We start from the raw sequence: 57671 nt of genomic DNA on the forward strand, positions 1-57671 counted from the left end.
GATGAACACGCGAGGGCGGCCGAGATGATGGACAGCAAAACGATCGTTTGTAGGTCAGGAGAGGTTCGGGTATACTACTTTCCCGTCCTGGTTCTTCCATCGTCTTTAAACCTAAACTCTCAGGTTCAGCATGACAACTAATTATATTTTTGTGACCGGCGGGGTCGTATCCTCTCTGGGTAAAGGCATTGCCGCAGCCTCTCTGGCGGCTATTCTTGAAGCCCGTGGCCTCAACGTTACCATCATGAAACTGGACCCGTACATCAACGTGGATCCGGGCACCATGAGCCCGATTCAGCATGGGGAAGTTTTCGTCACCGAAGACGGCGCAGAAACCGATCTGGATTTGGGTCACTACGAGCGCTTCATCCGCACCAAAATGTCGCGTCGCAACAACTTCACCACCGGCCGCATCTACTCCGACGTGCTGCGTAAAGAGCGCCGCGGCGACTATCTGGGCGCGACCGTGCAGGTCATTCCGCACATCACCAACGCGATCAAAGAGCGCATCATCGAAGGCGGCGAAGGCCACGATGTGGTGCTGGTGGAAATCGGCGGCACCGTCGGCGATATCGAATCGCTGCCGTTCCTCGAAGCCATCCGTCAGATGGCGGTGGAAGTGGGCCGCGAGCACACTCTGTACATGCACCTGACGCTGGTGCCGTACATGGCGGCGGCCGGCGAAGTGAAAACCAAGCCGACCCAGCATTCCGTAAAAGAGCTGCTTTCCATCGGTATTCAGCCGGATGTGCTGATTTGCCGTTCCGATCGCGCGGTTCCTGCTAACGAACGCGCTAAAATCGCGCTTTTCTGCAACGTGCCGGAAAAAGCGGTTATCTCTCTGAAAGACGTTGATTCTATTTATAAAATTCCAGGCCTATTGAAATCTCAGGGGCTGGACGATTATATTTGTAAACGATTCAGCTTGAACGCACCGGAAGCTAACCTGGCCGAATGGGAACAGGTGATCTACGAAGAAGCCAATCCGGGCGGCGAAGTGACCATCGGTATGGTCGGTAAATACGTTGAGCTGCCGGACGCCTACAAGTCGGTGATCGAAGCGCTGAAACACGGCGGGCTGAAAAACCGTCTGACTGTGAACATCAAGCTGATCGACTCGCAGGACGTGGAAACCCGCGGCGTGGAAGTGCTGAAAGGGCTGGACGCGATCCTGATCCCGGGCGGCTTCGGCTACCGCGGCGTGGAAGGCAAAGTGATGACCGCACGCTATGCGCGCGAGAACAACATTCCTTACCTGGGCATTTGCCTGGGCATGCAGGTGGCGTTGATGGAGTTCGCTCGCAACGTGGCCGGCATGGAAAACGCCAACTCCACCGAGTTTATGCCAGACTGTAAGTACCCGGTGGTGGCGTTGATCACCGAATGGCGCGACGAAGACGGCAACGTCGAAATGCGCAGCGAAGAAAGCGATTTGGGCGGCACGATGCGCGTAGGTGGCCAACAGTGCAACCTGAGCGACAACAGCCTGGTGCGTCAGCTGTACGGCGAACCGACCATTGTCGAGCGTCACCGTCACCGTTACGAAGTTAACAACATGCTGTTGAAGCAGATCGAAGCCGCAGGGCTGCGTGTCGCCGGTCGTTCCGCCGACAACAAGCTGGTCGAGATCATTGAACTGCCGAATCACCCGTGGTTTGTAGCCTGTCAGTTCCACCCGGAATTTACGTCTACGCCGCGTGATGGGCATCCGCTGTTCGCCGGCTTCGTGAAAGCCGCAGGCGAGCATCAGAAGCGCCAGGTGAAATAAAATATTTGGTGGGCGGCGCGCGGTGAGAACCGCGCGCTGTTTGTCTGGAGTTTTAGTTTAACTTGTACTGAGGAAAACCTAATGTCCAAAATCGTTAAAGTCATCGGTCGTGAAATCATCGACTCCCGCGGTAACCCGACTGTTGAAGCCGAAGTTCATCTGGAAGGCGGTTTCGTCGGCTTGGCTGCTGCGCCGTCCGGTGCTTCTACCGGTTCCCGCGAAGCGCTGGAACTGCGTGACGGTGACAAGTCTCGTTTCCTGGGTAAAGGCGTACTGAAAGCCGTTGCTGCAGTAAACGGTCCGATTGCTCAGGCAGTACTGGGTAAAGATGCCAAAGACCAGGCGAACATCGACAAGATCATGATCGATCTGGACGGCACCGAAAACAAATCCAACTTCGGCGCCAACGCCATTCTGGCGGTTTCCCTGGCAGCAGCGAAAGCGGCCGCAGCCTCTAAAGGCATGCCGCTGTACGAGCACATCGCTGAGCTGAACGGCACCCCAGGCAAATTCTCCATGCCACTGCCGATGATGAACATCATCAACGGCGGCGAGCACGCTGACAACAACGTCGACATTCAGGAATTCATGATTCAGCCGGTTGGCGCGAAAACCCTGAAAGAAGCGGTGCGCATCGGTTCTGAAGTGTTCCACCACCTGGCGAAAGTTCTGAAAGCCAAAGGCATGAACACCGCCGTGGGCGACGAAGGCGGCTATGCGCCAAACCTGGGTTCCAACGCCGAAGCGCTGGCGGTTATCGCTGAAGCGGTAAAAGCGGCGGGCTACGAGCTGGGCAAAGACGTGACGCTGGCGATGGACTGTGCGGCTTCCGAATTCTACAAAGACGGTAAATACGTGCTGGCCGGCGAAGGCAACAAAGCCTTCACTTCCGAAGAGTTCACTCACTTCCTGGAAGAGCTGACCAAACAGTACCCAATCGTGTCTATCGAAGACGGCCTGGATGAATCCGACTGGGCGGGCTTCGCTTACCAGACCAAAGTGCTGGGCGACAAAATCCAGCTGGTGGGCGACGACCTGTTCGTGACCAACACCAAGATCCTGAAAGAAGGCATCGAGAAAGGCATCGCTAACTCCATCCTGATCAAGTTCAACCAGATCGGTTCTCTGACCGAAACGCTGGCGGCTATCAAGATGGCGAAAGACGCCGGTTACACCGCGGTGATCTCTCACCGTTCCGGTGAAACCGAAGACGCGACCATCGCCGACCTGGCGGTAGGGACTGCGGCTGGCCAGATCAAAACCGGTTCCATGAGCCGTTCTGACCGCGTTGCCAAATACAACCAACTGATCCGTATCGAAGAAGCGCTGGGTGACCGTGCGCCATTCAACGGCCTGAAAGAAGTTAAAGGCCAGTAAGTTCGACCGATTCGGTTGTTAAATAAAAACCCGCTGCGGCGGGTTTTTTTATGGCCGGCGTTCGGCCAAAAGCGCGCAATAAAAAAACCCGCCGCAGCGGGTTTTATCAACAGCGAGCGTTACATCTGTTGCGTTGCCGCGCTCACCGGCGAACCCCCGCCTTTTTTGCGCACCCACAGCCAGTAAGCCACGGTGAGTAAAGCGATCCACACCAGCCCGACGTACAGGGCGATGCGGCTCTCTTCGAAGTAGCCGAGCAGGCCGATGACGAACGCCATAAAGGCGGTCGCCAATGCCGGCGCCACCGGCCACCACGGCACCGGGAAGCTCAACTGACGAGTTTCTTCCGGCGACAGCGTGCGGCGCATGACGATCTGCGACAGCAGGATCATCAGCCACACCCAGACGGTGGCGAAGGTGGCGATCGAGGCGATGATCATGAAGACCTTCTCCGGGATCAGGTAGTTGAGCACCACCGCCAACAGCAGGGCGACCGACATGACCAGCACCGTCATCCACGGCACGCCGCTGGCAGTCAGTTTGGTGAAGCTGCGCGGCGCCTGGCCGTCCTGCGCCATGCCATACATCATGCGGCCGGCGCCGAAGATGTCGCTGTTGATGGCCGAAATGGCGGCGGTGATCACCACCACATTCAGCACGTTGGCGGCGGAGCTGATGCCGAGGTTGCTGAAGATCTCGACGAACGGGCTACCGTTCTGGCCGATGCTGTTCCACGGATAGATCGCCATCAGCACCGTCAGCGTCAACACGTAGAACAGCAGGATGCGCACCGGCACGGCGTTGATCGCTTTCGGCAGCACTTTGGCGGGGTCTTTCGCCTCGCTGGCGGTAATGCCGATGATCTCGATGCCGCCGAAGGCGAACATCACCACTGCCAATGACGCGACCACACCGCCGAAGCCGTTAGGCATAAAGCCGCCGTGTTGCCACAGGTTGCTGATACCGGTGGCGTGCTGGGTTTGCCCGAAACCGAACAGCATCACCGCCGCACCGCCGACGATCATCGCCACGATGGCGGCGACTTTGACCAGCGACAGCCAGAACTCCAGCTCGCCGAATACCTTGACGCTGCACAGGTTGAGCGCGCCGATAAACAGGATGATGCTGAGCACCCAAACCCACTGAGCGACGTCCGGGAACCACAGCCCCATATAGATGCCGAAGGCGGTGACGTCCGCCAGGGCGACGATCACCATTTCGAAGGTGTAGGTCCAACCGGTGAGGAACCCGGCCAGCGGGCCGAGATAGTGGCTGGCGTAGTGGCCGAACGAGCCGGAAACCGGCTGGTGCACCGCCATTTCACCCAGCGCGCGCATCACCATGAACACCGCCGCGCCGCCCACCAGGTAGGCCAGCAGCACGGCCGGGCCGGCCAGCTGGATGGCGCCGGCGGAGCCGTAGAACAGGCCGGTTCCGATCGCCGAGCCGAGGGCCATGAAACGGATATGCCGCGCGTTTAGTCCGCGTCTGAGTTGTGTCGTTTCGTTACGCATGTTGCTTCCCGTTAAGTGTTTGCCGAACAGGCACGCGCTGCCCGCGCCGGGTGGAACGCACCCGGCGGGGCAGAACAAACTGCGTGATTCAGTGTGTGATGATTATGCCTGGCTAGGCAGCAGCGCCGCAGGCAGCAGCGATGTCAGGTGACCGGCCGCCAAGAGTTGGCTGGCGGCTTCAATGTCGGGGGCGAAGAAACGATCCTTGTCGTAGAAACTGACATGCTCGCGCAGCAGACGGCGCGCCTGCTCCAGACCTTCCGAGGTCTTCAGGCCGTTGCGGAAATCCAGGCCCTGACAGGCGGCCAGCCATTCGACCGCCAGAATGCCGCGCACATTGTCCGCCATGCTCCACAGGCGGCGACCGGCGGCCGGCGCCATGGAAACGTGGTCTTCCTGGTTGGCGGAGGTCGGAATGCTGTCGACGCTCGACGGGTGCGCCAGCGCTTTGTTTTCGCTGGCCAGCGCCGCGGCGGTCACCTGAGCGATCATGAAGCCGGAGTTCACGCCGCCGTTCTCCACCAGGAACGGTGGCAGCTGCGACATGTGCTTGTCCATCATCAGCGAGATGCGGCGCTCGGACAGCGAACCGATTTCGGCAAACGCCAGCGCCAGGTTATCGGCGGCCATCGCTACCGGTTCAGCGTGGAAGTTGCCGCCGGACAGCACGTCGCCCTGTTCGGCGAATACCAGCGGGTTATCGGAGACGGCGTTGGCTTCGATTTCCAGCACTTCGGCGGCCTGGCGGATCTGCGTCAGGCAGGCGCCCATCACCTGTGGCTGGCAGCGCAGGGAGTAAGGATCCTGCACTTTTTCACAGTTGCGGTGCGAGTCGGAGACTTCGCTGCGCGCGCCGAGCAGGTGGCGATAGGCGATGGCGGCGTCGATCTGGCCGCGCTGGCCGCGCACCTCGTGGATACGCGCATCGAACGGGCTGCGAGAGCCCAGCGCCGCTTCCACCGTCAGGCTGCCCGCCACGGTCGCGGCGGCGAACAGATCTTCGGCATCGAACAGGCCGCGCAGCGCGAAGGCGGCGGAGACCTGGGTGCCGTTCAGCAGCGCCAGACCCTCTTTCGCCGCCAGCGTCAGCGGTTTCAGGCCGGCTTTGGCCAGCGCTTCGGTCGCCGGCAGCCATTGGCCCTGATGGCGCGCCTGGCCTTCGCCCAGCAGCACCAGGCTCATGTGCGCCAGTGGCGCCAGGTCGCCGGAGGCGCCGACGGAGCCTTTCAGCGGAATATGCGGATAAACTTCGGCGTTGACCAGCGCGATCAGCGCCTGAATGACTTCCAGACGAATGCCGGAGAAGCCGCGCGACAGGCTGTTGATCTTCAGCACCATGATCAGGCGCACCAGGTTGTCGTCGGTCGGCTCGCCCACGCCGGCGGCGTGTGACAGTACGATCGAACGCTGCAGGTTTTCCAGATCGTCGCGGGCGATGCGCGTTGAAGCCAGCAGGCCAAACCCGGTGTTGATGCCGTAAGTGGTGCGGTTTTCTTCAACGATACGTTCCACGCAGGCCACGCTCTGTTGGATAGGGCCGTAGGCGTTGTCGTCCAGCGTCAGCGTCACCGGATGTTGATAGACGTCGCGTAGCTGGGCCAGCGTCAGTTTGCCTGGGCGAATAGTCAGCGCTTTCATGCTTTTTCTCCTTGGGTCGCGGCAACCATCGGCAGGTTCAGGCCTTGCTCGCGGGCGCAGTCGATAGCGATATCGTAACCGGCGTCGGCGTGACGCATGACCCCGGTAGCCGGGTCATTGTGCAGGACGCGGGCGATGCGCTCGGCGGCCTCGTCGGTGCCGTCGCAGACGATCACCATGCCGGAGTGTTGGGAGAAGCCCATGCCGACGCCGCCGCCGTGGTGCAGGGAAACCCAGGTGGCGCCGCTGGCGGTGTTCAGCAGGGCGTTCAGCAACGGCCAGTCGGAAACCGCATCGGAACCGTCTTTCATCGCTTCGGTTTCACGGTTCGGGCTGGAAACGGAGCCGGAATCCAGGTGGTCGCGGCCGATGACGATCGGGGCGGACAGTTCGCCGCGGCGCACCATCTCGTTGAACGCCAGGCCCAGCTTGGCGCGCTGGCCGAGGCCAACCCAGCAGATGCGCGCCGGCAGGCCCTGGAAGCTGATGCGCTCGCGCGCCATGTCCAGCCAGCGGTGCAGGTGTTCGTCATCCGGGATCAGCTCTTTCACCATGGCGTCGGTTTTGTAGATGTCCTGCGGATCGCCGGACAGCGCCGCCCAGCGGAACGGCCCGATACCGCGGCAGAACAGCGGACGGATGTAGGCCGGCACGAAGCCCGGGAAGTCGAAGGCGTTGTCGACGCCGGTTTCTTTCGCCATCTGGCGAATGTTGTTGCCGTAGTCGAAGGTCGGCACGCCCATCTGCTGGAAGGCCAGCATGGCTTTGACGTGATCGGCCATCGACTGCTTGGCGGCGGCGACCACTTTAGCCGGCTCGGTTTGGGCGCGCTGGCGATACTCTTCCCAGCTCCAGCCCTTCGGCAGGTAGCCGTTCAGCGGATCGTGGGCGCTGGTCTGATCGGTGACCATGTCTGGGCGCACGCCGCGGCGCACCAGCTCTGGCAGGATTTCAGCCGCGTTGCCGCACAGGGCGATGGAGATGGCTTTGCCTTCTGAGGTGTATTTTTTGATGCGGGCCAGCGCGTCGTCCAAATCTTTGGCCTGCTCATCGACGTAGCGGGTTTTCAGACGGAAATCGATGCGGCTCTGCTGACATTCGATGTTCAGCGAGCAGGCGCCCGCCAGCGTTGCGGCCAGCGGCTGTGCGCCGCCCATGCCGCCCAGGCCGGCGGTCAGCACCCAGCGGCCCTGCAGGCTGCCGTCGTAATGCTGGCGGCCCGCTTCGACGAAGGTTTCATAGGTGCCCTGAACGATGCCCTGGCTGCCGATGTAGATCCAGCTGCCGGCGGTCATCTGGCCGTACATGGCCAGGCCTTTGGCGTCCAGTTCGTTGAAGTGTTCCCAGGTGGCCCAGTGCGGTACCAGGTTGGAGTTGGCGATCAGCACGCGTGGCGCGTTGCTGTGGGTTTTGAAGACGCCGACCGGTTTGCCGGACTGCACCAGCAGGGTTTCGTCTTCTTCCAGCGTTTTCAGGGTTTCGACGATCTTGTCGTAGCAATCCCAGTCGCGCGCGGCGCGGCCGATGCCGCCGTACACCACCAGTTCGTGTGGGTTCTCCGCAACTTCAGGATCGAGGTTGTTCATCAGCATGCGTAACGGCGCTTCGGTCAGCCAGCTTTTTGCGTTTAATTGTGTGCCGCGTGGCGCGCGTACATCGACATTGCGAACTTTGTTATTTGTAGTCACAGCAGTTTCCTCAAACAGTATCGGTGCAGATTTCATGCCGCGGTGGGGATGAGTACCACGGCATAACAATGCGTAGGGCTTATTAACATATACTTGTATGTACAAGCATATGCAACACTGACCAGTTGCCGATGAAAAATGGCATAAGAAAAAGTTATTTTCTTTTTATATCAGCTTGATAAGCGTTTTTTTTATCACCGGAATCATGTGCGATAGGCCGGAGAAAAGTGAGCTGTTCGGCAAAAATGAATTAAAATTGACTCATTTTTGGGCGGCTAGTCACAATATTTTTACAGACTGATTACAGTTGGCGGCGGAGGATAAACAAGCCCTATCACCGCAAGAACAAAGCCCGCCGTGGGCGGGCTTGCAGGGGTCAGGCGGCCGGTTGCAGCATCGGCTTGCGGCTCATCTTGCACACCGTGGCGATGGCGGCGATCAGCGCCGGTACGCACAGGAACATCAGGATGCTCTGCACTTCCCACTGCATCGCCAGCAGTTGGGCGCCCATCATGGTGCCGGCGACGCCGCCGAAGCGACCGATGCCCTGCATCCAGGCGATGCCGGTGGCGCGGCTGTGGGTGGGGTAGAAGGTGGCCGCCAGCGTTTGCAACCCGGACTGCGCGCCGTTCATGGTGACGCCCATCAGGAAGATGAAGGCGCCCAGCAATACGATCTGTTTATCTTCGGTCGCCATCGCCACGATCAGCAGGGCGGTGACGACAAAGCCGCTTGAGACCACCTTATGCGCATTCCAGCGATCCATCAGCCAGCCGGCCACCAAGATGCCGAGCGTGCCGCCGAAGGTGAACAGCGAGGTAAGCATCGCCGACTGTTCCAGCTGGTAGCCCAATCCCTGCATCAGGATCGGCATCCAGCTCAGCAAAACGTAGTAGATCACCAGCCCCATGAAGTAGGTCACCCACAGCATCAGCGTGCCGAGCAGGTAAGGGCGGCTGAACAGCAGGCCGACGCTGGTCTTGGCCTGCGTCAGCTTCTCTTCATACAGGTAAAAACGCGTCACGCCGTCAAGGCTCTGGCTGACGAAGCGTTGCGCGATGCGCTTGATCTTCGCCGCATCCTGCCCGCGGTTAACCATATATTTGACCGATTCCGGCAGCAGCAAAATCAGCAAGACCGTCAATACCAGCGGCGCAATGGCGCCGAGCAGCAGCACGCTGTGCCAGCCGTAGCTCGGAATCAGCCACGATGAAATGGCGCCGCCGCCGGCCGCGCCCAGCGGAAAGCCGCAGTACATGGTGTTGATCGCCAACGAACGGCAGCGCTGCGGCGCGTATTCGGAGATCAGCGTGATGGCGTTGGGCATCGCCGCCCCCAGCCCGAGGCCGGTGAGGAAACGCCACAGCGTCAGGCTATTGAGCGAGCCGGCGTAGGCGGTGGCCAGGCTCGACAGGCCGAAGAACAGGCAGGAAAACACCAGTACGCGCTTGCGGCCGATGCGGTCGGAGATTGGCCCGGCGATCAGCGCGCCGAGCGACAGCCCCAGCAGCGCGGCGCTCAGCACGGGCCCCAGATCCTGTTTGACGATGCCCCAGTCTTTGGCGACCGAGGGGGCGATATAGCCCATGGCGGCGGTATCGAAACCGTCGATGGCGAGGATCAGGAATCCGAGAATGATCAGGGTCCAGTGAAACAGCGAAAACTTGCTGTCGTCGATGGCCTGCTGAATGTTCAACTCGCTGGTGGAATGAGTCATGGCACCCTCTAAACGCAGATGTAGTCGTGATGGATGGAACGTGGCCGAAACTGGCGCTCGGCTTGTGTTTGCTTGTATATACATCTGCGCGTCAGCGCTTTATGTCAAATATAATTATCTTATTTGTTAACTGCGTGTTGTTTTCTGTGGAGCAGGTTGCACCGCCGATGAAAGGCCTAAGGCCGGTTAACAAATTAAATGAAGGCCATTGGCGGTGAGATATGCTGATGGCGGCGCGGAGGATAAAATTTAATACAATTTTGGCCGTTTGGTCGCCGGGCCGGAATCTGCGATAATCGCTTTTTACTTTTCCAGATTGAGAAACCGATGCAGTACCCGATCAATGAGATGTTCCAAACCTTGCAGGGCGAAGGCTTTTTCACCGGCGTGCCGGCCATTTTTATCCGCCTGCAGGGCTGCCCGGTAGGGTGCAGTTGGTGCGATACCAAACATACCTGGGAAAAGGAAGCCAATCGGGAAGTCGACCTGCAACGGATCCTGGTCAAAACAGAGGAAAGCGACGCCTGGGGCAATGCCAGCGCCGAGCAGCTGCTGACGGTGATGCGTCAACAAGGTTACACCGCGCGCCATGTGGTGATCACCGGCGGCGAACCCTGCATCTACGATCTGACGCCGCTGACCGAGCTGTTCGAACAGCATGGCTACGGCTGCCAGATTGAGACCAGCGGCACCCACGAAATTCGCTGCTCCGTCAACACCTGGGTGACGGTTTCGCCGAAGGTGAATATGCGCGGCGGCATGAAGGTGCTGGATCAGGCGCTGCGGCGCGCCGACGAGGTGAAGCATCCGGTGGCGCGCGAGCGCGATATCGAGGCGCTCGACGCGCTGCTGGCGACGCTGCAGGACGACAAGGCGCGGATTATTGCGCTGCAGCCGATCAGCCAGAAAGAAGAGGCGACCCGCCTGTGCATCGAAACCTGCATTGCGCGCAACTGGCGGCTGTCGATGCAGACCCACAAATATCTGAATATCGCCTGAGTTTATTGGCAGGAAGCGTTAGAACGAGACAGGAGTTGCCGGTGAAGATTTTATCGCGTGCATTCGAGGCGGTGACGGAAGCGGAATTGCGGTCGATTCGCTCACTGTTGTCCGACGCTTTCCCCGAGATAACCGACGGATTTTATCTGCAGCATGCGCCGGTTTGCCTGGTGATCGCCACGGAAGGTGAGGCGATCGTCGGCCAACTGGCGGTGCATGAGCGGCCGGTGCTGATTGACGGTGAGGCCGAGGTGATTGGCATCATCGGGCTGGTGGCCGTGGCACAAACGCATCGCCGCCGCGGCGTGGCCGCAAAAATGCTGGTGCAGGCGCATGACTCTCTGCGCAGTAAAGGGATCGCATATTCCATACTGTTTGCGGTAAGCGAAAAATACTATACCGGCGCCGGCTATCGGGCGATGGAAAACGAGACGGCGTTCATTGAGGATGGCGAGAGCAAAACGTTTGTCTATCGCGGGGGAATGGCGTTGAGCCTGTCGGAAAGGCCCTGGGCGGCGCGGCACCTGGATCTGCAAGGCGAGGTAGTGTGAGGGTATCTGCACATACCCTCACGGCATCAACCTTTATATACGCATCCCGCCGTACAGGTCTCTTTCACCATCACCGCAGTCAGTTCCGGTAACTGGGGCTTGAGCTGCTGCCAAATCCAGGCGGCGAGCACTTCGCTGGTGGGATTTTCCAATCCTGGAATATCGTTCAGATAATGGTGATCCAGCCGCTCCCAGATCGGGGAAAACACAGCCTTGAGCTCGGCGAAATCCATCACCCAACCGGTGTGGGGGTCCACTTCACCGGTCACTTCCAGACGCACCATAAACGAATGCCCATGCAGACGGCCGCATTTGTGGCCCTCCGGTACGTGCGGCAAACGGTGTGCGGCTTCAAACTGAAAATCTTTAAACAGCGTGGTTGCCATTATTACGGCCTCATTGACTCAAAAACCGCCGCATAGTACCGGAAAGCGCGCCTGCTTGCCATTTATACCGTTATGGTCTACCGCCACGGCAAACGCACCCGGTTAACACTTTTTTTGTTTGGTGTTTGCGGCACCTATCGGCTGGGGTAATGAGCCGAAATGTTGAACGGTGAAAAAATGATGAAAAAAAGTGCTTTATTTTCATCTGGATAAAAAACTTTGTTTAACGGTTTAAGCGTTATCCCTTACCAGAAAAACAGCTTAGTCATTTTGGTTATGATTTATTGCTATCCCTTATTTAATCGTTGCTATTCTGCTCGGTAACCTTACAAACTCTCCTGATCTTTTCCGCACACCCGACGCAGCGAAGAGACAGCGACTGGCACTGGCGCGCGCCTGGCAGGAAAGGCGCTAAGTATAGGAAATAAGTACAGCAATGACGACTCAGGCTCCTCCAACATCTTTGCTCCCGCTGACGCCCGAACAGCTGGCGCGCTTGCAGGCAACGATCGGCGACTATTCGCCGACGCAGCTGGCGTGGCTGTCCGGTTATTTTTGGGGCATGGTCAATCAACAGCCCGGAGCCGTGGCCATTGCGCCTGTCGCCCCTGCGGCTGCGGCCGCCATCACCATCATTTCCGCTTCACAGACCGGCAATGCGCGCCGCCTGGCGGAGCAGCTGCGCGACGATCTGTTGGCCGCCAATCTGAGCGCCACGTTGGTCAGCGCCGGCGACTACAAATTCAAACAGATAGCGCAAGAGCGCCTGCTGGTGATCGTCGCCTCCACGCAGGGGGAAGGCGAACCGGCGGAAGAAGCGGTGGCGCTGCATAAATTCCTGTTCTCGAAGAAGGCGCCGAAGCTGAATGATACCGCTTTTGCGGTGTTCGGGCTGGGCGACACCTCTTATGAGAATTTCTGTCAGTCTGGTAAAGATTTCGACGGCAAGCTGGCCGAACTGGGCGCCGAGCGCCTGGTGGAGCGTGTGGACGCCGACGTGGAGTACCAGGAGCTGGCGGCCGCCTGGCGCAAACAGGTGGTATCGGTGCTGAAGGCGCGCGCGCCGGCGGAAAGCGCCGCGCCGGGCGTGTTGGCCAGCGGTGCGGTCGATCTGATCGACAGCAGCCCGTACAGCAAGGAACAGCCGCTCACCGCCCAACTGGCGGTTAAGCAGAAGATTACCGGCCGCGCGTCGGATAAAGACGTGCGCCATATCGAGATCGATCTGGGCGATTCCGGCCTGCGTTATCAACCGGGCGATGCGCTCGGCGTATGGTTCGACAACGATCCCGCGCTGGTGGATGAGCTGGTGCAACTGTTGTGGCTGAAAGGCGACGAGCCGGTCGAGGTGGAAGGGCAGACCCTGCCGCTGGCGCAGGCGCTGCGCAGCCATTTCGAACTGACGCAGAACACCACCCCGATCGTCGATAAATACGCCGCGCTGTCGCGCGACGAAACGCTGATCGGCCTGTTGGCGGATAAGGCTGCGCTGCAGCAGTATGCGCACAATACGCCGATCGTCGATATGGTGCGGCAGGCGCCGGCGGATCTGAGCGCCGAACAGCTGGTTGGCCTGCTGCGCCCGCTGACGCCGCGCCTGTATTCCATCGCCTCTTCGCAGGCGGAGAACGAAAGCGAAGTGCACATCACCGTGGGCGTGGTGCGTTACGACATCGACGGGCGCGCCCGCAGCGGCGGCGCCTCCGGCTTCCTGGCGGATCGCCTGGAGGAGGACGGCGACGTGCGGGTGTTTATCGAACACAACGACAACTTCCGCCTGCCGGCCAATCCGGAAGCGCCGGTGATCATGATTGGCCCGGGCACCGGCATCGCGCCGTTCCGCGCCTTTATGCAGCAGCGCGACGCCGACGGCGCCGGCGGCAAGAACTGGCTGTTCTTCGGCAACCCGCACTTCACCGAAGATTTCCTGTATCAGGTCGAATGGCAGCGCTACGTGAAAGACGGCCTGCTGACCCGCATCGATCTGGCCTGGTCCCGCGACCAGCAACATAAAATATACGTACAAGACAAACTGCGCGAACAGGGCGCGGAAGTGTGGCGCTGGATTCAGGAAGGCGCACACATTTACGTCTGCGGCGATGCCAATCGCATGGCGAAAGACGTGGAAAACACATTACTGGAACTGGTGGCCGAGCACGGTGGCATGGATACCGAGCAGGCGGATGAATTTTTAAGTGAGCTGCGCCTTGAGCGCCGTTATCAGCGAGATGTTTACTGATGAGTGATAAACACCCCGGGCCTTTGGTAGTCGAAGGCAAACTGGCCGATGCGGAGCGCATGAAGAAGGAGAGCCACTTCCTGCGCGGCACCATCGCCGAAGATTTAAATGACGGCCTGACCGGCGGCTTCAACGGCGACAACTTCCTGCTGATCCGTTTCCACGGCATGTACCAGCAGGATGACCGCGACATTCGCGCCGAACGCGCCGAGCAGAAGCTGGAGCCGCGCCATGCCATGATGCTGCGCTGCCGCCTGCCGGGCGGCATCATCAGCCCGCAGCAGTGGCTGGGCATCGACAAGTTCGCGCAGGAGAGCACGCTGTATGGCAGCATTCGCATCACCAACCGCCAGACGTTCCAGTTTCACGGCATTCTGAAAAGCAACGTCAAACCGGTGCACCAGCTGCTGAACCGTCTGGGGTTGGACGCGCTGGCGACCGCCAACGACGTGAACCGCAACGTGCTGTGTACCTCCAACCCGGTGGAGTCCGAGCTGCATCAGGAAGCCTACGAGTGGGCGAAGAAGATCTCCGAACACCTGCTGCCGCGCACCCGCGCCTACGCCGAGGTGTGGCTGGATCAGGAGAAGGTGGCTACCACCGACGAAGAGCCGATTTTGGGGTCGACCTACCTGCCGCGCAAGTTCAAAACCACGGTGGTGATCCCGCCGCAGAACGACGTCGATCTGCACGCCAACGACATGAACTTTGTGGCGATCGCCGAAAACGGCAAGCTGGTAGGCTTCAACCTGCTGGTGGGCGGCGGGTTGTCCATCGAGCACGGCAACAAGAAAACCTACGCGCGCCAGGCCAGCGAGTTCGGCTACATTCCGCTCGAGCATACGCTGGCGGTCGCGGAAGCGGTGGTGACCACGCAGCGCGACTGGGGCAACCGCACCGATCGCAAGAACGCCAAAACCAAATACACGCTGGAGCGCGTCGGGGTGGATGTTTTCCGCGCCGAAGTGGAAAAGCGTGCCGGCATTACCTTTGCGCCTATCCGGCCGTATGAATTCACCGGCCGCGGCGATCGCATCGGTTGGGTGAAGGGCATCGACGATCAATGGCACCTGACGCTGTTTATCGAGAACGGTCGCCTGCTGGACTATCCGGGGCGCCCGCTGAAGACCGGCATGGCGGAGATCGCCAAGATCCATAAAGGCGACTTCCGTCTGACGGCGAACCAAAACGTGATCATCGCCGGCGTGCCGGAAAGCGAGAAGGCGAAGATCGAAGCCCTGGCGCGCGATCATGGCCTGATCGACGACGAGATCAGCGAGCAACGCAAGAACTCGATGGCCTGCGTATCGTTCCCGACCTGCCCGCTGGCGATGGCGGAGGCCGAGCGCTTCCTGCCGCAGTTCGTCACCAAGGTGGAAGGGATCATGCATCGGCACGGGGTGGGCGACGAGCATATCGTGCTGCGCATCACCGGCTGCCCGAACGGCTGCGGCCGCGCGCTGCTGGCGGAGCTGGGGCTGGTGGGCAAGGCGGTCGGCCGCTATAACCTGCATTTGGGTGGCAACCGCGAAGGCACGCGCATTCCGCGCATGTACCGCGAAAACATCAACGAAGACGAGATCCTGAGCGAGATCGATCTGTTGGTGGGGCGCTGGGCGAAGGAGCGCAACGCCGGCGAAGGCTTCGGCGACTTCACCGTTCGCGCGGGCATCGTCAAACCGGTGCTGGATCCGGCGCGAGATTTCTGGGAGTGAGGCCGGGCGGCCCCTGGGCAGAGGGGCCGCACAGGTAATTTCAAGTAGCAGGAGAGACAACATGGCTGAATTCGATCTGGCGGCGCTGAACGCGTTGCCCAAATCCGGGCAGGCGCTGGCATTGGCGGTGGTCAATGGCCAACTGGAGACCCTCAGCGCCGAACAGCGCGTTGCATGGGCGCTGGAGCATCTGCCCGGCGAGTTCGTACTCTCGTCCAGTTTCGGCATTCAGGCGGCGGTATGTCTGCACCTGGTGGCGCGCATCCGGCCGGATATCCCGGTGATCCTGACCGACACCGGTTACCTGTTCCCGGAAACCTACCGCTTTATCGATCAACTGACCGACCAGCTGAAGCTGAATCTGCAGGTGTTCCGCGCCGAACAGTCTCCCGCCTGGCAAGAGGCCCGCTATGGCAAGCTGTGGGAACAGGGCGTGGAAGGGATTGAAAAGTACAACCAGATCAACAAGGTTGAGCCGATGAGCCGCGCGCTGGAGACGCTGGGAGCACAGAGCTGGTTCGCCGGCCTGCGGCGCGAGCAGTCCGGCAGCCGCGCCAATCTGCCGGTGCTGGCGGTGCAGCGCGGGGTGTTCAAGATCCTGCCGATCATCGACTGGGACAACCGCAAGATTTACCAGTATCTGACCGAGCACGGGCTGAGCTATCACCCGCTGTGGGAGCAGGGCTACCTGTCGGTAGGCGATACCCACACCACCCAGAAGTGGGAACCGGGCATGAGCGAGGAAGAGACACGTTTCTTCGGGCTGAAGCGCGAGTGCGGCCTGCACGAAGGCTAAACGAGGCGAATCACACGACAGGGCTCAGCAATGCTGGGCCCTGTTTTTTTGCGGGCTACTTTTTCTTCTGTGTTTTCGGCGGGTGCGCCTGCGCCAGCTCTTTGATCAGCGGCAGCAGGATCTGCACGCTGTCGCGGCTGCGTTTGTCGATCCGCCCCGGCAGGTAGCGATCCAGGTACTGCAGGTTGTCATACTGCGGGCGGTGCCAGGTGACGCCCTGCGGGAAGTGCGGGCTGACGGCGCGCTGCTGGTAGCCGTCCTTGTCGCCCAGCGACCAGTTGGTGGCCTCCACCGACAGCACCGGGATGCCCGCCGCGTCGAACACCTCTTGATCGGAGCAGCAGCCGGTGCCCTTCGGATGCTGCGCGCTGCCCGGATTGCTGGCGGCGGCGATGCCGTAACGGTGGGCGATATCCAGCGCGCGATCGCGGGAGCGTTTCGCCATCTGCGGCGGCGTGTTGCGCCCGGCGTTGAAGTACAGACGATCGCCGGTGATCAGGCTGTCGAGGTTGATCACCAGCACGGTGTTGTTTTTCTCTTCCGCGCTCATACGCTGCAGGTAGTTCTGCGCCCCCAGCGAACCGATCTCTTCGGCGCTGGTGGCGACGAAGCGCAGGCCGTAGGCGGTGGGGATGCTCTTCAGGCGCTCCGCCAGTTCCAGCATCACGCCGATGCCGGAGGCGTTGTCGTCGACGCCCTGCAGCGTCAGGCCGCCGAGGTTGTTATCCAAATCCTCGTCGCTCTGCGGCGTGTAGGTGTCGAAGTGGGCGACGATCACGATCTGTTTCGGGCTGTCGCCGTTGCGGGCGGCGATCACTGAACTGGCGGTAACGTTATTCCAGTTCTTCTTGCCGTCTTTGCTGGTGTAGAGATAGCGCGTGTTGACGCTGCGAATATCGCTTTGGTAACCCATCTTGCTGAACTGCTGTTTCAGGTAGTCGGCGGTGAGCAATTCTGCCGGGCTGCCCGCCATGCGGCCGGGGAAGTAAGTGGCGATGTGGCGAGTCTGTTCGGCGGCGAAACGGCCCATTGGCGCGTCTTTTGCGGGCTGTGCGGCACACACGCTGAAGACGCCGCCGAGTGCGAGGGCCAGCAGGCTGCTCTTCAGGTAAAAACGGGAAAACATACCGAAAAATCCTTCTTTGCTATCGGCGCTGCCGATCATTTTTCTGCGGCACCCAGTATGAGACGCCGGGCGGCATTACACAATTTCCCTGTCTCTTAATTTTCGCGCGAATGCGCAAACCGCCGCTGCAGTTATCACCGTTTGCCTTTGGCGTTGCGGCCTATATTCCATAAAGGAACTAATCATTCCTTTTCGTCATTTCAGAGGCTAAATCTCAGCCCGTATAGTCACACTATCTTTCTGTTATATGAAAAGGCTGTTGTGGACTATCTACCAATATTCGCCGACCTGAAACAACGTCCGGTGCTGGTCGTTGGCGGCGGTGACGTGGCTGCGCGCAAAGTCGATCTGCTTCAGCGCGCCGGGGCTGAAATACGGATAGTTGCGCAGTCGCTCTCACCGGAACTGGAACAACAACGTCAGCAAGGGCAGGTGCTCTGGCTGGGGAAAACCTTTGATCCGCAGCAGTTGGACGATGTGTTTCTGGCTATCGCCGCCACGGACGACAACGCGTTGAACGCCGCGGTGTTCGCCGAGGCGGATAAGCGCCGGGTGCTGGCCAACGTGGTGGACGATCAGCCGCGCTGTTCGTTCATCTTCCCATCGATCATCGATCGCTCGCCGCTGGTGGTGGCCGTATCGTCCAGCGGCCAGGCGCCGGTGTTAGCGCGGTTGCTGAGGGAAAAGCTGGAGGCGTTGCTGCCCGCCAGTTTGGGGCAGATGGCGCAGGTGGCGGGCCGCTGGCGCGGCCAGGTCAAACAGCGGCTGGCCTCGATTGGCGAGCGTCGCCGTTTCTGGGAGAAAACCTTTGGCGGCCGTTTCGCCACGCTGGTGGCCAACGGCCAGACGGCGCAGGCGGAACGGCAGCTGGAGCAGGATTTGCACCGCTTCGCCGCAGGCGATGAAGGCGCGCAGGGCGAGATCGCTCTGGTGGGCGCCGGGCCGGGCGACGTGGGGCTGTTGACCCTGCGTGGGCTGCAGGTGATGCAGCAGGCGGACGTGGTGCTGTATGACCATCTGGTCAGTGGCGAAATCCTCGATCTGGTGCGTCGCGACGCCGAACGTATCTGCGTGGGCAAGCGCGCCGGCGCACACTCGGTGATCCAGGAAGAAACCAATCGGCTGTTGGTGGAACTGGCGCAGCAGGGCAAACGCGTGGTGCGCCTCAAGGGAGGCGACCCGTTCATCTTTGGCCGAGGTGGCGAAGAGCTGCAGGTGGCCGCCGCCGCCGGCATCCCGTTCCAGGTGGTGCCGGGCGTCACGGCCGCCGCGGGGGCGACCGCCTACGCCGGCATTCCGCTGACGCACCGCGATCATGCGCAGAGCGTGACCTTTATCACCGGCCATTGCCGCCCCGACGGCGATGGCTTGGACTGGGCCGATCTGGCTCGGGCGCGGCAGACGTTGGCTATCTACATGGGCACCATGAAGGCGGCGGACATCAGCCAGCGCCTGATCGCCCACGGTCGCGCTGCCGCGACGCCGGTGGCGGTGATCAGCCGCGGCACGCGCGCCGATCAGCAGGTGCAGATCGGCACGCTGGAACAACTGGAACATCTGGCCCAACGGGCGCCGCTGCCGGCGCTGTTGGTGATCGGCGAGGTGGTGGAACTGCACCATCAAATCGCCTGGTTCGGGCATCAATCGCAGACGGAAGGGGCAGCGCGCCCGGCCGTCGTGAATTTGGCATAGGCAAGGCTTTTAAGGACCTGTTATGGACGAAAAACGACTCACTCATTTGCGGCAATTGGAGGCGGAGAGTATCCATATCATCCGTGAAGTCGCCGCTGAATTCGCCAACCCGGTGATGCTGTATTCCATCGGCAAAGACTCTTCCGTGATGCTGCATCTGGCGCGCAAGGCGTTCTTCCCCGGCACGCTGCCGTTCCCGCTGCTGCACGTCGATACCGGCTGGAAGTTCCGCGAAATGTACGAATTCCGCGATCGCACTGCGAAGGAGTACGGCTTCGAGCTGCTGGTGCATAAAAACCCGGAAGGGGTGGCGATGGGCATCAACCCGTTCGTGCACGGCAGCGCCAAGCATACCGACATCATGAAGACCGAGGGCCTGAAGCAGGCATTGAACAAGTACGGTTTCGACGCTGCCTTCGGCGGTGCGCGGCGCGACGAGGAGAAATCGCGCGCCAAAGAGCGCATCTATTCGTTCCGCGATCGCTTCCACCGCTGGGATCCGAAAAACCAGCGGCCGGAGCTGTGGCACAACTACAACGGTCAGATCAACAAAGGGGAGAGCATCCGCGTCTTCCCGCTGTCGAACTGGACCGAGCTGGATATCTGGCAGTACATCTTCCTGGAAAAGATCGACATCGTGCCGCTGTACCTGGCGAAACCGCGCCCGGTGGTGGAGCGCGACGGCATGCTGATGATGGTGGACGACGATCGCATCGATCTGCAGCCGGGCGAAGTGATCAGCCAGCGCATGGTGCGTTTCCGCACCCTGGGGTGCTGGCCGCTGACCGGCGCGGTGGACTCGCAGGCGCAAACCCTGCCGGAGATCATCGAAGAGATGCTGGTCTCCACCACCAGTGAGCGCCAGGGGCGGATGATCGATCGCGATCAGTCCGGTTCGATGGAGCTGAAAAAGCGTCAAGGGTATTTCTAAGGAGCCGCCGGATGAACAACGCAATTGCACAACAAATCGCTGACCAGGGCGGCGTCGAATCTTACCTGCACGCGCAGCAGCACAAGAGCCTGCTGCGTTTTCTGACCTGCGGCAGCGTCGATGACGGCAAAAGCACCCTGATCGGCCGCCTGCTGCACGATACGCGCCAGATCTACGAGGATCAGCTGTCGACGCTGCACAGCGACAGTAAACGCATCGGCACCCAGGGCGAGAAGCTCGATCTGGCGCTGCTGGTGGACGGTCTGCAGGCCGAGCGCGAACAAGGCATCACCATCGATGTGGCCTATCGCTATTTCTCGACCGAAAAACGCAAATTTATCATCGCCGATACCCCAGGGCATGAGCAGTACACCCGCAATATGGCCACCGGCGCCTCCACCTGCGATCTGGCGATCCTGTTGATCGACGCGCGCAAAGGGGTGCTGGATCAGACTCGCCGCCACAGTTTTATCGCGACCCTGCTGGGCATTCGCCATCTGGTGGTGGCGGTGAACAAAATGGATCTGGTGGGCTACCAGGAAGCGGTGTTCGAGCAGTTCAAACAGGATTACCTGACCTTCGCCCAGCAGTTGCCAGGCGATCTGGATATCAAGTTCGTACCGCTGTCGGCGCTGGACGGTGACAACGTGGCGAGCGAAAGCGCCCATATGCCGTGGTACAGCGGCCCGACGCTGTTGGAAGTGCTGGAGAGCGTGGACGTGGTCAGCGAGCGAGAAAATCAGCCGCTGCGCTTCCCGGTGCAGTACGTCAACCGCCCGAACCTCGATTTTCGCGGCTATGCAGGCACGCTGTCCGCTGGCGTGGTGCGGGTGGGGCAACGGGTTAAAGTGCTGCCTTCCGGCGTGGAGTCCAGCGTGGCGCGCATCGTGACCTTCGACGGCGATCTGCAAGAAGCGGTGCCGGGCGAGGCGATTACGCTGGTGCTGAAGGATGAAGTGGACATCAGCCGCGGCGATTTGCTGGTCGACGCCGGCGAAAGCCTGCAGGCGGCGCAGAGCGCGCGGGTGGACGTGGTATGGATGGCCGAGCAGCCGCTGGTGCCGGGCCAGAGCTACGACATCAAAATCGCCGGTAAAAAGACCCGCGCACGCGTGGAGAGCATCCGCCATCAGGTGGAGATCAACACGCTGGCGCAACACCCGGCCGACACGTTGCCGCTCAACGGTATCGGCCTGGTGGAGCTGACCTTCGACGAGCCGCTGATGCTGGACAGCTATCAGAGCAATCACGACACCGGCGGGCTGATCTTCATCGATCGCATGAGCAACGTCACGGTGGGCGCCGGGCTGGTGCGTGAAACGCTTCAGGCCGCATCGGCGGCACGCGGCGAATTCAGCGCCTTCGAGCTGGAGCTGAATGCGCTGGTGCGCAAGCACTTCCCGCACTGGGGCGCACGCGATCTGCTCGGTGGCCGATAAGGTGGCCGCTGAACTGAGGGCGACCGGGCCGGATGATGAGAACGTGGTTTGGCATCCGCACGCGGTGACGCGCGCGGATCGCGAAGCGCGCAACGGTCACCGTGGCGCGGTGCTGTGGTTTACCGGGCTGTCCGGCTCGGGCAAATCCACCGTCGCCGGCGCGTTGGAGCAGGCGCTGCATGGGCTCGGCGTCAGCACCTATCTGCTGGACGGCGATAACGTGCGCCACGGTCTGTGCCGCGATCTCGGTTTCTCTGACGAGGATCGGCGCGAGAATATTCGCCGGGTGGGGGAAGTGGCCAAACTGATGGTGGATGCCGGGTTGGTGGTGTTGACCGCGTTCATTTCGCCGCACCGCGCCGAGCGGCAAATGGTGCGCGAGATGCTCGGCAACGATCGCTTTATCGAGGTGTTCGTCGACACGCCGTTGGCGATCTGCGAGGCGCGCGATCCGAAGGGATTGTATAAAAAAGCGCGTGCCGGCGAGCTGCGCAATTTCACCGGCATCGACGCGGTTTACGAGGCGCCGCAGCAGCCGGAAATCCACCTCGATGGCCAACAATTGGTAACAAATTTGATTGCGCAATTGTTAGACGTGTTGCGTGGTCAGGCTATTATCAAACCCTGAATTCAAAAAAAGCGTGTGGCGTTTTTCGCCATGCGCTTTTTACTCTAAGCCGCCGCAGAGCGAGCCGAATAACCAGGGATCACTATGCAAAATGTCACGCCTATCTTGATCGACGCCAAGCAGTCAAAACAGGAGAGAGAGGAGCCTTCTTATTCTTTCCTGGGCGGCGTTAGCGGCTTTGTTTTCTACTGGCTGGCGTTCGCGTTGCCGTTTCTGGTTTACGGTTCCAACACGCTGTTTTTCCTGCTCTATACCTGGCCATTCTTCCTGGCGCTGATGCCGCTGTCGGTGCTGATCGGCATCACCCTCAGCATGCTGTTGCGGGGTCGTCTGATTTTGACGCTGCTGCTGACCGGCACCATTGTGCTGTGCCTGTTCTGGCTGGTGTTCAGCTTCCTGACCGGGTGGTAAGAGAGCGGGCGCCGATGCCGGCGCCCGAAGGATTGCAAAGCGGTGCCGAAGGTTACAAAACTTTGCTTAGAAATGCCTGAGTGCGCGGATTGGTCGGATGGCTGAAGATCTGCTGCGGCACCCCTTCTTCCTGAATGATCCCCTGATCGATAAACAGCACCCGGTCGGCCACCTCGCGGGCAAAGCCCATCTCATGCGTTACCACCACCATGGTCATGCCCTCGTGGGCCAGCGATTTCATCACTGCCAACACTTCGCCCACCAGCTCCGGATCGAGCGCGGAGGTCGGTTCGTCGAACAGCATGATCTTCGGCTCCATCGCCAGCGCGCGGGCGATCGCTACCCGCTGCTGCTGGCCGCCGGACAGGCTGTTGGGATAGGCGTCAATCTTGTCGAGCAGGCCGACCTTGCGCAGCAGCTGTTCAGCTTGCGTAATGGCTTCGGCGCGCGGCAGTTTCTTCACGCTTACCGGCGCCATGATGATGTTTTCTAACACCGTCATGTGCGGGAACAGGTTGAAGCGCTGAAATACCATGCCCACGCTTTCACGCATTTTGTTCAGATCGGTTTTCTGATCGTGGACGGCGAAGCCATTCACCTCGATCTCGCCGCCGGAGAGCGTTTCCAGCGCGTTGATGCAGCGCAGGAAGGTGCTCTTCCCCGAGCCGGAAGGGCCGATGACGCACACCACTTCGTTGGCGGCGATCTGGCAGGAAATACCGCGCAGCACGTGGCTCTCGCCGAACTGTTTTTGCAGGTTATGTACGCGAATCACTTTTACCGAACCTCTTTTCCATGTGTTGCACCAGCAGCGAAAGCAGGAAGGTGATGACCCAATAGACCAGCGAAATGGTCAGATAGGGCTCCCAATAGGTGGCGTAGGCGCCGGAGACGGTACGGGCGGCATAGGCCAGATCCGCCAGGCCGATGGCGGAGGCCAGCGACGAATCCTTGACGATAGCGATGGCGTTGTTGCCCAGCGGCGGCAGCATGCGGCGGAAGGCCTGCGGCAAGATAACCTGTCGCATGGTCTTGCCGTAGCTCATACCCAGCGAACGCGAAGCCTCCATCTGGCCGCGATCGATCGATTGGATCCCGGCGCGGAAGATCTCCGACACATAGGCTCCGGCGTTGAGCGTGATTGCCACCACGCAGGAAAGAAAGGCACCGTAGTCGGCGCGCAGCGCACGGGCGAAATCGACGCTCATCAGGCCGCTGGTGACCAGCAGGCCGTCGCGCGGATTGATGAACAGCGGCACCAGAGCGAAATGCACGACCATGATTTGTACGAACAGCGGCGTGCCGCGAAAGGCGCTGATGTAAATGCGCACCGGCCACTGAACGCCGTAATGCAAGATGGGTTTCCAGATGCCGTGCGGCGCCTGCGCCAAACGGCCCAGCCCGAGGATCAATCCCCAGGTGGTGCCCAGCAGCACGCAGATAATGGTGCATTTGATGGTCATCCAGGCGCCTTCCATAAACAGCGGCGCGTATTCCTGGATGATCTCCCAGCGGAAGTTCAAAGGGTGTTCCTTCTTGGTAGGCTGAAACGGTGGTGCGCCGGCGGCCTGGTGGGCGCCGGCGACAGGGCATTATTCCGCCGGCAGCGTCGGTACGTTGCTGTCGAACCAGGTTTGGTAGATCTTGGCGTAGGTGCCGTCGGCGACGATTTTCTTCAGGCCGGCGTTGATCTTGTTGCGCAGTTCGTCGTTGCCTTTGGCGACGGCGATGCCGAAATACTGGCGCTCGAACTTGGCGTCGGGTACCAGCTTGAAGGCTTTCTCAGGGTGGGTTTTGATGTAGAACTTGGCCACGCCGACGTCGCCGACCGCCGCGCCGATGCCGTCTTCATACAGTTCCTGCAGCATCAGCGGGGTATTGTCGAAGCGCTTGATGGCAGTGCTGTTTTTGCCCAGCACATCGGACACCACGATGTCGCCGGTGCTGGAGTTCACCACGCCGACCTTCAGTGCTTTCAGCGCGGCGATGGAGTCTACCGTCGAGTCTTGCGGCACCACGATAGCCTGCTCGGCCGGGAAGTATGGCGCCGAGAAATCAACCATTTGCTTGCGCTTGTCGGTGATGGTGATGCCGGAAATGATGATATCGCGATCGCCGGAATTCAACGTGGCGAAGATCCCTTCCCATGGCGTATTGATCAGTTTGATCTGGAAACCTTCGGCCTTGGCTACCGCTTTGATGATGTCGATGTCGAAACCTTCCAGCTGCTTTTGGCTGTTTTCAAACTCAAACGGCCGATAGGTGCCGCCGGAGCCGACGACGTAGGTAGGTTCAGCCGCCAATACGGCGGTGGAGAAGGTGGCGGCTAGGCAGGCGCCGATCAGAACTAAACGTTTTAACATCGCGATCCCCGATAATGAATGGTTATATATTGGAATTATTTATGCACTATGAGTGCATAAAAATAAGCTCCAATGAATGAAAGTGCAACCACTGCAGGAGAATTATTCTTTCTATGGTGTTAAATATTCACTTTTGACGTTGTTTTGGCGTAAGCGATGGGTCAGCAAGCGGCGATGCAGTGGTTCTTGCTGCATAATGGGGGAGGGGCAGTGTGTGTCTCATCGGAAAATGCGCGGCGCGTGCCGGGCAAAAGGGGCTTTTTTTGCCGCTTTCACCGCGGAATTAGGCAATAAACTCGGGAACCCTTCATCCGTATTCTGAATTTGGCGTTGAAATGCCGCTCTCAGTGTGGAGTCCAACGAGAAGTTGTGGGATGATTGGTCGGTTTTTCAGGGGGCGGAGATGGGAAAACTTACGCTGCTATTGCTGGCATTGCTCGGTTGGTTACAGTATTCACTGTGGCTGGGCAAAAATGGTATTCACGATTACGTGCGAGTCAATGAAGATGTTGCGGTCCAACAGGGTAGCAACGCCAAGTTGAAAGCGCGTAACGATCAGCTGTTTGCCGAAATCGATGATTTGAACGGCGGTCAGGAAGCGATCGAAGAGCGAGCACGTAATGAGCTGGGCATGATCAAGCCCGGTGAGACTTTCTATCGTCTGGTTCCTGACCAATCCAGACGCAACGCGGCGTCTTCCTCGCAAAATAACGCACAAAAATAACGCATGAATCACTCCGCAGGCACCTTTCCCTCGGTGATTGCCGTCCTGCCCGCTGCCGGTATCGGCAGCCGCATGCAGGCGGAATGCCCGAAGCAATATTTAACCATTGGCCGACACAGTATCGTCGAGCACGCTATCCATGCCCTGTTGCGTCATCCGCGCATCGAGCGGGTGATCGTGGCGATCGGCCCGGAAGATCGCCAGTTCGAACAGTTGCCGATCGCCCAGGATCCGCGGGTGACCGTCACTGAGGGCGGCAAACAGCGCGCCGATTCGGTGATGGCCGGACTTAAACTGGCGGGCGATGCGGACTGGGTACTGGTGCACGACGCTGCACGCCCCTGCCTGCACGCCGACGATCTCGAGCGCCTGCTGGCGATCACCGCACACAGCAAGGTCGGCGGCATTCTCGCCGCGCCGGTGCGTGACACCATGAAACGCGCCGAACCCGGCCGCGAAACCATCGCCCACACCGTCGAACGGCAGGATCTGTGGCACGCGCTGACGCCGCAGCTGTTTCCGCTGCCGCTGCTCAAGCAGTGCCTGCAGCGCGCGCTGGATGAAGGTGCGAACGTCACCGACGAAGCCTCGGCGCTGGAGCATTGCGGTTATCATCCGCAGCTGATCGCCGGCCGGGCGGACAACATTAAAGTAACGCGGCCGGAGGATTTGGCGCTGGCGGCGTTCTATTTGACTCAGTTAGACAATTAAGGAGCGCATCATGCGTATCGGTCACGGTTTTGACGTACATAAATTCGGCGGCGAAGGCCCGTTGGTGATCGGTGGCGTTCGCATCCCTTACGACAAAGGTTTGCTGGCCCACTCGGACGGTGACGTTGCGCTGCACGCCGCGACCGACGCCCTGCTGGGCGCGGCGGCGCTGGGCGATATCGGCAAACTGTTCCCCGATACCGATCCGGCGTTCAAAGGCGCCGACAGCCGCGAGCTGCTGCGCGAAGCCTGGAAACGCATTCGCGCCAAAGGATACCGCCTCGGTAACCTCGATATCACCATTATCGCTCAGGCGCCGAAAATGGCGCCGCACATCCCGCAGATGCGCGTCTTCCTGGCGGAAGATCTGCAGTGCCATATGGATGACGTCAACGTGAAGGCCACGACCACCGAGCAGCTCGGTTTCACCGGGCGCGGCGAGGGCATCGCCTGCGAAGCGGTCGCCTTGCTGATCAAGGAATAACCGCATGGATATGGCGAATCTGACCTGGCTGCATGGCCGGCCGCAGAGCACCGGGGTGTTGAAAGCCAATCCGGAAGATTTCGTGGTGGTGGAAGACCTGGGCTTTGCGCCGGACGGCGAAGGCGAGCATGTGCTGGTGAACATCCGTAAAAACGGCTGCAATACCCAGTTCGTGGCCGACTATCTGGCGCGCTTCGCCGGTATTCACGCTCGTTCGGTCAGCTATGCGGGGTTGAAAGACCGCCATGCGGTGACCGAACAGTGGTTCTGCCTGCACATGCCGGGCAAGGACACGCCGGATTTCTCCCAGTTTGCGCTGGAAGGCTGCGAGGTGCTTTCGTTCGCCCGCCACCTGCGTAAAATGCGCATCGGCAACCTGAAGGGCAACCACTTTACGCTGGTGCTGCGCCAGATTTCCGATCGTCAGGACGTAGAGCGCCGTCTGCAGGCCATCGCTGCGCAGGGCGTGCCGAACTACTTCGGCAGCCAGCGTTTCGGCCGTGGCGGCAACAATCTGGTGATGGCGCGCCGCTGGGCGAACGACGAAATCCGCGTCAAAGAGCGCAGCAAGCGCAGTTTCTACCTGTCCGCCAGCCGCAGCGCGCTGTTTAATCAGGTCGCGAGCAGGCGCCTGGCCGATGGCCTGCAGCGCACGGTACTGGAAGGGGACGCCCTGCAGCTGAGCGGCCGCGGCAGTTGGTTCGTCGCCAAGGCCGATGAGCTGGAGACGCTGCAACAGCGGTTGGATGCCGGTGAGCTGGTTGTCACCGCGACGTTGCCGGGCGACGGCGAGCCGGGCACCGCCGGCAGCGCGTTGGCATTTGAACAACAATGCTTGGCGGAGCAGCAGGAATTGCTTACGCTTTTAAAGCGCGAGCGTGTCGAACCCGCTCGTCGGGCCCTGCTGTTGCAGCCGCAAAATATGCTGTGGAACTGGTGGGATGAGGTTACCGTGGAACTGCGCTTCTGGCTGCCGGCGGGCAGCTTTGCCACCAGCGTAGTTCGCGAGATCATGCAGCAGGATGACAGTGATGCGGATATTGCTGAGTAACGATGACGGCGTCAGCGCCCCGGGCATTCAGGTGCTGGCGGCGGCGCTGCGGGAGTTCGCCGAAGTGCAGGTCGTGGCGCCGGATCGTAACCGCAGCGGCTCTTCCAATGCCCTGACGCTGGAATCGCCGCTGCGCACGCAGACGCTGGCCAACGGCGATATTGCGGTACTGCAGGGGACGCCGACCGATTGTGTCTATCTTGGCGTCAACGCACTGATGCACCCGGCACCGGATATCGTGGTCTCCGGCATCAACGCCGGGCCGAATTTGGGCGACGACGTCATCTATTCCGGCACCGTCGCGGCGGCGATGGAGGGCCGGCATCTGGGGCTGCCCGCGTTGGCGGTGTCGTTGAACGGCCACCAGCACTATGCGACCGCCGCCGTCATTACCTGCCGTATCCTGCGCGCGTTGCAGCGTGAGCCGTTGCGTACCGGAAAAATACTGAATATCAACGTACCGGATCTGCCGCTGGCGGAGATTAAAGGCCTGCGCGTTACCCGCTGCGGCAGCCGCCATCCCGCCGATAAGGTCTTCTGCCAGCAGGATCCGCGCGGACAAAATCTCTACTGGATCGGGCCGCCTGGTGATAAATTTGATGTCGGGCCGGATACCGACTTTGCGGCGGTGGAACAAGGCTATGTGGCGATCACGCCGCTGCAGGTGGATTTGACCGCCTACGCGGCGCAGGAAGTCGTGAAAACATGGTTAACCAAGGCAGAGGTTAGCGGGGAATGGTGAACAAGCGTATGCAAACATTGCTGACGCAGCTGCGGCAGCAGGGGATCCGGGACGAAAAGCTGCTGCGGGCGATCGAAGCGGTGCCGCGCGAGCGTTTTGTCGACGAAGCGCTGGATCATAAGGCTTACGAAAACACTGCGCTGCCGATCGGCTCCGGCCAGACCATTTCCCAGCCTTATATGGTGGCGCGGATGACCGAGCTGCTGAATTTGAAGCCCACTTCACGGGTGCTGGAGATCGGCACCGGTTCCGGTTATCAGACCGCTATCCTGGCGCATCTGGTACAACACGTTTGTTCCGTCGAACGCATCAAGGGGTTGCAGTGGCAGGCCAAGCGCCGCCTGAAGCAGCTCGATCTTCATAATGTTTCCACCCGCCACGGCGACGGCTGGCAGGGCTGGGCGTCGCGCGGCCCGTTCGATGCGATCATCGTCACCGCCGCGCCGCCGGAGATCCCGCAGGCGCTGGTGGAACAATTGGACGACGGCGGCATTTTGGTGTTGCCGGTGGGCGAGCAGGCCCAAACCCTCAAACGCATTCAACGCCATGGCAACGAGTTCGTTGTCGATGCGGTAGAAGCGGTGCGCTTTGTCCCACTGGTGAAAGGCGAATTGGCCTAGCGATTGTCTGATTTTTCGACCGTCTGCAAAATCTGTTGCACTTTCATCACGTCCGGATAAGGTTTTCTCGTTCCAATCAGGCTAATTTTCACTAGAATTGGCCTTTCTACGTAGTTGTCTTATGGTGCGGCAATGCCAATGTGGTTAGCATTGGCGCGCGTTTTGATGCTCCGGCGGGAGATGACCTGGCGTTCAGGGATCGGCCGGCGGCGCCTTTACATCGCAGGGACTGGGAAGTGGCAAAAGCTCGGCTACGATGTAAAGGGTATTTTGGATATATCACTGATATTGCTGTCATGGGGGAAGCATGAGCACGGGAAGCCCAATGATTACGTTACGCCGGGTAGCGGTGTGTACGATGGTAAGTTTGTGGTTGGCGGGTTGTACGAACAATGCCTCGACGTCAGCCCCTATCAGCAGCGTGGGTGGCGGCGGTGCCGTTCCATCCGGCAATAACAATGGCGGGGTGCAGCAGGCCAGCCCCGAGGGCCGCATTGTCTATAACCGCAGTTATAACGCTATCCCTAAAGGGAGCTACAGCGGCGGTGAAACCTATACGGTCAAGCGCGGCGACACGCTGTTTTACATCGCCTGGATCACCGGCAACGATTTCCGCGACCTGGCGCAGCGCAACAATATCCCCGAGCCATATAGCCTGAATGTTGGCCAAACCATTCAGCTTGGTAATGGTTCTGCCAACGGCGGCGGCATGCTGGCGACGACAGACGCGACCAAAGGCGGCGTTCCGAAGCCACCTTCCAGCACCCAGATCCAGACGGCAACGGTTGATTCTCAATCAACTAACGCGTATTCTGAAAACTCGGGTAAACAGAATGTAGGTAAGATGTTACCTGCAGCGGGTGCTGTAGCGGTTGGGACCGCGACTGCGCCTGTTACCGCACCGGAAGCCGCTCCACCCGTGAGCAGCACCGTCAGCAACAGTTCTCCGGTCAGTACCTGGAGATGGCCGACTGACGGTAAGATTATTGATAACTTTTCCTCATCAGAAGGTGGGAATAAGGGCGTCGATATCGCCGGTTCCCGTGGGCAGCCTATCTTCGCTACCGCCGATGGTCGCGTAGTGTATGCCGGCAACGCTTTACGGGGTTACGGTAATCTAATCATCATCAAACACAATGATGATTACCTGAGCGCCTACGCTCATAACGACACAATGCTGGTCCGGGAACAACAAGAAGTGAAGGCGGGTCAAAAAATAGCCACCATGGGTAGCACCGGTACCAGTTCAGTACGTTTGCATTTTGAAATTCGTTACAAGGGGAAATCCGTAAACCCGCTGCGTTATCTTCCGCAGCGATAGATTGGGCAGAATACGCTGAGATTCTGCTCGCGGTATCACGGGTAGGAGCAGCATATGAGCCAAAATACGCTGAAAGTTAACGAGTTACATGATGATGCGGATTTCGACGAGAATGGAGCTGAGGCTGAGTCGTTTGATGAAAAAGCGCTGGTAGAAGAAGAGGCCAGCGAGAACGATTTAGCGGAAGAAGAGCTGTTGTCTCAAGGCGTTACGCAACGCGTATTGGATGCGACGCAGCTCTATCTGGGTGAGATCGGTTATTCACCTCTGCTGACCGCAGAGGAAGAAGTCTATTTTGCGCGGCGTGCTCTGCGCGGTGACGTGCCGTCCCGCCGCCGCATGATTGAAAGCAACCTGCGGCTGGTGGTGAAAATCGCCCGCCGCTACAGCAACCGCGGTCTGGCGCTGCTGGATCTGATCGAAGAGGGTAACCTCGGTCTGATTCGCGCAGTGGAAAAATTCGACCCGGAACGCGGTTTCCGCTTCTCCACTTATGCAACCTGGTGGATCCGTCAGACGATTGAACGGGCGATCATGAACCAAACCCGTACTATTCGTTTGCCTATCCATATCGTCAAAGAACTGAATGTCTATCTGCGCACCGCGCGCGAGCTTTCCCACAAGCTGGATCATGAACCGAGCGCTGAAGAGATTGCCGAGCAACTCGACAAGCCGGTGGATGACGTCAGCCGCATGCTGCGCCTGAATGAGCGCATCACCTCGGTGGATACGCCGCTGGGCGGGGATTCGGAGAAAGCGCTGCTGGACATTCTGGCCGACGAGAAGGATAACGGGCCTGAAGACACCACGCAAGACGACGATATGAAGCAAAGCATCGTCAAATGGTTGTTCGAACTGAACGCCAAACAGCGTGAAGTGTTGGCGCGTCGTTTCGGCCTGCTGGGCTATGAAGCGGCGACGCTGGAAGACGTAGGCCGGGAGATTGGCCTGACGCGCGAGCGTGTCCGTCAGATTCAGGTTGAAGGTCTGCGCCGTCTGCGTGAGATTCTGCAGATGCAGGGGCTGAGCATTGAGGCGCTGTTCCGCGAATAACGCCGGTTGTTGAACCGCATCAAATAAAAACGGTGAGCATGATGCTCACCGTTTTTTTTGATGCGTTTGGGCCAGACTACACCATATTTTTCAGCCGGTAGATCCATTCCAGCGCCTGGCGCGGCGACAGGGAATCCGGATCCAGCGCCTCCAGGGCTTCTACCGCCGGCGAGGTCTCTTCCTGCAACAGCGTCATCTGGGTGGCATCGACGCTGCCCGATGCGGTGTGGCTGGAGATAGACTCCAGCTCGCGCAGCTTCTGGCGGGCGCGCTTGATGACGTCGCGCGGCACGCCGGCCAGTGCGGCGACCGCCAGGCCATAGCTTTTGCTGGCGGCACCGTCCTGCACGCTGTGCATGAAGGCGATGGTGTCGCCATGTTCGAGCGCGTCCAGATGCACGTTGACCACGCCTTCCATTTTCTCCGGCAGCGTCGTCAGCTCGAAGTAGTGGGTGGCGAACAGCGTCATCGCTTTGATACGGTTAGCCAGGTTCTCGGCGCAGGCCCAGGCCAGCGACAGGCCGTCGTAGGTGGAGGTGCCGCGGCCGATTTCATCCATCAACACCAGGCTGTGCTCGGTGGCGTTGTGCAGGATGTTGGCGGTTTCGGTCATCTCCACCATGAAGGTGGAGCGGCCGGAAGCCAGATCGTCCGCCGCGCCGACGCGGGTGAAGATGCGATCCACCGGGCCGATAGTGGCCTTGGTGGCGGGGACGTAACTGCCGATGTGCGCCATCAGCACGATCAGCGCCGTTTGCCGCATATAGGTGCTTTTACCGCCCATGTTCGGGCCGGTAATGATCAGCATGCGGCGCTGCGGCGACAGGGTGAGCGGGTTTGAGATAAACGGCTCGCTCAGCACCTGCTCCACCACCGGGTGGCGACCTTCGGTAATGCGGATCCCCGGCTGCTCACTCATGGTCGGGCAAGCGTAGTTCAGGGTATCGGCGCGCTCGGCCAGGTTGGCCAGCACGTCCAGCTCGGCCAGTGCGGCGGCGCTTTGCTGCAGTTCCGCCAGGTGCGGCAGCAGCAGATCGAACAGCTCGTCGTACAGGCTTTTCTCGATCGCCAGTGCCTTGCCCTTGGAGGTGAGCACTTTGTCTTCGTACTCTTTCAATTCCGGGATGATGTAGCGCTCGGCGTTTTTCAGCGTCTGGCGGCGTACATAATGAATCGGCACCAGGTGGCTTTGGCCGCGGCTCACCTGAATATAGTAGCCGTGTACGCCGTTAAAACCGACCTTGAGCGTGTCCAGCCCCAGCTTTTCACGCTCGCGGATCTCCAGCCGGTCGAGGTAGTCGCTGGCGCCGTCGGCCAGCGCGCGCCACTCGTCCAGCTCGCTGTTGTAACCGGGGGCGATCACGCCGCCGTCGCGCACCAATACCGGCGGCGATTCAATCACCGCGCGTTCCAGCAGCTCGCGCAGCTCGTCGAACTGGCCCACCTGCGACAGCAACTGCTGCACGTGCGGGGTGTCCACGTCTTGCAGCAGCGCGCGGATGTCCGGCAGTTGCTGGAAAGCATGACGCATGCGCGCCAGATCGCGCGGACGCGCGGTACGCAGCGCCAGGCGCGCCAAAATTCGCTCCTGATCGCCCACCTGGCGCAGCGAAGGCTGCAGATCGGCGAACAGCTCTTGCAATGTGCCGATCGCCTGTTGGCGGGCGGTGAGAACCTTGATATCGCGGGTCGGCATGTGCAGCCAGCGTTTCAGCATGCGGCTGCCCATCGGCGTGACCGTGCGATCGAGGATCGCCGCCAGCGTGTTGTCGTTGCCGCCGGACAGGCTCTGCGTCAGTTCCAGGTTGCGGCGGGTCGCGGCGTCCATGATGATGCCGTCCTGCTGGCGCTCCATAGTGATGCCGCGAATGTGCGGCAGTGAAGTGCGCTGGGTATCTTTGACGTACTGCAGCAGGCAGCCGGCGGCGCGCAGCGCCTGGTGCGCCTGCTCGACGCCAAAGCCGGTCAGATCGCGGGTGCCGAACTGCAGGTTGAGCTGCTGGCGTGCGGTCTCCAGTTCAAATTCCCACAGCGGGCGGCGGCGCAGGCCGTGGCGTTGTTCGATCAGCGCCATTTGTTCGAAGGTTTCCGGGTAGAGCAGCTCGGCTGGATTGGTGCGCTGCAGCTCGGCGGCCATGGTTTCCAGATCCTGCGGCTCGGCGACGCGGAAGCGGCCGGAGCTAACGTCCAGCGTGGCATAACCGAAGCCACGCGCATCCTGCCAGATCGCCGCCAGCAGGTTGTCCTGGCGTTCTTGCAGCAGCGCTTCGTCGGTGATGGTGCCGGGGGTGACGATACGCACCACTTTGCGCTCGACCGGCCCTTTGCTGGTGGCCGGATCGCCGATCTGCTCACAGATGGCGACGGACTCGCCGAGCTGCACCAGCTTGGCCAGGTAGTTCTCTACCGCGTGGTGCGGCACGCCGGCCATCGGGATCGGTTCGCCCGCCGAGGCGCCGCGTTTGGTCAGCGAGATATCCAGCAGTTGGGAAGCGCGCTTGGCGTCGTCGTAAAACAGCTCGTAGAAGTCGCCCATGCGGTAGAACAGCAGGATTTCAGGATGCTGGGCCTTGAGGCGCAGGTACTGCTGCATCATCGGCGTGTGCGAATCGAGTTTATCGGTGCTATTCATGCGATTATTTTTCCAATCCATTGAATGTAAAGGTCATTGTGATTTTCATTGTCGTCATTCGCTATCACATTGTTTCAGCAGGCGCCGCCCCTTTTAGCGCTTGCCGGGCGGCGCAAATCAAATCATCAAAACGCCAAACGGCGCGCTCAAACCCAAGGTTTGCACAGACGCTTATACTAGCCCAGCGGGCAATCGGCTGTCACAGGTAAAAATGGGAAGCGCTGCGCAAGGCCGGTTTGTAACGCAGCGAGATTGTTGTTCGCCTGCGGGCAACAACGCAAGTGTCGCCGCCCGCAGTGGTGCTGGAGAGGTTATTGCGCGGCGGTGAGAGGCAAGGGCAGTTGATAGAGGCGGAAGCTGTCGGGCACTTCGGTTTCATGGCCGGGCAGCAGACGGTAGCGGATGCGCGACTCGCTGACGAAGGCGCAGCCTTGTGGGGTGATAGTCAGGTTGACCGGCGACTCCATGCCTTCGCGCAAGACCTCAAGCTGGTGCATCCCTGCCGCCTTGGGTGACGGGATCCGCAGGATCCGCCCTTGGCCACTCTGGATCCCGTTTTCCAGCACGATCAGCGCGCCGTCCGGTGCCAATCCCATCCCGTCCGGGTTTTCAATCAGGCGCGGCAGCTGCATTTCCGTCAACTGCGGCTTTGGATCGTTATAGCTGAGGGTGTAGAGCTTACTGGTGCCGAAATTGGTGACTGCCATCAGCCGGTCGTCGAGCAGCACGATCCCGGCGGCCCCCAACCCGCTGGGAGCCGCCAATTGCGGATCCCGATACAGCGTACTGAATGCCGTTTCGCCCGGCCGCAGGCGCAGGATGCCGCCGCCGCGGGTTTCCGTTACGTACACCGTGCCGTCTGCGCCGAGCACGATATCGTTGCCCATTTCTCCCGCCGGCAGCGCCAGGCTGCGGTTGAGGGTGCCATCCGCGACGTTCAGCGCATAGATGCGGTTGGCGCGCGCTTTGCCGCCGGAGAGAAAGTCCGGCGAATTGCCCCACAGCAGCCCGCGCCGTTCGTCCAGCCGCAGCGCATTTGAGGCGAACACCGTGTCCGCACCGGGGAAAAAGGTTTCCCACGCTTTACCCGGCCGTTTGCGCAGCACGTTGCCGCTGGTGATCAGCCCGACATACAGCGTACCGTCCGCTGCGCGGGCGATGCCGTTGGGGTAAAGCGCGCCGGGCGGCAGCGTTATGCTGCTTTCTGTGCAGTCTGCGCTGACGGCTGCCTGCGCCGGTGGGCTAAGAGTGAGTGCGGTAGCGAGGGTGAACAACGCCGCTCGCGCGGTAACAGCGTATGACATGTTTCTCTCCGGGAATGGGGGAAAAGGAGCTACCAGCGCTCGGGGCGGGCAGCCTGTGCCATTGGCGCCTCCAGTGCGGCGACGTCTTCCGGCGATAGCCTGAGGGTGAGCGCTGCCAGCGCATCCTGCAGATGATGCGGCTTGGACATGCCCACCAGCGGTGACGTCACGCCGGGTCTGGCCAACAGCCAGGCCAGCGCGATCTGCGCCGGTGGAACGCCGCGCGCGGCCGCCACCTCCGCTACCGCATCGACGGTGCGCTCTACCTCCTTTCTGCCGTTATACCAACGGGGGACCTGTTCGTCGGTGGCGGCGCGCAGCGTGCCGCCACTGCCGGAACCGGCCAGTACGCCGCGGGCCAGCGGCGACCAGGGCGTCAGGCCAAGGCCCTCCTCCAGACACAGCGGGATCAGCTCCTCTTCGTCTTCACGCGTCACCAGGTTGTATTGGCTTTGCAGCGAAATAAACGGCGCCAGGCGGTGTTGACGTTGAAAGGCCAGCATTTTCATCAGGCGCCAGGCGCGCAGCGAAGAGGCGCCGAGATAGCGGATTTTGCCCGCCCGCACCAGGCCGTCGAAGGTGTCGGCAGTTTCTTCGATCGGCGTTTCGGTGTCGAAGCGGTGCAGCACGAACAGATCGAGATAATCCGTCCCCAACCGCTGCAAGGAGGCGTCGACGCTGTGCAGCAGGTGCTTGCGCGACAGTCCGCGGCTGTTCGGCTGCGCGTCCATCGGAAAGTAGGCTTTGGTGGCGATCACCACGTCTTCACGGCGGGCGAACGCCTTCAGCGCGCGGCCGAGAATGCGCTCGCTTTCTCCGCCGGAGTAAATGTTGGCGGTATCGAAAAAATTGATGCCCGCTTCCAGCGCCTCGCGGATAAAGGGGCGCGCTTCATCTTCTTTCAGCACCCAGGGCCGCCAGGCCGGATCGCCGTAGGTCATGCAGCCCAGGCAGAGGCGGGACACCTGCAGGCCACTGTCGCCAAGCCGTACGTAGTTCATGGCGTCGTCTCCTCAGCGCATGCCGGCGATGGTGTAACCGCCGTCCACCAGCAGGCTTTGGCCGGTGATGAAGCGGGCTTCGTCCGTCGCCAGCCACAGCGCCACATCGCCGATGTCTTCCGATTCGCCCAGGCGGCCGGCGGGCGTGTGGGCGATAAAGGGCGCGAACGCCGCGTTGTCGGCCACGCTGCCGCGCGCCATCGGCGTGTCGATGATGCCGGGGTTGATGTTGTTGACGCGGATGCCCTGGCCGCTGTATTCGAGCGCCACCGCGCGGATCATCGCATCGAGCGCCCCTTTGCTGGCGGAGTAGCTGGATGAGCCGGCCAGCGCGCCGTGGGTCAGCCAGGAGGACGTGTTGATGATCACGCCGCCTGAATGCTGTGCCAGGAAGGTTTCAATCTCGTATTTCATCGCCAGCCAGACGCCACGAAGGTTAATGGCGATCACGCGGTCAAAATCCTCGCTGCTCTGTTCGGTGATGGGGGCGAAGTTGCCGATGATGCCGGCGTTGTTGAAGGCGACGTCGAGCCGGCCGTAGTGGGCGCTCACCGTGGCGAGCAGCCTGCGGATATCGTCTTCCTGGGAGACGTCGGCCACGATGGGCAGGGCGTCGCCGCCGGCCAGCGCGATGTCGCGCGCCGTGGCTTCGATTTCCGCCGCGCGACGGCCGACCAGCGCGACGTTGGCACCTTCGCGGGCATAGGCCAGCGCCGCAGCGCGGCCGATACCGCTACCGCCGCCGCTCACCAGTACGACTTTGTCCGCCAAACGGCGCGGTGTTTCATGAGTTGGAGCTGTAGCATTAATCATCGCTTCGATACCTGGTAATGGGTTCGATCGCAATGCTATGTTGTTAGATGACGGATAACTATCCGCTAAAAATTCATCTCACTATTAGATAATTTATATTAATAGCATGAAGAAACCCGAATTGTCCGGCCTGGCGGCCTTCGTGGCTATCGCCAGTGAACGCAGCTTCCGCCGTGCCGCCGCCCGATTGGGCGTGACGCCGCCGACGCTGACCCACACCCTGCGCGAATTGGAAGCGCAGGTGGGCATTCGCCTGCTGAATCGCACCACCCGCAACGTCTCGCCGACGGAGGCCGGTGAGCATCTGCTGGCACAGTTGGTGCCCGCCTTTACCGACATCGACGCCGCGCTGGAGAGCCTGAATGCGTTTCGCGAAGGGCCACGCGGCCTGGTGCGTATCAACGCGCCGCGTTCGGCGATCGATCTCGCCATCGTGCCGCATCTGGGGCGGTTGGCCAGCGAGTACCCCGGCATTACGCTGGAGGTGGTGGCGGACGAGGGGTTCGCCAACATCGTCGAGCAAGGCTTTGACGCCGGTATTCGGCTCGGCGAGGATCTGCACAACGATATGCGCGCGGTGCGCCTGACGCCGGATCTGCGTTTTGCCATCGTCGCCACGCCGGACTATTTTCAACGGCACGGCGAACCGACGCATCCGCAGGATTTGCTGCAGCACCGCTGCATCGGTTGGCGCAAGGCCTCTTCGGGCGAGCGCTACAAATGGGGATTTCAGCAGGGCGAGCAGCGGTTTTCCGTGGCGGTTAACAGCCCGCTTATCGTGGATGACGCCAGGCTGTTGCTGCAGGCGGCGTTGGCGCACGTCGGCATCGCTTTCGCTATCGAACAGGAGGTGGAAGAACACCTGGCGAGCGGGCGGCTGCGGCGGGTGTTGGCCGACTGGTGTGCGCCGTTTCCCGGTTTTTACCTCTATTACCCCAACCGCAGGAACCATTCCGTGGCGCTGGCCACGGTGATCGAGTTGCTGCGTCTGCCCGTGTAATCCTCCTCGCCTGCCATCGCGTTCGGATGGCAGTAGGCGAATCAAGCTTGAACTATTTTTATTCCCACGCCGTTTGCTCGGGCGCAAATAAACCCTTAAATTCTCAGCGAGTTAATAACCTGCTGTTTATAATTGTTATTTGAGTATTTTTTGCGAATACTCTGAGCTTTTTTCAGTTATTTGAGAGCCCGATCACACTATTTTTTTATGCGAAATGTGAAGGGGGTCAATCCGCCAGGTCAATGAGAGACGGTTGTGTTTCCTCCTGGCTTACCGATCCGTTTTTCATGCTCCGTATACTGTCTGTAACCAGGGCAACGTGACGGAAATTTTCATAAGGAATGTGCGTGAAGCAATCGTGATTGCATCTGGCATACAAATAACACGGGGTTTTTTTGATTATCTGAGGTGCTTGGTATGGAAAAGAAAAAAATCTATCTGTTTTGTTCTGCCGGTATGTCCACTTCCCTGTTGGTATCAAAAATGAAGGCGCAGGCCGAAAAATATGAAGTGCCGGTGATCATCGCCGCCTATCCGGAAGCGCTGGCCGCAGAGAAGGGCATTGAAGCGGACCTGATCCTGTTGGGGCCGCAAATCGCCTACACCTTGCCGGAAGTGCAAAAACAGCTGCCCAATAAACCCGTTGAAGTCATCGATCCGCTGCTGTACGGCAAGGTCGATGGACTGGGCGTACTGAAGGCCGCGGTGGCCGCCATCAAGAAAGCCAATCAATAACAGGAGGCCGCCGTGAATACCCTCATTGCCTCGCTCGAGAAGGTTATCCTGCCTTTCGCCGTAAAAATCGGTAAGCAGCCCCACGTCAACGCCATCAAGAACGGCTTTATCCGCCTGATGCCGCTGACCTTGACCGGGGCGATGTTCGTGTTGATCAACAACGTGTTCCTGAGCTTCGGCGAGGGATCGTTTTTCTATTCGTTGGGCGTAAGGTTGGACGCCTCCACCATAGAGACGCTGAATAGCCTGAAGAGCATTGGCGGCAGCGTTTATAACGGTACGCTGGGGATCATGTCCCTGATGACGCCGTTCTTTATCAGCATGGCGTTGGCCGAAGAGCGCAAGGTCGATCCACTGGCCTCGGCGCTGCTGGCGGTGGCGGCCTTCATGACCGTCACGCCGTTCAACGTCGGCGAGGCCTATGCGGTGGGCGCCAACTGGCTGGGCGGCGCCAACATCATTTCCGGTATGGTGATCGGGCTGGCGGTGGCTGAGATGTTTGCTTTCATCGTGCGGCGCAACTGGGTGATCAGCTTGCCGGACAGCGTGCCGGCTTCGGTGTCGCGCTCTTTCTCGGCGCTGATCCCCGGTTTCATCATTCTCTCCATCATGGGGCTGGTGGCGTTCGCGTTGGCGCACTGGGGCACCAACTTCCACCAGATCATCATGGACGGCATTTCGGCGCCGCTGGCCAAGATGGGCAGCGTGGTGGGCTGGGTGTACGTGCTGTTCTCCTCGCTGCTGTGGTTCTTCGGGGTGCACGGCTCCATGGCGCTGGCGGCGCTGGACAGCGGCATCATGACGCCGTTCGCGCTGGAAAACGTGGAGCTGTATAACAAATACGGTTCGGTCGAAGCGGCGGTGGCCGCCGGGAAAGAGTTCCATATGTGGGCGAAGCCGTTCGTCGACTCCTACATCTACCTTGGCGGCACCGGCTCGACGCTGGGTCTGATTATCGCCATCTTCATCGCCTCGCGCCGCGAAGATTACCGCCAGGTCGCCAAACTGGCGACGCCATCCGGCATCTTCCAGATCAACGAACCGATTCTGTTCGGCCTGCCGGTGATCATGAACCCGGTGATGTTCATTCCGTTCATCCTGGTGCAGCCGGTATTGACCTTTATCACCTCGCTGGCTTATTACTCCGGGCTGATCCCGCCGATCACCAACATCGCGCCTTGGACCATGCCGGTCGGCCTGGGTGCGTTCTTCAACACCAACGGCAGCATCATGGCCATGTTGCTGAGCCTGTTCAACCTGGCAGTCGCCACCGTGATTTATCTGCCGTTCGTGGCGATCTCCAACAAGGCGCAAAGCCAGATCGACGCGGCGACGGAAAGCGAAGAAGACATCGCCAAGGCGCTGAAATTCTAACTGTGGAACGGGGCGGTGCGGCCGCCCCGCGAGGAACGCGAGTATGGAATATCAATTTGCCGACGGGTTTTGGTGGGGCAGCGCCACCTCCGCGCCGCAGTCTGAAGGGGCGGCCGCGCGGGACGGCAAGAGCCGCAATATCTTCGACTATTGGTACGAGATCGCGCCCGAGCGCTTTCACGATCGGGTGGGGCCGGACGAGGCCTCGACCTTTTACGACCATTTCCGCACCGATATCGGGCTGCTCAAAACGCTGGGTCACAATACCTTCAGAACGTCGATTTCGTGGTCGCGGCTGATCCCGGACGGCGACGGCGAGGTGAACCCGCAGGCGGTGGCGTTCTATAACACGATGATCGACGAGCTGCTGGCGCAGGGCATCACCCCGTTTATCAATCTCTATCACTTCGATATGCCGCTGTGCATGCAGCAGCACGGTGGCTGGGAAAACCGGGCGGTGGTCGAAGCCTATGCGCGTTACGCCGACATCTGCTTCGGTCTGTTTGGCGATCGGGTCACCCACTGGTTCACCTTCAACGAGCCGATCGTGCCGGTGGAGGCCGGTTACCTGAATGACTTGCACTACCCTTGCGTGGTGGACTTCAAACGGGCGGTCACCGTGGCGTATCACAGCGTACTGGCGCATGCCATGGCGGTGCAGCGTTTCAGAGCGCGCGGGCTGCCGAGGAGCATCGGCATCATTCTGAATCTGAGCCCGACCTATCCGCGCTCCGACGCGCCGGAGGATCGGCAGGCCGCACACGACGCCGATCTGTTGCTCAACCGCAGTTTCCTCGACCCGGTCGCCAAAGGGCGTTATCCGGCGGCGTTGCTGCACTTGCTGGAGCGCCATGGGCTGATGCCCTACTGCGAGCCGCAGGATGCGCAACTGATCGAAGGCGGCGTGGTGGATATCCTCGGCGTCAACTACTACCAGCCGCGCAGGGTACAGGCGAAAGTGGGGCGTCGTGCCGAGGGGCCGATCGCATCGCCGGAGGATTTGTTCAGTTACTATGCAATGCCGGGCCGTAAAATCAATCCGCACCGCGGCTGGGAGATCTACGAGAAGGGGCTGTACGACATCCTGATGGATCTGAAAGAGAACTACGGCAATCTGCCCTGTTATATTTCGGAAAACGGCATGGGCGTCGAGGGCGAAGAGGCGTTTATCGGCGCCGATGGGCGGGTGGAGGACGATTACCGCATCGACTTTATTCGCGAGCACCTGAAGTGGCTGCACCGCGCGCTGGCAGAAGGTTCGCAGTGCAAGGGCTATCATCTGTGGACCTTTATCGACTGCTGGTCCTGGCTGAACGCCTACAAGAATCGTTATGGTCTGGTACGGTTGGATCGGGCTGATCAACGCCGCACCATCAAGAAAAGCGGCTACTGGTTTGCCGAGGCGGCCAGACGCAACGGGTTTGACTAACGGGAGGCCGGCGCCGTGTCCGATAACCGAATTTCGCTGAGTGCGAGCGACGTGAAGCTGATTCGCGAGCAGGATTTCTTTAACTGCAAAGATTTTCACCTGTTTATCTATAACAAGGTGGAAAGCGCCACCGGGCTGCATCAGCACGACTATTACGAGTTCACCATCGTGCTGAGCGGCAAATGCTATCAGGAGATCAACGGCAAGCGGGTGCTGCTGGAACGCGGGGATTTCGTCTTTATCCCTATCGGCTCCTACCACCAGAGCTTTTACGAATTCGGCGCGACGAAAATCTTCAACGTGGCGGTCAGCAAGGCGTTCTTTGAAGAGCACTATTTGCAGCAGCTGCCGCGTTGCTTTGTCGCCTCGCAGGCCTACAGCCTGAGAAACGAGTTTTTGGCCTATATCGAATCGGTGGTGAGTTCGCCGCAGTTTCACGAGGATGACTTCGCCGAATTTCTCGAAACGCTGACCTTCTATGTGATCAGCCGTATTCGTCATTATAAAGAAGACAATGACGGCGGCGACGATATCCCGCAGTGGCTGAAGAACACCCTGGCCGGCATGCATGACAAGGCGATGTTCGGCGAAAGGGCGTTGGCGAACATGGTGGCGCTGTCGGGGAAAACCCAGGAGTATCTGACCCGGGCGATGCGGCGCTACTACCATAAGACGCCGATGCAGGTGATCAACGAGATCCGCATCAACTTCGCCAAGACGCAGCTGGAGGTCACCAACTATTCGGTTTCCGATATCGCCTTTGATTCCGGCTATGGCGACGTCAGTCTGTTCATTAAAAACTTTAAGCGGCTCACCGACGTGACCCCAGGCAACTACCGAAAAAAGTGTTACGGCCCTCTTTAGGGCCGCTCCCGATCAGTATCAACGCCGATATGCCGATGAGCTTTAGGCCGCCGGCCGGTTAATCATTCGATTTTTACCTTCGAGAAGGGGAATGCCGCGCCGGTCGGTCGGCCTTCCCTTGCCGAAAATTCATCCTGCGGGAGCCATTATGGAAAAACTACTGATCGTGAATGCCGACGACTTCGGCCTGAGCAAAGGACAGAACTACGGCGTCATCGAGGCGTATCAGCATGGCGTCGTTTCCTCCACCACGGCGATGGTGAACGGCGGCGGCGCCCAGCACGCGGCCGCGCTCAGCCGGCAATATCCGGGATTGCCGATCGGGCTGCATTTCGTTTTGACGCATGGCAGGCCGTTGGGCGCCATGCCTTCGCTGGTCAATGAACATGGCGAGCTGGGCAAATGGCTGTGGGGCCGCGCCGAGGCCGGCGAGCTGCAGCTGGACGAGATTCAGGAGGAGCTTCAGCGTCAGTTCGCGCGGTTTGTGACGCTGTTCGGCAGGCCGCCAACGCACATCGACAGCCACCATCATGTGCACATGCAGCCGCAGATTTACCCGCTGGTGGAGGCGTTTGCGCAGGCGCAGGGTCTGCCGCTGCGCCTCGATCGCGAAGAGGCGCAGCGGCGCGATATTGCGTTGCAGACGCCCTGCAGCACCGACGCGTTTGACGCGGGGTTCTACGGTGAAATGATTTCCGAAGCCTTGTTCCTGCAGCGGTTGGCGCGCGCCGACGAGCAGGGCGCCGAGTCATTGGAAATGATGTGCCACCCGGCGTTCCTCGATGCGACGATCCTGCAGAGCAAATACTGCCACCCGCGCCTCGTCGAGCTGGATGTGTTGACCGCGCCGACGCTGAAAGCGGCGATCGCCGAACGCGGTTTTATGCTGGGCTCCTTCCAGGATCTGTAGCGCTGCCGTTTACAGCATGGCGTGCGCCTTTTTCAGGCCGGTGTCCTCTTGCGGATCGGCCCCCTGAGGCAAGGGTTCCTCCTCCTGTTCTTCGGGCTGCGGCTCCTCGACATCGGGCGCCGCTTCCGGCGGCGGCATGGTGTCGTGAATGATCTGCTCATCGAAGGTCGGATTGAGCGCCGGCGACAGCGGCGAACTGGCGAGGCTGTCCGGCAGCGCAATGTGCGGCACCGGCGCGTCCTGCGCCAGCTGCGGTTCCTTCGCTTTCGCCGTGCGGCTGAGGGCCGCCAGCAGCACGCCGCACAGGGCGAAGAAGGCGTACAGGATATTGCCGCCAAGCGGCTCGATCAGCGCGCCGACCGCCAGCGGCCCGATGCTGGCGCCGACGCCGAACGCCATCAGCAGACAGGCGGCCAGCGAGACGCGGCGCTCCGGCTCAATCAGATCGTTGGCAAGCGCCACTACCAACGGGTAGAGCGTAAACTGCAGCATGCTGACGACGAATCCCACCGCCAGCAGCAGCGGAAAATCGATGTGCGGCAGCAGCGCCAGCGGCAGCGCCGCCACGATCAGGAAAATAGCGTTGAGTCGCATCAGCAACGGGCGGCTATAGCGATCCGACAGCCAGCTGAGTGGGAACTGCGCCACCAGCCCGGCGAAGATGGCCAGTGCCATGAACAGGCCAGTTTGTTGAGTGGTTAAGGACTGCAGGCTGGCATAAACTGGCGCCAGCCCGTAAAACGAGCCCACTACCATGCCGATCACCAACGTGGTGGCCAGCACCTTGGGAATGGCGCCGACAAAGTAACGCAGCTCCATCGGCGCCGGCGACATATGGCGCGCATTGGTGCGCGTGGTGAGAGCGATGGGCACCAGACAGAGCGCGAAGCACAGCGCGATCACCAGCAGCGTGGCGATGCCCAGGCTGCTTTGCAGCATCAGCACGATCTGGCCCAGCGACATGCCGAGATAGGTCGCCGCCATATAAAAGCCGAACACCATGCCGCGCTGGTTGGACTCCGCCTGGTCGTTCAACCAGCTTTCCAGCACCATGTACTGACACATCATGCACAGCCCGATCACCAAGCGTAGCGCGACCCAGGCGGGAATGAACTCCGTCAGGCCGTGCCCCAGCACCGCAGCGGTAATGATGCCGGCGCAGGCCACGTAGGCGCGGATATGCCCGACGCGGGCGATAAGGAAGTGGCCGACCTTGCCGCCGATCACTAACCCGATGTAGTTGGCGGCGATGATGGCGCCGATCAGCGCGCTGCTGACGTGGATAGAGGCCAGCCGCAGCGAGACGTAGGTGGTGAGCAGGCCCGAGCCCAACAGCAGCAGCAGGGTGGTGGTGTACAACGGCAAGAATACGCCCAACGTTTTTTTCACGCTATCATCCTAATCTCTTCTGGTGCGCCCTGAGGCCGCTGCCGCAGCGTGCCGCCTCCGTGATGTTCCTTGTGCTGGTGCGCCGCCGCTCAATGGGGCGCTTCTTTTGATACTAGCAGCTTGGCCGGGCGCTTAAAACCGCACCTCCTGCGAGGCGCTGCGCATTTCCACGCGTCGGCCGCCGCGTCGCCTTGATAAATGCTACTATCGGGCGCATATACCTGAATTCGCGAGGGAGGAGTTATGAGTGAAAACCAACTGCGCCGGCTCAGCGCGCTGGTGGGGGAGAAACTGAAGGCCCAGGGCCGCTGGATCACCTGCGCGGAATCCTGCACCGGCGGCGGCATCGCCAAGGCCATTACCGATATTGCCGGCAGCTCCGCCTATTTCGATCGTGGTTTCGTCACCTACAGCAATGCGGCGAAGCATGATCTGCTGGGGGTAAGCGAAGCCACGCTGGCGGCGCACGGCGCGGTCAGCGAAGAGGTAGTGCGCGAGATGGCGATAGGGGCGCTGCGGGCGGCGCAGGCCGATCTGGCGCTGTCGGTGAGCGGCATCGCCGGCCCGGACGGCGGCAGCGCGGAAAAGCCGGTCGGCACCGTGTGGTTCGGCTTCGCCGGCAGCGATGGCCGGGGCCTGTCGCGCAAGATGCAATTCGAGGGCGACCGCGATGCGGTGCGGCTGCAGGCGACGATTTTCGCGCTGCAAACTGCCATCGACGAATTTTTGTAAATTAGGCTTGATACTGTATGACCATACAGTATAATTAGTGACATTTCCTGCACAACATACATTCAGTGGCAGTGTGGGGTAACACCGGCATTGCGAAACGAAGGAGCAAAAATGGCTATTGATGAGAACAAGCAAAAGGCGTTAGCTGCGGCACTGGGCCAGATTGAGAAACAGTTCGGCAAAGGCTCCATCATGCGCCTGGGTGAAGACCGCTCCATGGATGTGGAAACGATCTCCACCGGCTCACTGTCACTCGATATCGCTCTGGGCGCCGGCGGCCTGCCGATGGGCCGCATCGTCGAAATCTACGGCCCGGAATCGTCCGGTAAAACTACCCTGACGCTGCAGGTGATCGCCGCTGCGCAGCGCGAAGGCAAAACCTGTGCGTTCATCGATGCCGAGCATGCGCTGGATCCTATCTATGCGAAAAAGCTGGGCGTCGATATCGACAACCTGCTGTGCTCCCAGCCGGACACCGGCGAGCAGGCGCTGGAAATCTGTGATGCGCTGACCCGCTCCGGCGCGGTTGACGTCATCATCGTCGACTCCGTGGCGGCGCTGACGCCGAAGGCGGAAATCGAAGGTGAAATCGGCGATTCGCACATGGGCCTGGCGGCACGCATGATGAGCCAGGCGATGCGTAAGCTGGCCGGCAACCTGAAAAACGCCAATACCTTGCTGATCTTCATCAACCAGATCCGTATGAAAATTGGTGTGATGTTCGGCAACCCGGAAACCACGACCGGCGGTAACGCCCTGAAGTTCTACGCTTCGGTGCGTCTGGATATCCGCCGCATCGGCGCCATCAAAGAGGGCGACGAAGTGGTGGGCAGCGAAACCCGCGTGAAAGTGGTGAAGAACAAAATCGCTGCGCCGTTCAAGCAGGCTGAGTTCCAAATCATGTACGGCGAAGGCATCAACAGCCGTGGCGAGCTGGTCGATCTGGGCGTGAAGCACAAGATGATCGAAAAAGCCGGCGCCTGGTACAGCTATAACGGCGAGAAAATCGGTCAGGGCAAGGCGAACGCCTGTAACTTCCTGAAAGAAAACCCGGCTATCGCTGCCGAGCTGGATAAGAAGCTGCGCGATCTGCTGCTGCACAGCGGCGGTGAGCTGGTGGCTGCCTCCGGTGACGACTTCGAAGACGATGAAGCGGAAACCAGCGAGCAGTTCTAATCGCTGAAGATGTGCGCCGCCGTTCGTGTGGCGCATATCCCATAAATTCAGGCTTGAATGATGAATGACTTGCTAAGCCGCGCCATGCGCCTGCTGTCGCAACGCGATCATAGTGAAGCTGAACTGCGCCGCAAACTTGCGGCGCAGCCGTTTGTGGCGAAAGCCCGTTTTGGCGGTAAGAAGCCACATGCGCCGGCATCACCGCCGGTGGCTGAAGAGCCGGTGGATCCTGCGCTGATCGAGCAGGTTATCGCCTACTGTTATCAGCATAATTGGCTGGACGATAAGCGTTTCGCCCACAGCTACATTGGCAGCCGCAGCCGCAAAGGTTACGGTGCGCAGCGCATCCGCAGCGAACTGATGCAAAAGGGCGTCGACAAAGCGCTGGTGCAGGACGCGCTGGCGGAATGCGACATCGACTGGTGTGAACAGGCGAAACAGGTGGCGCAGCGAAAATTTGGCGATGCGTTGCCAACCGACTGGAAAGAGAAAGCCAAAGTGCAGCGCTATCTGCTCTATCGCGGCTTCTTCCAGGAAGAAATTCAGTCAATTTACCGTGATTTTGCGCAATGAGCGCACACGGGGTTTTACTTCCCTCTGAAGAAAATTTATCTTATCCCCACTTTTTGTTCGTGAGCTGGTTGTCATCGTCGGGATGACGCGTCACCGGCTCACGTGTCGTTATTCTAGCCTTTCCAGGAAAATTATGAGCAAGAGCACCGCTGAGATCCGTCAAGCGTTTCTCGATTTCTTTCATAGTAAGGGTCATCAGGTTGTAGCGAGCAGCTCCCTGGTGCCTAACAATGATCCGACATTGCTGTTTACCAATGCCGGCATGAACCAATTTAAGGATGTTTTCCTGGGGCTGGACAAACGCGCCTATTCCCGTGCCACCACCTCGCAGCGCTGCGTGCGCGCAGGCGGCAAGCATAACGACCTGGAAAACGTCGGTTATACCGCTCGTCACCACACCTTCTTTGAAATGCTGGGCAACTTCAGCTTCGGCGATTACTTCAAGCACGACGCGATCAGCTACGCGTGGGAACTGCTGACCGGTGAAAACTGGTTCAACCTGCCGAAAGAGCGACTGTGGGTCACCGTGTATGAAACCGATGACGAAGCGTTCGACATCTGGCAGAAGCAAATCGGCGTGCCGGCCGAGCGTATTATCCGCATCGGCGACAACAAGGGTGCGCCTTTCGCTTCCGATAACTTCTGGCAGATGGGCGACACCGGCCCATGCGGCCCGTGCACCGAGATTTTCTACGATCACGGCGATCACATCTGGGGCGGCCCTCCAGGCAGCCCGGAAGAAGACGGCGACCGCTACATCGAGATCTGGAACATCGTTTTCATGCAGTTCAACCGCCAGTCCGATGGCACCATGCTGCCGCTGCCGAAACCTTCGGTGGATACCGGTATGGGTCTGGAGCGCATCGCGGCGGTGTTGCAGCATGTGAACTCCAACTATGAAATCGATCTGTTCCGTACCCTGATCGCCGCCGTGGCAAAAGTGACCGGCGCGACCGATCTGGACAACAAATCCCTGCGCGTTATCGCCGACCATATCCGTTCCTGCGCCTTCCTGGTGTCGGACGGCGTGATCCCGTCTAACGAAAACCGCGGCTATGTGCTGCGCCGCATCATTCGCCGCGCGATCCGCCATGGCAACATGCTGGGCGCGAAAGACACCTTCTTCTATAAGCTGGTGGCACCACTGATTGAAGTGATGGGCCCGGCCGCCGACGAATTGAAACGCCAGCAATCGTTGGTGGAGCAGGTGCTGAAAACCGAAGAAGAGCAGTTTGCCCGCACGCTGGAGCGTGGTCTGGCGCTGTTGGACGAAGAGCTGGCCAAGCTGCAGGGCGATACCCTGGACGGCGAAACCGCTTTCCGTCTGTACGATACCTACGGTTTTCCGGTCGATCTGACCGCTGACGTCTGCCGCGAGCGTGGCCTGAAAGTCGATGAAGCGGGCTTTGAAGAAGCGATGGAAGCGCAGCGCCGCCGCGCGCGTGAATCCAGCGGCTTCGGCGCCGACTACAATAGCCTGATCCGCGTGGATGGCAGCAGCCAGTTCAACGGCTACGATCACGACGAGCAGCAGGCGATGGTCATCGCGCTGTTCCGCGACGGCCAGCCGGTCGATCAGATCAATGCCGGCGAAGAGGCGGTGGTGGTATTGGATGAGACGCCGTTTTACGGTGAATCCGGCGGCCAGGTCGGCGATAAAGGTGTACTGAAAGCCGCCGGCATAGAGTTTGTGGTCAACGACACCCAGAAATACGGTCAGGCTATCGGCCATCAAGGCAAGCTGGCGCAGGGCTCGCTGAAGCTGAACGATCGCGTAGATGCGCAGATCGACGCTGAGCGCCGCAACAGCATCCGTCTGAACCACTCCGCGACTCACCTGCTGCACGCTGCGCTGCGCCAAACGTTGGGCGATCACGTCGCGCAGAAAGGCTCGCTGGTTAACGACAAGTATCTGCGTTTCGACTTCTCGCATTTTGAAGCGATGAAGCCGGAACAAATCCGTGCGGTGGAAGATCTGGTGAACCAGCAGGTGCGTCGTAACCTGCCGGTGCAGACCGAGCTGATGGCGTTGGAAGATGCCAAAGAGAAGGGCGCGATGGCGCTGTTCGGCGAGAAGTACGATGACAACGTGCGCGTACTGACCATGGGCGACTTCTCCACCGAGCTGTGTGGCGGTACTCATGCCAGCCGCACTGGTGATATCGGTCTGTTCCGCATTCTGAGCGAGTCGGGCACCGCGGCGGGCATCCGTCGTATTGAAGCGGTGACCGGCGCAGGCGCTATCGCTACGCTGCACCAGCAAAGCGATTTGTTGCAAGACGTTGCACAGCTGGTTAAGGGCGACAGCAACACCCTGAGCGATAAAGTGCGCTCGGTGCTCGATCGCACCCGCGCGCTGGAAAAAGAACTGCAGCAGCTGAAAGATCAGCAGGCGGCGCAGGAAAGCGCGTCGTTGTCCAGCCAGGCAAAAGTGGTTAACGGCGTGAAGCTGTTGGTCAGCCAGTTGGACAATGTCGAAGCCAAAATGCTGCGCACCATGGTGGATGACCTGAAAAATCAATTGGGTTCGGCCATCATCGTGTTGGCAACGACGGCTGATGACAAAGTCAGCCTGGTTGCAGGCGTGACCAAGGATCTGACTGACCGCGTGAAAGCCGGCGAGTTGATCGGCAACGTGGCGCAGCAGGTAGGCGGCAAGGGCGGTGGTCGCCCGGATATGGCGATGGCGGGGGGGACGGATATCAACGCCCTGCCAGCGGCGTTAAACAGCGTAGAAGCCTGGGTGGCCTCGAAGCTGTGAACATAAATAAATAGCACGCACAAACGCCATAATACTTTGTTGATTATGGCGTTTTCATACTGTGCTAACACAATTTAGTTACAATTGCGGGAACAAAGTTTTTCAGGTCGGCTAAACTTACCATTATCTGAGGTGGGACCAAGTCTGCTTACACTTATTGTGGGTTGCGCGGCTTACGTTTTCACCACATATGATGGATAATGACGGGGAAACTGAGAGACCCGACTCTTTTAATCTTTCAAGGAGCAAAGAATGTTAATTCTGACTCGTCGAGTTGGTGAAACCCTCATGATTGGCGATGAGGTTACGGTCACTGTGCTAGGGGTAAAAGGCAACCAGGTGCGTATTGGTGTGAACGCCCCCAAAGAGGTTTCGGTTCACCGTGAAGAAATCTATCAGCGCATTCAGGCAGAGAAGTCTCAGCAGACGACTTACTGATTCCGAAGCAGCGTCTCGTTGCCAGACGAGACGCTACTGCATCGTTTTACCCACTTCTTTCGTTCTCCCCTCTCTTTTTCGTGATTATTTTCCCGGTTAGTTCCCTGCTTTGTTGCTACAGATGCTGCGGTTGCCTGTTGATAAAACGCCCTTTTTGCCGTGAAATCGCCCATGTTGGGTGCGAATTGTGCAAACGCGCATGAGTTGGGAAAAATTGTTTGACTTAAAAGTCGGAGAAAGTAATATGTGCGCCACGCAGTGCCGATGAGCTTCTCTAAAGCAAGTTAGGCACAATTCGAAAGAAGCGTATGGTGAGGTGGCCGAGAGGCTGAAGGCGCTCCCCTGCTAAGGGAGTATGCGGTCAAAAGCTGCATCCGGGGTTCGAATCCCCGCCTCACCGCCATTTGCATCCATAGCTCAGCTGGATAGAGTACTCGGCTACGAACCGAGCGGTCGGAGGTTCGAATCCTCCTGGATGCACCATTCTTTCCGTCATGCTTCGTTAGTGAAGCAGGCAAGCAGTAAAAAAATAGACATGCATCCATAGCTCAGCTGGATAGAGTACTCGGCTACGAACCGAGCGGTCGGAGGTTCGAATCCTCCTGGATGCACCATCTAAGAGAAACCCGCTTCGGCGGGTTTTTCGCTTTTCAACCTTTATCCATCTCCCCCTCTTTCCCCTTTGTGCCCGATTAGGCACAGCACATTCCGCTATGACGCAGTCAGCGACAACCCATCGGCTTTACGCTAAAGTAGTTTTCTTTCCTCAACGATCATGGAGTAACGATGTACGACCGCTATCAGGGTCTTATTTTCGACATGGACGGCACGATTCTGGACACCGAGCCAACGCACCGTAAAGCGTGGCATGAAGTGCTGTCCCGTTATGGCATGACGTTTGATGAAGCGGCCATGGTGGCGCTGAGCGGTTCACCGACCTGGCGTATCGCGCAGGCGATTATCGCCAGCCATCAGGCCGACCTCGATCCCCATCACCTGGCGGCGGAGAAAACCCGCGCGGTGGAAGCGATGCTGCTGGATAGCGTGCGTCCCTTGCCGCTGATCGAGGTGGTGAAGTCCTATCACGGCCGCCGTCCGATGGCGGTCGGTACCGGCAGCGAGCACCGCATGGCGGAAATGTTGCTGCGTCATCTCGGCCTGTTCAACTGCTTCGATGCGATCGTCGGTGCGGACGACGTACAGCGCCATAAACCGGAGCCGGACACCTTCTTGCGCTGTGCCGAACTGATCGGCGTGCCGCCGGAAAAATGCGTGGTGTTTGAAGATGCCGAGTTTGGCATTCAGGCGGCGAAAAGTGCCGGTATGGCTGTGGTAGACGTCCGCACGCTGTGAGTAGTACGCTAGCCGTAATATCGTTATTTGGCAGTAGCTTCCTCAGTGCGACGCTGCTGCCGGGAAATTCAGAAATCGTTCTGGTCGCCTTGCTGACCCAGAGTCGCGTCTCGCCGGAGTTGCTGGTATTGGCCGCGACCTTGGGCAACACGCTGGGTGGCTTGACCAATGTCATTATCGGGCGCCTGTTACCGGCGTTGAAACCACGGCGGGGGCTGGCAACGGCGCTCGGGTGGCTGCAACGCTTCGGCCCGGCTGCGCTGCTGCTCAGCTGGGTGCCGGTGGTGGGCGATTTGTTGTGCGTGTTGGCAGGTTGGCTGCGCATGCCCTGGGGCTCTGTCGCGCTGTTTCTGTGTATCGGAAAAGCGCTGCGTTACATCGTTTTGGCTATGATAACGGTACAGGGCATCGCCTGGTGGCAGTAACCAAGTGAATATAACTCAATATTCTCTCGGGTGCGGATTCAGTATGCTTACGAGTTATTGTTTTTAGAAGCGGGAGGTCAATTTGATCCCGGACGTATCACAGGCGCTTTCTTGGTTGGAAGCCCATCCCCAGGCATTAAAAGGTATTCGTCGCGGCATTGAGCGTGAAACGCTGCGGGTCACGCCGAACGGCACCTTGGCGACCACCGGGCATCCGGAAAAGTTGGGCGCGGCATTGACGCACCACTGGATCACCACGGATTTCGCCGAAGCGCTGTTAGAGTTCATTACGCCGGTTGATGACAATATCGACCACCTGCTGACGTTCCTGCGTGATATTCATCGTTACGTGGCGCGCAATATCGGCGATGAGCGCATGTGGCCGCTCAGCATGCCGTGCTTTATCGAAGCCGAGCAGGATATCGAGCTGGCGCAGTTCGGTTCGTCGAACATCGGCCGCATGAAGACGCTGTACCGCGAAGGGCTGAAGAATCGCTACGGCGCGCTAATGCAGACCATTTCCGGCGTGCACTACAACTTCTCGCTGCCGCTGGAGTTTTGGCAGGCCTGGGCCGGCGTACAGGACGCGGAAAGTGGTAAAGAGCAGATCTCGGCGGGGTATTTCCGCCTGATCCGCAACTATTATCGTTTCGGCTGGGTGATCCCCTATCTGTTCGGCGCATCGCCGGCCATTTGTTCTTCGTTCCTCAAAGGGCGCGAGACCAATCTGCCGTTCGAGCGCACCGAGCAGGGGATGTGCTACCTGCCGTACGCCACCTCGCTGCGTCTGAGCGACCTGGGTTACACCAACAAGTCGCAGAGCAATTTGGGCATCACCTTCAACGATTTACACAGCTATGTGGCCGGTCTGAAGCGGGCGATCGCGACGCCTTCCGAAGAGTTCGCCAAGCTGGGCGTGAAAGAGGGCGATCGCTACCTGCAACTGAACAGCAACGTGCTGCAAATCGAGAACGAGCTGTATGCGCCGATCCGACCGAAGCGCGTGACCCAAAGCGGCGAGACGCCGTCGGACGCGCTGCTGCGTGGCGGTATCGAATACATCGAAGTGCGTTCGCTGGATATCAACCCGTTCTCGCCGATCGGCGTGGACGCGGTGCAGGCGCGTTTCCTGGATCTGTTCCTGGTATGGTGCGCGCTGGCCGATGCGCCGGAGATGAGCAGCGATGAACTGCTGTGCACGCGCAAGAACTGGAACCGGGTGATTCTGGAAGGGCGTAAGCCGGGCCAGACCATCGGCATCGGCTGTGGCGCCAACCATGAATCGCTGGAAAAAGTGGGTAAGGCGCTGTTCGCCGATCTGCGGCGGGTGGCGGAAGTGTTGGACGGCGAAGCCGGCAATCGTCAATACCAGCAGGTGTGCGATGAGCTGGTCGCCGCGTTCGACGATCCTGAGCTGACCTTCTCCGCGCGCATTCTGAAGGCGATGAAGGCGGAAGGCACCGGGCGCGTCGGTCTGCAGCTGGCGGAGCAGTATCGCCAGACGTTGCTGGAAGAACCGTTGGAAATCCTGAACGAATCTGAGCTGGATAAAGAGCGGGAAGCCTCGTGGCAGCGCCAACGCGACATAGAAGCCAATGATACGCTAAGCTTTGAAGCGTTCCTGAAGCAAAACGGCGGAAGCTGAAAAAGAAAAAGGCCACATCAATGTGGCCAAATATGCATCTCTGATGACAGGGATGATGATAACAAATGCGCGTCTTTCACATACTCAGACTCGCAGGGTTGGAAAAGGTTTCCCGGTTAGGAAAAAAAGTTTCGAAATAAATGCTCTTTTACGAGGAGGTAGCGAAATGCCATTGCTGGATAGCTTTACCGTCGATCATACCCGTATGGCAGCTCCGGCTGTCCGCGTTGCGAAAACCATGAAAACGCCTCATGGCGATACCATCACGGTGTTTGATCTGCGCTTTTGCCGCCCGAACCTGGAAGTGATGCCCGAGCGCGGCATTCACACGCTGGAGCACCTGTTCGCCGGCTTTATGCGTGACCACCTGAACGGCCAGGGGGTGGAGATTATCGACATCTCCCCGATGGGCTGTCGTACCGGTTTCTACATGAGCCTGATCGGCGTGCCGGAAGAGCAGCGCGTAGCCGATGCGTGGAAAGCGGCGATGGCCGACGTGCTGAAAGTGACTGACCAGCGCAAAATCCCTGAGCTGAACGAATACCAGTGCGGCACTTACCATATGCACTCGCTGGAAGAAGCGCAGGAGATCGCCAAGCACATCCTGGATAACGACGTGGTGGTTAACCACAACGACGAGCTGGCGCTGCCGAAAGAGAAGCTGCAGGAACTGCATATCTAGCCGCGAGTTTCCCGCAGAGATAAAAAAAGACGCGATTTCGCGTCTTTTTTACTTTCTGGCCGGCGGTCAGTGATGGCCGACGCTGGACTGCAGCGAGGTGATCGGCGTGACCCGTACCTGTTTGATCATATTGCCCTGCACGTCGAGAATGTCGATATCGTAGTGGCCGATACGCACCCGGGTGCCGGTTTCAGGGATCTCTTCCAGCTCTTCGAGCAGCATGCCGTTGACGGTGCGGGCCTCGTTGGCAGGCAGGGTCCAGTTGAAGGCTTTGTTCAGCTCGCGCACGTTGGCGGTACCGTCGATCAAGACCGAGCCGTCGCTCTGCGGCGTGACCTCTTCCGCCAGCGTGGGTGACATCGAGGTGGTGAAGTCGCCGACGATCTCTTCGAGAATGTCTTCTACCGTGACCAGGCCCTGAATGTCGCCGTACTCGTCGACCACGATGCCGACCTTCTCCTTGTTGCGCTGGAACTTCACCAGCTGCACGTTGAGCGGCGTGCCTTCCGGCACGAAGTAGATTTCATCGGCGGCGCGCAGCAGGTTCTCTTTGTTGAACTCTTTTTTCTCGGTCATCAGGCGATAGGCTTCGCGCACGCGCAGCATGCCGATCGCGTCGTCCAGCGAGCTGCGATACAGCACGATGCGGCCGTGCGGCGAGTGGGTCAGCTGGCGCATGATCGACTTCCAGTCGTCGTTGACGTCGATGCCGACGATCTCGGTGCGCGGCACCATGATGTCGTTAACCGTCACCTTTTCCAGGTCCAGCACCGAGATCAGCATGTCCTGATTGCGGCGGGAGATTTGCGACTGGGATTCGCGCACGATGGTGCGCAGCTCATCCTTGCTGACGGCGTCGCTGATGCGCACGTTGGTGCGGATGCCGAACAGGCGCAAGGTCAGGCTGGTGATGCCGTTGAGCAGCCAGACCAGCGGGAACATCACCTTTTGCAATGGGGCCAGCAGGACGCTGCTGGGGAAGGCAATACGTTCCGGATAGAGGGCGGCGAAGGTCTTTGGCAGCACTTCGGCGAACAGCAGCACGGCGAAGGTCAGTATGCCGGTCGCGATCGCCACGCCGAGATCGCCATACAGCCGCATGCCGACGATGGTCGCCAGCGCCGAGGCGAGGATGTTGACCAGGTTGTTGCCGATCAGCACCAGGCCGATCAGCCGATCCGGTTTTTGCAGCAGCTTCTCCACCCGACGCGCCGAGCGGTTGCCCTGTTTGGACAGGTGACGCAGGCGATAACGGTTGAGCGTCATCATGCCGGTTTCGGAAGCGGAGAAGTAAGCGGAGACCACGATCATGATCACCAGGATAATGATGAGGGTCCCCGTCGACACATGCTCCAATGCAGTATTCCTTATAGAGAGGGAGAATTGGGCCGGGCTGGCTTAGCGCACCATCACCTGCTGAATCAGACGGCTGCCGAAGTAGGCGAGCGTCAGCAGGAAGGCGCCGGCGAAGCTGAACCAGACGACGCGGCGGCCGCGCCAGCCTTCATGGTAATGGCCCCACAACAGCACGATATACACGAACCAAGCCATGATCGACAGCACGGCTTTGTGCACGTTCTCTTTGCTGAACAGATTATCCATGTACAGCAGGCCGGTGCACAGGGTGAGCGTCAGCAGCACCACGCCGATCTGGGTGATATGGAACATCTTGCGCTCGATGCTCATCAGCGGCGGCATGTCGGCGCTGAAGGTCAGCTTCTTGTTTTTCAACAGGTAGTCGAGCCAGGCGAGCTGCAAGGCGTAGAGCGCGGCGATGATCAGGGTGGCGTAAGAGAATAGCGCCAGGCCGATATGCACCATCAATTCCGGGCTGGCTTCCAGGTGAGTAATGAACTCGCCGGGCATAAAGCTGGCGAAGGCCAGGTTGATCATCGCAAAGCTGTAGACGATCGGCAGCAGGAACCAGCCGCGATCGCGCGAGGCGACGAAGGTCATCACCGAGCAGATGATCAGGCTGACGATGGAACCAATGTTCAGCAGGCTGAGATTCTGCCCGGCGCTGACGTCAAAGATGCGCTGCTGCAGCGCGATGGCGTGGCAAATCAGCGCCACCACCGCCGAGACGAGGGCCAGTCGACGGTATGCGCTGTTCTTCCGCAACAAGCTGGGAATGATCAGTCCAAGGCTGAGCAGGTAGGCCATCAAAGCCACAATGGAGAAAACTGGCATAGCGTTTAATTTTGCTTCGGCGTGGTTAATAGGAGTGTCAGTATAACGTTGCGCGCGTTTCACTCCAACCTATCTCCAACGCTGAGGCAGAGATCCGCCGCGCTTCGTGTTATCATCGGCGCAATTGTGTCGCCGGAGCGGCCTGTCATTACACGTTGAGCATGAGACGATGTTTGAAAATTTAACCGATCGATTGTCGCGCACGTTGCGCAATATCAGCGGCCGCGGGCGGCTGACCGAAGAGAATATCAAGGAAACCCTGCGTGAAGTGCGTATGGCATTGCTGGAAGCGGACGTCGCGCTGCCGGTGGTGCGCGACTTCATCAACCGCGTCAAAGAGAGCGCGGTTGGCCATGAAGTCAACAAGAGCCTGACGCCGGGGCAGGAGTTCGTCAAGATCGTCAAGGGCGAGCTGATCGCCGCGATGGGCGAAGTCAACACCGAGCTGAATCTGGCGGCCCAGCCGCCGGCGGTGGTGCTGATGGCGGGCCTGCAGGGCGCCGGTAAAACCACCAGCGTCGGTAAGCTCGGCAAGTTCCTGAAAGAAAAACAGAAGAAGAA

Annotated in this window: 52 protein-coding genes and 3 tRNA genes (1 of these 55 running past the window's edge); 39 read left to right on the plus strand and 16 right to left on the minus strand. The window is 59.8% G+C overall.

Translation table 11 applies throughout. The features are described from left to right. Nucleotides 1-130: 130 nt before the first annotated feature. Both pyrG and eno read left to right on the plus strand, forming a co-directional pair. The gene (pyrG, locus tag FUU19_RS03595; protein ID WP_197833332.1) at nt 131-1768 is read left to right on the plus strand and encodes a glutamine hydrolyzing CTP synthase; all 1638 of its coding nucleotides are present in this window, start codon (nt 131-133) and stop codon (nt 1766-1768) included. 81 nt (nt 1769-1849) lie between these two features. Further along, nucleotides 1850-3145, plus strand: a complete 1296-nt coding sequence (gene eno, locus FUU19_RS03600; RefSeq protein WP_025301599.1) for a phosphopyruvate hydratase — start codon at nt 1850-1852, stop codon at nt 3143-3145. A 119-nt stretch (nt 3146-3264) separates the two neighbouring features. On the opposite strand, the gene FUU19_RS03605 is transcribed toward eno, so the two are convergent. The 4 genes from FUU19_RS03605 to FUU19_RS03620 form a co-directional block, all read right to left on the minus strand. Then, nucleotides 3265-4659 carry an amino acid permease gene (locus FUU19_RS03605; protein WP_230489613.1) on the minus strand — a complete coding sequence of 465 codons (1395 nt, stop codon included), beginning with the start codon at nt 4657-4659 and terminating at the stop codon, nt 3265-3267. Nucleotides 4660-4761: 102 nt separating this feature from the next. Beyond that, nucleotides 4762-6297 carry a histidine ammonia-lyase gene (hutH, locus tag FUU19_RS03610; RefSeq protein ID WP_043135860.1) on the minus strand — a complete coding sequence of 512 codons (1536 nt, stop codon included), beginning with the start codon at nt 6295-6297 and terminating at the stop codon, nt 4762-4764. Further along, nucleotides 6294-7985, minus strand: coding sequence for a urocanate hydratase (gene hutU, locus FUU19_RS03615; protein ID WP_025159649.1), 1692 nt, complete (start codon nt 7983-7985; stop codon nt 6294-6296). Before hutU ends, hutH begins: the two co-directional genes overlap by 4 nt. A 376-nt stretch (nt 7986-8361) precedes the next feature. After that, on the minus strand, nt 8362-9702 hold the full coding sequence (locus tag FUU19_RS03620) for an MFS transporter (protein ID WP_141970926.1): 1341 nt from the start codon (nt 9700-9702) through the stop codon (nt 8362-8364). Between the two features lie 327 nt (nt 9703-10029). On the opposite strand from FUU19_RS03620, the gene queE reads away from it, so the two are divergent. Then, nucleotides 10030-10701, plus strand: a complete 672-nt coding sequence (gene queE, locus FUU19_RS03625) for a 7-carboxy-7-deazaguanine synthase QueE (protein ID WP_230489614.1) — start codon at nt 10030-10032, stop codon at nt 10699-10701. Nucleotides 10702-10742: 41 nt separating this feature from the next. Next, complete coding sequence (locus FUU19_RS03630; protein ID WP_185742327.1) at nt 10743-11252, plus strand: GNAT family N-acetyltransferase; 510 nt, start codon at nt 10743-10745, stop codon at nt 11250-11252. A gap of 26 nt (nt 11253-11278) precedes the next feature. Here the strand turns inward: FUU19_RS03630 and queD are convergent, their stop codons facing one another. Beyond that, complete coding sequence (gene queD / locus FUU19_RS03635) at nt 11279-11638, minus strand: 6-carboxytetrahydropterin synthase QueD (protein ID WP_004932638.1); 360 nt, start codon at nt 11636-11638, stop codon at nt 11279-11281. Between the two features lie 436 nt (nt 11639-12074). Between queD and cysJ the strand changes: the two genes are divergently transcribed. The 3 genes from cysJ (at nt 12075) to FUU19_RS03650 (ending at nt 16388) form a co-directional block, all read left to right on the plus strand. Beyond that, on the plus strand, nt 12075-13877 hold the full coding sequence (gene cysJ / locus FUU19_RS03640) for an NADPH-dependent assimilatory sulfite reductase flavoprotein subunit (RefSeq protein ID WP_197811541.1): 1803 nt from the start codon (nt 12075-12077) through the stop codon (nt 13875-13877). After that, nucleotides 13877-15592 (plus strand): assimilatory sulfite reductase (NADPH) hemoprotein subunit, encoded by a 1716-nt coding sequence (gene cysI, locus FUU19_RS03645; protein WP_141970916.1) that lies wholly within the window; start codon nt 13877-13879, stop codon nt 15590-15592. Before cysJ ends, cysI begins: the two co-directional genes overlap by 1 nt. Nucleotides 15593-15653: 61 nt before the next feature. After that, nucleotides 15654-16388 (plus strand): phosphoadenylyl-sulfate reductase, encoded by a 735-nt coding sequence (locus FUU19_RS03650; protein WP_230489615.1) that lies wholly within the window; start codon nt 15654-15656, stop codon nt 16386-16388. Nucleotides 16389-16443: 55 nt separating this feature from the next. Here the strand turns inward: FUU19_RS03650 and FUU19_RS03655 are convergent, their stop codons facing one another. After that, nucleotides 16444-17514, minus strand: a complete 1071-nt coding sequence (locus FUU19_RS03655) for an aminopeptidase (protein ID WP_202670032.1) — start codon at nt 17512-17514, stop codon at nt 16444-16446. Between the two features lie 261 nt (nt 17515-17775). Between FUU19_RS03655 and cysG the strand changes: the two genes are divergently transcribed. The 5 genes from cysG to FUU19_RS03680 all read left to right on the plus strand — a co-directional run bounded on the left by cysG (nt 17776) and on the right by FUU19_RS03680 (nt 22615). Then, complete coding sequence (gene cysG / locus FUU19_RS03660) at nt 17776-19206, plus strand: siroheme synthase CysG (RefSeq protein ID WP_197833335.1); 1431 nt, start codon at nt 17776-17778, stop codon at nt 19204-19206. A gap of 22 nt (nt 19207-19228) precedes the next feature. Next, the gene (gene cysD, locus FUU19_RS03665) at nt 19229-20137 is read left to right on the plus strand and encodes a sulfate adenylyltransferase subunit CysD (RefSeq protein ID WP_004932620.1); all 909 of its coding nucleotides are present in this window, start codon (nt 19229-19231) and stop codon (nt 20135-20137) included. An 11-nt stretch (nt 20138-20148) separates the two neighbouring features. Continuing rightward, the gene (gene cysN, locus FUU19_RS03670) at nt 20149-21576 is read left to right on the plus strand and encodes a sulfate adenylyltransferase subunit CysN (RefSeq protein ID WP_141970910.1); all 1428 of its coding nucleotides are present in this window, start codon (nt 20149-20151) and stop codon (nt 21574-21576) included. Next, nucleotides 21515-22204 carry an adenylyl-sulfate kinase gene (cysC, locus tag FUU19_RS03675; RefSeq protein ID WP_080311536.1) on the plus strand — a complete coding sequence of 230 codons (690 nt, stop codon included), beginning with the start codon at nt 21515-21517 and terminating at the stop codon, nt 22202-22204. The genes cysN and cysC overlap by 62 nt, the downstream gene beginning before the upstream one ends. Nucleotides 22205-22288: 84 nt before the next feature. Continuing rightward, complete coding sequence (locus FUU19_RS03680) at nt 22289-22615, plus strand: DUF3561 family protein (protein WP_025301616.1); 327 nt, start codon at nt 22289-22291, stop codon at nt 22613-22615. Between the two features lie 52 nt (nt 22616-22667). Here the strand turns inward: FUU19_RS03680 and FUU19_RS03685 are convergent, their stop codons facing one another. The 3 genes from FUU19_RS03685 to FUU19_RS03695 all read right to left on the minus strand — a co-directional run bounded on the left by FUU19_RS03685 (nt 22668) and on the right by FUU19_RS03695 (nt 24978). Further along, the gene (locus FUU19_RS03685) at nt 22668-23390 is read right to left on the minus strand and encodes an amino acid ABC transporter ATP-binding protein (protein WP_230489618.1); all 723 of its coding nucleotides are present in this window, start codon (nt 23388-23390) and stop codon (nt 22668-22670) included. After that, nucleotides 23374-24093, minus strand: a complete 720-nt coding sequence (locus FUU19_RS03690) for an amino acid ABC transporter permease (protein ID WP_042706788.1) — start codon at nt 24091-24093, stop codon at nt 23374-23376. The genes FUU19_RS03685 and FUU19_RS03690 overlap by 17 nt, the downstream gene beginning before the upstream one ends. A gap of 114 nt (nt 24094-24207) precedes the next feature. Further along, nucleotides 24208-24978 carry a basic amino acid ABC transporter substrate-binding protein gene (locus FUU19_RS03695; protein ID WP_197833336.1) on the minus strand — a complete coding sequence of 257 codons (771 nt, stop codon included), beginning with the start codon at nt 24976-24978 and terminating at the stop codon, nt 24208-24210. Nucleotides 24979-25381: 403 nt separating this feature from the next. On the opposite strand from FUU19_RS03695, the gene ftsB reads away from it, so the two are divergent. From ftsB to rpoS, 8 genes are all read left to right on the plus strand, one after another. Beyond that, nucleotides 25382-25702, plus strand: a complete 321-nt coding sequence (gene ftsB / locus FUU19_RS03700) for a cell division protein FtsB (protein WP_021505314.1) — start codon at nt 25382-25384, stop codon at nt 25700-25702. 3 nt (nt 25703-25705) lie between these two features. After that, nucleotides 25706-26413, plus strand: a complete 708-nt coding sequence (gene ispD / locus FUU19_RS03705; RefSeq protein ID WP_102985439.1) for a 2-C-methyl-D-erythritol 4-phosphate cytidylyltransferase — start codon at nt 25706-25708, stop codon at nt 26411-26413. Between the two features lie 10 nt (nt 26414-26423). Then, nucleotides 26424-26897: a 2-C-methyl-D-erythritol 2,4-cyclodiphosphate synthase gene (gene ispF, locus FUU19_RS03710; RefSeq protein WP_004932594.1), complete on the plus strand. Its 474-nt coding sequence runs from the start codon at nt 26424-26426 to the stop codon at nt 26895-26897. A 4-nt stretch (nt 26898-26901) separates the two neighbouring features. Further along, nucleotides 26902-27948, plus strand: coding sequence for a tRNA pseudouridine(13) synthase TruD (truD, locus tag FUU19_RS03715; RefSeq protein WP_230489619.1), 1047 nt, complete (start codon nt 26902-26904; stop codon nt 27946-27948). After that, nucleotides 27929-28690 (plus strand): 5'/3'-nucleotidase SurE, encoded by a 762-nt coding sequence (surE, locus tag FUU19_RS03720; protein ID WP_087762916.1) that lies wholly within the window; start codon nt 27929-27931, stop codon nt 28688-28690. Before truD ends, surE begins: the two co-directional genes overlap by 20 nt. Next, complete coding sequence (locus FUU19_RS03725; RefSeq protein WP_047728898.1) at nt 28684-29310, plus strand: protein-L-isoaspartate(D-aspartate) O-methyltransferase; 627 nt, start codon at nt 28684-28686, stop codon at nt 29308-29310. Before surE ends, FUU19_RS03725 begins: the two co-directional genes overlap by 7 nt. A 325-nt stretch (nt 29311-29635) precedes the next feature. Further along, nucleotides 29636-30631, plus strand: a complete 996-nt coding sequence (gene nlpD / locus FUU19_RS03730; protein ID WP_230489620.1) for a murein hydrolase activator NlpD — start codon at nt 29636-29638, stop codon at nt 30629-30631. Nucleotides 30632-30685: 54 nt separating this feature from the next. Next, the gene (rpoS, locus tag FUU19_RS03735) at nt 30686-31684 is read left to right on the plus strand and encodes an RNA polymerase sigma factor RpoS (protein ID WP_019455119.1); all 999 of its coding nucleotides are present in this window, start codon (nt 30686-30688) and stop codon (nt 31682-31684) included. Between the two features lie 76 nt (nt 31685-31760). On the opposite strand, the gene mutS is transcribed toward rpoS, so the two are convergent. The 4 genes from mutS to FUU19_RS03755 all read right to left on the minus strand — a co-directional run bounded on the left by mutS (nt 31761) and on the right by FUU19_RS03755 (nt 37434). After that, nucleotides 31761-34316 carry a DNA mismatch repair protein MutS gene (mutS, locus tag FUU19_RS03740; RefSeq protein ID WP_230489621.1) on the minus strand — a complete coding sequence of 852 codons (2556 nt, stop codon included), beginning with the start codon at nt 34314-34316 and terminating at the stop codon, nt 31761-31763. 311 nt (nt 34317-34627) lie between these two features. Next, nucleotides 34628-35620 (minus strand): Vgb family protein, encoded by a 993-nt coding sequence (locus tag FUU19_RS03745; RefSeq protein ID WP_230489622.1) that lies wholly within the window; start codon nt 35618-35620, stop codon nt 34628-34630. Between the two features lie 29 nt (nt 35621-35649). Then, the gene (locus FUU19_RS03750; RefSeq protein ID WP_230489623.1) at nt 35650-36621 is read right to left on the minus strand and encodes an aldo/keto reductase; all 972 of its coding nucleotides are present in this window, start codon (nt 36619-36621) and stop codon (nt 35650-35652) included. A gap of 12 nt (nt 36622-36633) precedes the next feature. After that, nucleotides 36634-37434 carry an SDR family NAD(P)-dependent oxidoreductase gene (locus tag FUU19_RS03755; RefSeq protein WP_230489624.1) on the minus strand — a complete coding sequence of 267 codons (801 nt, stop codon included), beginning with the start codon at nt 37432-37434 and terminating at the stop codon, nt 36634-36636. 106 nt (nt 37435-37540) lie between these two features. Here FUU19_RS03755 and FUU19_RS03760 point away from each other — a divergent pair, with 106 nt between their 5' ends. The 6 genes from FUU19_RS03760 to chbG all read left to right on the plus strand — a co-directional run bounded on the left by FUU19_RS03760 (nt 37541) and on the right by chbG (nt 43746). Continuing rightward, the gene (locus tag FUU19_RS03760; protein WP_197833338.1) at nt 37541-38434 is read left to right on the plus strand and encodes a LysR family transcriptional regulator; all 894 of its coding nucleotides are present in this window, start codon (nt 37541-37543) and stop codon (nt 38432-38434) included. Between the two features lie 417 nt (nt 38435-38851). After that, nucleotides 38852-39169 (plus strand): PTS sugar transporter subunit IIB, encoded by a 318-nt coding sequence (locus FUU19_RS03765; protein WP_033641898.1) that lies wholly within the window; start codon nt 38852-38854, stop codon nt 39167-39169. A gap of 12 nt (nt 39170-39181) precedes the next feature. Then, complete coding sequence (gene chbC, locus FUU19_RS03770; RefSeq protein WP_230489625.1) at nt 39182-40543, plus strand: PTS N,N'-diacetylchitobiose transporter subunit IIC; 1362 nt, start codon at nt 39182-39184, stop codon at nt 40541-40543. A 43-nt stretch (nt 40544-40586) separates the two neighbouring features. Further along, on the plus strand, nt 40587-41972 hold the full coding sequence (locus FUU19_RS03775) for a glycoside hydrolase family 1 protein (RefSeq protein WP_230489626.1): 1386 nt from the start codon (nt 40587-40589) through the stop codon (nt 41970-41972). A 15-nt stretch (nt 41973-41987) separates the two neighbouring features. After that, on the plus strand, nt 41988-42836 hold the full coding sequence (gene chbR / locus FUU19_RS03780; RefSeq protein WP_141970884.1) for a transcriptional regulator ChbR: 849 nt from the start codon (nt 41988-41990) through the stop codon (nt 42834-42836). A gap of 148 nt (nt 42837-42984) precedes the next feature. Further along, nucleotides 42985-43746 carry a chitin disaccharide deacetylase gene (gene chbG, locus FUU19_RS03785; RefSeq protein WP_230507073.1) on the plus strand — a complete coding sequence of 254 codons (762 nt, stop codon included), beginning with the start codon at nt 42985-42987 and terminating at the stop codon, nt 43744-43746. A gap of 9 nt (nt 43747-43755) precedes the next feature. Here the strand turns inward: chbG and FUU19_RS03790 are convergent, their stop codons facing one another. Continuing rightward, a complete protein-coding gene (locus FUU19_RS03790; protein WP_230489627.1) occupies nt 43756-45135 on the minus strand; it encodes an MFS transporter in 1380 nt (459 codons plus the stop codon). A 243-nt stretch (nt 45136-45378) separates the two neighbouring features. Here FUU19_RS03790 and pncC point away from each other — a divergent pair, with 243 nt between their 5' ends. The 12 genes from pncC to luxS all read left to right on the plus strand — a co-directional run bounded on the left by pncC (nt 45379) and on the right by luxS (nt 54920). Next, nucleotides 45379-45867 (plus strand): nicotinamide-nucleotide amidase, encoded by a 489-nt coding sequence (gene pncC, locus FUU19_RS03795; protein ID WP_141970878.1) that lies wholly within the window; start codon nt 45379-45381, stop codon nt 45865-45867. 111 nt (nt 45868-45978) lie between these two features. Further along, nucleotides 45979-47043, plus strand: coding sequence for a recombinase RecA (gene recA / locus FUU19_RS03800; protein WP_004932541.1), 1065 nt, complete (start codon nt 45979-45981; stop codon nt 47041-47043). A 60-nt stretch (nt 47044-47103) separates the two neighbouring features. Then, nucleotides 47104-47616, plus strand: a complete 513-nt coding sequence (gene recX, locus FUU19_RS03805; RefSeq protein ID WP_103829943.1) for a recombination regulator RecX — start codon at nt 47104-47106, stop codon at nt 47614-47616. Between the two features lie 133 nt (nt 47617-47749). Next, nucleotides 47750-50377, plus strand: coding sequence for an alanine--tRNA ligase (gene alaS / locus FUU19_RS03810; protein ID WP_141970876.1), 2628 nt, complete (start codon nt 47750-47752; stop codon nt 50375-50377). A gap of 252 nt (nt 50378-50629) precedes the next feature. Continuing rightward, complete coding sequence (gene csrA, locus FUU19_RS03815) at nt 50630-50815, plus strand: carbon storage regulator CsrA (protein ID WP_004091602.1); 186 nt, start codon at nt 50630-50632, stop codon at nt 50813-50815. Between the two features lie 310 nt (nt 50816-51125). After that, nucleotides 51126-51218, plus strand: a tRNA-Ser gene (locus FUU19_RS03820). Nucleotides 51219-51221: 3 nt separating this feature from the next. Further along, nucleotides 51222-51298 (plus strand) — tRNA-Arg (locus FUU19_RS03825). Nucleotides 51299-51352: 54 nt separating this feature from the next. After that, nucleotides 51353-51429 (plus strand) — tRNA-Arg (locus FUU19_RS03830). A gap of 172 nt (nt 51430-51601) precedes the next feature. Beyond that, nucleotides 51602-52168: a fructose-1-phosphate/6-phosphogluconate phosphatase gene (gene yqaB, locus FUU19_RS03835; protein WP_141970874.1), complete on the plus strand. Its 567-nt coding sequence runs from the start codon at nt 51602-51604 to the stop codon at nt 52166-52168. Beyond that, complete coding sequence (locus FUU19_RS03840; RefSeq protein ID WP_202670025.1) at nt 52165-52593, plus strand: YqaA family protein; 429 nt, start codon at nt 52165-52167, stop codon at nt 52591-52593. The genes yqaB and FUU19_RS03840 overlap by 4 nt, the downstream gene beginning before the upstream one ends. An 82-nt stretch (nt 52594-52675) precedes the next feature. Next, a complete protein-coding gene (gene gshA / locus FUU19_RS03845) occupies nt 52676-54238 on the plus strand; it encodes a glutamate--cysteine ligase (RefSeq protein ID WP_230489628.1) in 1563 nt (520 codons plus the stop codon). 166 nt (nt 54239-54404) lie between these two features. Further along, the gene (luxS, locus tag FUU19_RS03850; RefSeq protein WP_019455133.1) at nt 54405-54920 is read left to right on the plus strand and encodes an S-ribosylhomocysteine lyase; all 516 of its coding nucleotides are present in this window, start codon (nt 54405-54407) and stop codon (nt 54918-54920) included. Nucleotides 54921-54986: 66 nt separating this feature from the next. Here the strand turns inward: luxS and FUU19_RS03855 are convergent, their stop codons facing one another. Both FUU19_RS03855 and FUU19_RS03860 read right to left on the minus strand, forming a co-directional pair. Further along, nucleotides 54987-56276, minus strand: coding sequence for an HlyC/CorC family transporter (locus tag FUU19_RS03855; protein ID WP_230489629.1), 1290 nt, complete (start codon nt 56274-56276; stop codon nt 54987-54989). A 42-nt stretch (nt 56277-56318) separates the two neighbouring features. After that, nucleotides 56319-57110 carry a cytochrome C assembly family protein gene (locus tag FUU19_RS03860; protein WP_004932506.1) on the minus strand — a complete coding sequence of 264 codons (792 nt, stop codon included), beginning with the start codon at nt 57108-57110 and terminating at the stop codon, nt 56319-56321. Nucleotides 57111-57279: 169 nt separating this feature from the next. Here FUU19_RS03860 and ffh point away from each other — a divergent pair, with 169 nt between their 5' ends. After that, a protein-coding gene (ffh, locus tag FUU19_RS03865) for a signal recognition particle protein (protein WP_141970871.1) crosses the window boundary here: on the plus strand, nt 57280-57671 show its beginning. It continues 970 nt past the right edge of the window; the window shows 392 of its 1362 coding nt (coding positions 1-392); its start codon is at nt 57280-57282; its stop codon lies beyond the right edge, outside the window.

Origin of the sequence: Serratia montpellierensis (assembly GCF_020858655.1) — a bacterium.
GTDB lineage: Bacteria > Pseudomonadota > Gammaproteobacteria > Enterobacterales > Enterobacteriaceae > Serratia > Serratia montpellierensis.

Coding starts and splice junctions, on each gene's coding strand:
- pyrG (WP_197833332.1), top strand. CDS start 131: ATGACAACTAATTATATTTTTGTGACCGGCGGGGTCGTATCCTCTCTG.
- eno (WP_025301599.1), top strand. CDS start 1,850: ATGTCCAAAATCGTTAAAGTCATCGGTCGTGAAATCATCGACTCCCGC.
- FUU19_RS03605 (WP_230489613.1), bottom strand. CDS start 4,659: ATGCGTAACGAAACGACACAACTCAGACGCGGACTAAACGCGCGGCAT.
- hutH (WP_043135860.1), bottom strand. CDS start 6,297: ATGAAAGCGCTGACTATTCGCCCAGGCAAACTGACGCTGGCCCAGCTA.
- FUU19_RS03620 (WP_141970926.1), bottom strand. CDS start 9,702: ATGACTCATTCCACCAGCGAGTTGAACATTCAGCAGGCCATCGACGAC.
- queE (WP_230489614.1), top strand. CDS start 10,030: ATGCAGTACCCGATCAATGAGATGTTCCAAACCTTGCAGGGCGAAGGC.
- queD (WP_004932638.1), bottom strand. CDS start 11,638: ATGGCAACCACGCTGTTTAAAGATTTTCAGTTTGAAGCCGCACACCGT.
- cysJ (WP_197811541.1), top strand. CDS start 12,075: ATGACGACTCAGGCTCCTCCAACATCTTTGCTCCCGCTGACGCCCGAA.
- cysI (WP_141970916.1), top strand. CDS start 13,877: ATGAGTGATAAACACCCCGGGCCTTTGGTAGTCGAAGGCAAACTGGCC.
- FUU19_RS03650 (WP_230489615.1), top strand. CDS start 15,654: ATGGCTGAATTCGATCTGGCGGCGCTGAACGCGTTGCCCAAATCCGGG.
- FUU19_RS03655 (WP_202670032.1), bottom strand. CDS start 17,514: ATGTTTTCCCGTTTTTACCTGAAGAGCAGCCTGCTGGCCCTCGCACTC.
- cysD (WP_004932620.1), top strand. CDS start 19,229: ATGGACGAAAAACGACTCACTCATTTGCGGCAATTGGAGGCGGAGAGT.
- cysN (WP_141970910.1), top strand. CDS start 20,149: ATGAACAACGCAATTGCACAACAAATCGCTGACCAGGGCGGCGTCGAA.
- cysC (WP_080311536.1), top strand. CDS start 21,515: ATGCGCTGGTGCGCAAGCACTTCCCGCACTGGGGCGCACGCGATCTGC.
- FUU19_RS03680 (WP_025301616.1), top strand. CDS start 22,289: ATGCAAAATGTCACGCCTATCTTGATCGACGCCAAGCAGTCAAAACAG.
- FUU19_RS03690 (WP_042706788.1), bottom strand. CDS start 24,093: ATGGAAGGCGCCTGGATGACCATCAAATGCACCATTATCTGCGTGCTG.
- FUU19_RS03695 (WP_197833336.1), bottom strand. CDS start 24,978: ATGTTAAAACGTTTAGTTCTGATCGGCGCCTGCCTAGCCGCCACCTTC.
- ftsB (WP_021505314.1), top strand. CDS start 25,382: ATGGGAAAACTTACGCTGCTATTGCTGGCATTGCTCGGTTGGTTACAG.
- ispD (WP_102985439.1), top strand. CDS start 25,706: ATGAATCACTCCGCAGGCACCTTTCCCTCGGTGATTGCCGTCCTGCCC.
- ispF (WP_004932594.1), top strand. CDS start 26,424: ATGCGTATCGGTCACGGTTTTGACGTACATAAATTCGGCGGCGAAGGC.
- truD (WP_230489619.1), top strand. CDS start 26,902: ATGGATATGGCGAATCTGACCTGGCTGCATGGCCGGCCGCAGAGCACC.
- surE (WP_087762916.1), top strand. CDS start 27,929: ATGCGGATATTGCTGAGTAACGATGACGGCGTCAGCGCCCCGGGCATT.
- FUU19_RS03725 (WP_047728898.1), top strand. CDS start 28,684: ATGGTGAACAAGCGTATGCAAACATTGCTGACGCAGCTGCGGCAGCAG.
- nlpD (WP_230489620.1), top strand. CDS start 29,636: ATGATTACGTTACGCCGGGTAGCGGTGTGTACGATGGTAAGTTTGTGG.
- rpoS (WP_019455119.1), top strand. CDS start 30,686: ATGAGCCAAAATACGCTGAAAGTTAACGAGTTACATGATGATGCGGAT.
- mutS (WP_230489621.1), bottom strand. CDS start 34,316: ATGAATAGCACCGATAAACTCGATTCGCACACGCCGATGATGCAGCAG.
- FUU19_RS03745 (WP_230489622.1), bottom strand. CDS start 35,620: ATGTCATACGCTGTTACCGCGCGAGCGGCGTTGTTCACCCTCGCTACC.
- FUU19_RS03750 (WP_230489623.1), bottom strand. CDS start 36,621: ATGAACTACGTACGGCTTGGCGACAGTGGCCTGCAGGTGTCCCGCCTC.
- FUU19_RS03755 (WP_230489624.1), bottom strand. CDS start 37,434: ATGATTAATGCTACAGCTCCAACTCATGAAACACCGCGCCGTTTGGCG.
- FUU19_RS03760 (WP_197833338.1), top strand. CDS start 37,541: ATGAAGAAACCCGAATTGTCCGGCCTGGCGGCCTTCGTGGCTATCGCC.
- FUU19_RS03765 (WP_033641898.1), top strand. CDS start 38,852: ATGGAAAAGAAAAAAATCTATCTGTTTTGTTCTGCCGGTATGTCCACT.
- FUU19_RS03775 (WP_230489626.1), top strand. CDS start 40,587: ATGGAATATCAATTTGCCGACGGGTTTTGGTGGGGCAGCGCCACCTCC.
- chbG (WP_230507073.1), top strand. CDS start 42,985: ATGGAAAAACTACTGATCGTGAATGCCGACGACTTCGGCCTGAGCAAA.
- pncC (WP_141970878.1), top strand. CDS start 45,379: ATGAGTGAAAACCAACTGCGCCGGCTCAGCGCGCTGGTGGGGGAGAAA.
- recA (WP_004932541.1), top strand. CDS start 45,979: ATGGCTATTGATGAGAACAAGCAAAAGGCGTTAGCTGCGGCACTGGGC.
- recX (WP_103829943.1), top strand. CDS start 47,104: ATGAATGACTTGCTAAGCCGCGCCATGCGCCTGCTGTCGCAACGCGAT.
- alaS (WP_141970876.1), top strand. CDS start 47,750: ATGAGCAAGAGCACCGCTGAGATCCGTCAAGCGTTTCTCGATTTCTTT.
- csrA (WP_004091602.1), top strand. CDS start 50,630: ATGTTAATTCTGACTCGTCGAGTTGGTGAAACCCTCATGATTGGCGAT.
- yqaB (WP_141970874.1), top strand. CDS start 51,602: ATGTACGACCGCTATCAGGGTCTTATTTTCGACATGGACGGCACGATT.
- luxS (WP_019455133.1), top strand. CDS start 54,405: ATGCCATTGCTGGATAGCTTTACCGTCGATCATACCCGTATGGCAGCT.
- FUU19_RS03860 (WP_004932506.1), bottom strand. CDS start 57,110: ATGCCAGTTTTCTCCATTGTGGCTTTGATGGCCTACCTGCTCAGCCTT.